Source organism: Aeromonas sp. FL131, assembly GCF_049860615.1.
Classification (GTDB): domain Bacteria; phylum Pseudomonadota; class Gammaproteobacteria; order Enterobacterales; family Aeromonadaceae; genus Aeromonas; species Aeromonas hydrophila.
In genome coordinates this window covers 2,019,200-2,076,870 of the sequence record NZ_CP187595.1, presented here as the reverse complement: position 1 = coordinate 2,076,870, position 57,671 = coordinate 2,019,200, and the positions used below count along the sequence as shown (strand labels likewise).

The following is a 57,671-nucleotide window of genomic DNA, read 5'->3' as shown; positions in this document are numbered from 1 at the left end:
TTGATGGGAGGATCTGAATAAAAAGAGCCGGCAATAGCCGGCTCTTTTTCTATCTGGTGCTTGCTCGCAAGCGGATATGGAGGTGCTCATCTCACGCCAAGGCTTTGGCCAGCAGGTGGATGGGGTGTTCACAAGGGAAGGGCGTGCTCATCTCGATCTGCCATTTGCAGGTTTCGCAGTCGGTGATGACCAGATCGGGCTTGAGCCGGTTTATCTGATCAAACAGCCCTTCGCCGATGGCCTGACTGGTCTGGTAGTTCTCCGACTTGAAGCCGTAGGTGCCGGCGATGCCGCAGCACTGGGAGTCCAGCACGGTCACCTTGACCCCGGGAATGGCGCGCAGCAGTTCGAGGGTGTAGATGACGCCCCCCATCTTCTCCATGTGGCAGGGGGTGTGGTAGGCGATGTGCAGATTGAGCGGCTTCATCGCCGGTTTGTTGCCCTTGTAGAACTCGTTCCACAGGAAGCGGGTCACCAGCGAGATGCGATCGCGCACCTTGTGGTTGTCCTGCTCCAGCAGGTGGGGATATTCGTCGCGCAGGGTGAAGCCGCAGGTGGAGGAGGTGGCCAGCAGCGGCATCTCGTTGCCAAGCAGGGTGTTCTCCAGCTGCTTGATGTTGAAGGCCGCCTGCTGCTTGGCCTTGTCCATGAAGCCGTTGGCAATCAGCGGCACGCCGCAGCACTTCTCCCGCTCCAGCAGCTGGACGCCGATGTTCATGGCGTTGAGTACCTGCACCAGCTCCTTGCCGAGCTGCGGGTGGTTGTAGTTGACGTAGCAGCCGTGGAAGTAGGCGATCTGGCGCTCGAAGCGGGCCTGACTCGCTTTCTGCTTCTTGTACCAGCCGCGGAAGGTGCCCTGGGAGTATTTGGGCAGGTCGCGGTGGGAGGAGACCCCCAGCGCCTTGTCCAGCACCAGCTTCATCGGCTTGAGGCCGGTGGTGAAGTTGACCACCGGGGCCATCAGGGTGGACATGCTGCCCATCAGATCGGTGTGGGAGAGCACGAACTCGCGGATCCCCGGCTTGAAGCCGCTGTACTGGTGCTTGGCCTTGGCGATGATGTCGCCGATGCGCACCCCGCTCGGGCAGGCCACTTCGCAGCGCTTGCAGTTGGTGCAGTACTTGAGGGCGCTGTCAAAGAGCTCCGGGCTCTTGATGCGCAGCCGCTCCCCATCCGGGCCTGCCTGCTTGGGGCCGGGGTAGGCCGGGTTGGCCTTGGCCACCGGGCAGTAGGCGGTACAGACGGTGCATTTGATGCACTGATCGAAAGTTTGGTTGGCATGATCCAGTAGCATGTCAGTTCTCCTCCCGTTGGGTGTGAAGGCACGGGATGTGGGACAAAATCATCATTGGGCTGAACTCAAAATGTGACCGGCAGCCTGCCAGCCGGTGGCAACTGCCACGCCGGAGCCGGAACCTTCTTTAATGGGGTCATAGTGCGCCAGCACGCTGCCGGCGCCGTAGAGGTTGGTGAGCGGCTTGCCGCCACGCAGCACTCTGAGCTTGTCATCGGTCTTGACCCCGAAGCCCATGAAGGGGTGGTGGTCGAACAGGCGGCGGCCGGCCCAGGCGTCCCGCTCGGGCAGGCTCAGCACATCGGCGTTGAAGATCGGCTCGCGAATGCCGCGCAGGCGGGACTCCAGCCCGCGGCTGAAGAAGCTGCCGGAGGCGAGCACGAAGTGGTCCGCCTCGAACAGCTGATCGTCGCCATTCTGGCTGTGCACGCCAATCACTCGGTCACCGTCATAGCGGGCGCCCAGCACCCGCTCGCTGGTGAGGAAAGTACCGCCAAGGGCCATGAAGCGGCGCTTGAGCGCCTCCTGCATCCGCATGCCGATCAGTGACGGCGGCATGGTGGCCACCTCCTTGATGATGCAGCCGGTACGCTGCTCCAGCTCCGCCAGGCGCGGGCCGACCAGCCCCAGCGACAAGCAGGCGGGCAGCACCAGGTGGTGGCAGCGCGGCTCACCGCTCTCCTGCACCAGGCGGCTGATCTCGCGGGCCAGATCCGTCAGCAGGTCACGCTGGCCATTGCCCTGCTTGTCGAACAGGCGGGCGATGTCGGCGGAGCGAAACTCGTGGGGATTGCGGCTGAACTCGGCCAGCTGGGGCAGGCGGAGCTCACCGGTCAGGATGCGGCAGTGGGCGAAGCGGGTGTGGGTCGCCAGGTTGGCGGCCGCGAGCTCGGGGTGAAAGTCGCGAAATCCCTCCAGAGTGGCCAGCAGGATGGCGTCGGGGGCTGGCGCATCGGTCACGCAGGCGCAGGTGTCGGGGGAGAGCCAGGTGGCTTTGAGGGTACCGATGGGGGTCAGCCGCTGGTGGTTGCGCTCCTGGCGAAACAGCGGCAATCCCTGCGCGGCGCAGTGGCGCTGCAGATCATCGAGGCTCGCCGCGATATGGGTCAGCCCCACCTTGTTGTAGGGATGCTCGGGGTTGGCGGCCATGAAGGCGGGCAGGGCGGCGCGGGGATCCCCTTCGCTCTCCAGCAGATCGACCGAGCCGGAGGAGAAGTGCAGGGCGCTCTGGCCGGAGGCCATCAGCAGGGTTTTCTGGCCGGCCTCGGCCAGGCGCAGGGCCGCCGAGAGGCCCGCCATGCCGCCGCCGATAACGATGCTGTCAAATTTCATGGCTGCGCTCCTTGGTGGGATTTGCGGTGCTGGCATCGAGCGGGAAGGGCGGCTCGGCCACCAGGTGGGGGGCCGTCCACTCGCCAAGGCCGAACAGCCCCTCGTAGATCCAGTAGGTAAATTCGGCTTCGCGCAGGGCATCGCCCCACAGCACTGGCCGGGTGCCCTTGTAGCGTTCTTCCAGGAACTGGCGCAGCATGACGCAGGCCTGACGGCCGTCGGCCTTGCCGTACTCCTGCATCAGACCGGCGGCGCGATAGGCGCACAGCTCCCCCTGACAGGGGCCCATGCCCAGACGGGTGCGGCGGCGCAGATCCACCAGGTTGTCCACATCCAGCTCGCGCAGGGCGTATTCAATCTCGCCGGCGGTGACCATCTCGCACTCGCAGATGAGGGCGTTGGCCTTGGGATTGTCGCGGAAAAAGGCGATGACCCGCTCGCCGTGGCGGTACTGGGCCGAGCCTTCGGCTGGCACCGAGAGGCCGGGGGCGGAGACCTTCTCCGGATCCCGTGAGCCGGGCAGGCTCAGTTCAGCGGTGCGGCAGGGCTTGCTGTTGCCCAGCTTCTTGGCCAGCAGATCGGTGGCCCATTCGGCCATCAGCCGGTAGGTCATCAGTTTGCCGCCGGTGATGGTGTTGAATCCCTTGAGGCCGTCACGTTCGGCGTGATCCAGCAGCACTATGCCACGGCTGATGTTGCGGCCGGACTCGTCACCATCCACCGCCACCAGCGGGCGCACGCCAGCGTAGGCGCGCAGCAAACGGGTGCGGGCCATGATGGGGGCGAGCTTGATCCCCTCGCGCAGCAGCACCTCCACCTCTTCAGGCTCGACGGTGAGCTGGTCAATCTTGTGGTAATCGATGCGGCTCGAGGTGGTGCCGATGAGGGAGATGGTATCGCCCGGCACCAGGATGTCCGCGTCCGCCGGTTTGCGGGCGCGGTTGAGCACCAGCTGGTTGATGCGGTAATCCATGATGAGCAGGGAGCCCTTGGCCGGGAACATGCGGATGCCGAGATCGGCGTACTCGCAGATCTGCTGGCCCCAGATGCCGGCGGCGTTGATCACCTCCTGGCACTCCACCTCGAACGCTTCACCGGTGCGGGTGTTGATCGCCTTGACCCCGAGCACCCGATCCTGGGTGCGCAAAAGCCCCAGCACCTTGCTGTGGGTGAAGATGCGGGCGCCGTGCTCCTTGGCATCCAGCACGTTGGAGGCGGCCAGGCGGAACGGATCGACCGTGCCGTCCGGCACCTGGATGGCGCCGATCAGCGCCGGGTTGACGTTGGGTTCGAGGCGCAGCGCATCGGCGGGATCCAGCTGGCGGGCGTCGATGCCCGCCAGGGCACAGGCGTCCATGAAGGTATTTTGAAAATTGATGTCATCTTCCGGCAGGGTAATGAAGAGGCCGCCGGTGTCCTCGACGCAGTGGCTGGCGATCCGCTTGAGGATGCGGTTCTCCTGAATGCACTCGCGGGCGGACTCCTGATCCGTCACCGCATAGCGGGCGCCGGAGTGGAGCAGGCCGTGGTTGCGGCCCGTGGTGCCAGCGGCGATATCGTCCCGCTCAAGCAGGATGCAGTCGATGCCGCGCAGTGCGCAATCGCGCATGATGCCGGCTCCGGTGGCGCCACCCCCTATGATGACGACTTGTGTGGTTATTCTTTTCATTCTTGCCCGTCTCATCTCTTCCAGATGGTGCCAGTGTGGCCTGTCTCTGGGCGAAAATGTTTGATATGGGCCAAGTTAATGTTCGCAAACGCTCAAGATAAGGGGTGTTAATGAGCAAATCGTGATTGTTGTCACACTCCAGCAACAGTAGAGGGGGCGCTGGGCCCCCTCTGTCGACACGAGTCACTGCGCTCAGCCGCAGCACTTCTTGAACTTCTTGCCGCTGCCGCAGGGGCAGGGGTCGTTGCGACCCACCCGCAGCGGCGCCGGATCCTGCTCGCCATCGGTGTAGACCCAGCGCCCCTGATGGCGCACGAAGCGGGAGCGCTCATGCAGGCAGTGGCGCTCCTCACCTTCCATGAACCAGGCCTTGAACTCCACCATACCGAGGGTGTCAGCGGGGCCGCCCTGGCTGGCGATGATCTCGAGCCCATCCCATTGGGTGTCGGTCTGGGCGAGCTGCTCCGCAGTCAGATCCCCTAGATAGTCGGGGTGCCAGCTGTGCACCAGGTACTCCCCCAATCCCAGCACGAAGGCGCTGTAGCGTGAGCGCATCAGCTGCTCCGGGGTCTGGGCGGTAGCGCCCCGATGCAGTGATCCACAGCACAATTCGAGAGAAAGAGTTGAACCGCAAGGACATTTTTTCATGTGTCTGGCCATCAGAGTCGATAGATATATAGAGGGCGGGGATTGTAGCGAAAGCGGGTCCCCGTCGACCAGCATCCTATACTGGTCTGGTAGGAACGGAACGCCCATAAAAATAGCTGCAAGGATGTGAAAGATGACGCTAAAGCAGAAAATTCTGTTGTTGGGAGCCGTCCCCGTGCTCCTGATGGCCCTGGTGGTCAACCTCAGCAACTACATGATTTCAAAGAGTGACCTGGAAGCCGATCTGGTGGTGGCGCGAGAAAATGCCATCAAGGAGCGCAAGGCGTTGCTCAGCAGCTACCTGATGCTGGCCAAGACCGCCATCGATGCCGTCTACAACCAGCCAGACAGCCCGGCGGTGCGCAAGCAGGTGACCGAGCTGCTGCGGCCGCTGCGCTACAGCAGTGACGGCTACTTCTTTGTCTACGACTTTCAGGGCAATACCATACTGCTGCCCACCCGCCCCGAGATGGAAGGCAAGAACCGCTGGCAGGACAAGGATGCCAAGGGCAAGCTGCTGATCCAGGAGATCGTCAAGGCGGCGCGCCAGGGGGATGGCTTCTCCGAGTACTGGACCGCCAAGCCCTCCATCGGCCGGGATGCGCCCAAACTCTCCTTCAACCTGGTGCTCGACAAGTACCAGTGGGTCATCGGCACCGGCTTTTACATCGACGACATCGACAACGAGCTGGCGGTGCTGCGCACCGAGCGCGAGAGCAACATGCGCGACTCGCTGCAGAGCAGCGTGCTGCTGATCCTGGTGATCCTGGGGGTGACCCTGGCCGCCACCGTGGTGATAGGCAACCGGGTCACCCGGCCGCTGGCGGACGCGGTCTCGGCTCTCAACGACATCGCCGACGGGGAGGGGGATCTGACCCAGCGCCTCAAGGTGCAGAGCCATGACGAGATTGGTCAGCTGGCCACCGCCTTCAACCGCTTCGTGACGCGGATCCAGTCGGTGGTGAGCCAGGTGGGGGAGACCAGCAATCATCTGTTCAGCGCGGTGGAGAAGCTGCACCACCTGAGCGAGCACTATGACCATCAGATGCATGGCCACAGCCGGGAGACCGATCAGGTGGTCACCGCGGTGACCGAGATGAGCTCCACCGCCCAGGAAGTGGCGGCCAGCGCCTCCAACGCGGCCACCGCCACCAGCGACGCGGCGCGCGAATCCGATGCCGCTCGCGGCGTGGTGGGCACCGCCATCAACAGCATCAACCGGCTGGTGGGCGAGGTGCACACCGCCTCCGGGGTCATCGAGCAGCTGGCGCAGGAGACCGCCAAGATAGGATCCGTGGTGGAGGTCATTCGCGGCATTGCCGAGCAGACCAACCTGCTGGCGCTCAACGCCGCCATCGAAGCGGCCCGGGCCGGCGAGCAGGGGCGCGGCTTTGCGGTGGTGGCGGACGAAGTCCGATCGCTCGCCGGTCGCACCCAGCAGAGCACCAAGGAGATCAACGAGATGCTGCAGCGCCTGCAGGGCGGGGTGAAGCAGGCGGTGGACGTGATGCAGGCAAGCGAAGAGCGCAGCCAGGAGACGGTGCAGGAGGCGAGCCACATCGCCACCTCCCTCGACAGCATGGTGATGGCGGTCAGCACCATCAACGACATGAACATCCAGATAGCCACCGCCGCCGAGGAGCAGCACGCGGTCTCCGAGGAGATCAACAAGAACCTGGTGGCCATTCAGCAGATCGTCAGCGAGCTGACCGATGCGGCGGTCGAGTCCAACAGCACCACCCGCGATCTCGCCAGCACCGGCGACAAACTGCGCAAGCTGGTCTCCCAGTTCCGCTACTGATGGGGTGACAAGAGGGGGATGTCCCTCACAAGATGCGGCCTGAACCCCGGTTCAGGCCGCACTTTATTTGGGGATTGACCAATAATATGTGAAAATTGGCCCCCTCTGTGTCAGCCCTTGCCCCGTACCCTATGAATGAGATCGTGAAAGGCAGTATCGATTTGATCCGTCAGCTCAACTATGGCCTGGTCTACGCCAGCCTGGAGGAGCACAAGGAGCTGTCCCGTACCGATCTCTCCCGCTTGACCGGCCTCTCGCCTGCCAGCATCACCAAGATCACCCGCGAACTGCTCGACGGCGGCCTGGTGGTCACCTGTGGCGAGAGCTCGGTGGGGCGCGGTCGCCGCCAGACCCTGCTGCGCATCAACGAGCGCCGCTTCCAGTTTCTCTCCATGCGCCTTGGCCGCGGCTATGTGGACATGGCGCTGTTCGATCTGGCCGGTCGCTCGCTCGCCCGCCATCGCCATGTTTTCAGCGAAGGGGAGCGCGCCGACCTGCTGGCCAGTCTGGTGCGGGCCATCGAGGGCTTCTTGCCCAAGAAGGCGCTGCGCCTCGCCTGCATCGCCCTCTGCTTGCCGGGGCAGGTGGAGCGCCACTCCGGCATGGTCAAACACTTCCCCTTCTACGATCTGCGCAACTGGCCGCTCGGTCCCACCCTGCAGGAGGCCTTCGCGGTGCCCGTGCTGGTGAGTGGCGACGTGCGCACCTGGATCCAGGCAGAGCGCGAGTGGGGGGCCGCCAAGAATTGCGCCGATGCGGTGCTGGTGTTCGTGCACAACGACATCGGGGTCGGCATGGTGGTCAATGGCCAGCTTATCGAGAGCGAAAATGCGCTGCTTGGCGATCTCAGCCATTTGCAGCTCGAACCCTATGGCCAGCGCTGCTACTGCGGCGGCTTTGGCTGCGCCTGCACGCTAGTGACCAATCAGGCGCTGGAGGCGCAATACCGGGATCTGCGCGAGCGGATGCAGGAGTACGATCTGCCCGAGAGTGTCACCATTCGCGAGCTGTGCGAGCTGGCGCTGGCGGGCAACAGCCTTTGTCAGGACATCCTCCATCAGGCGGCGGGGCGCCTGTCGCGGGTGCTCTCCAACCTCATCTGCCTGCTCAATCCGGGCAAGCTGCTGCTTGGGGGTGAAATCACCCGTGCCGATCGGCTGCTCTTCCCCATGTTGCATCAGTCGCTGGCGAGCCAGTTGCCGGCCGAATACCTGGTGCGGCTGCAGATAGAATCCACCCACTTTTACGAAGATCCCACCAAGCCCACCTCGGTGCAGGTGCACAAGGCCCTGCGCGACGGCAGCCTGCTGCTCGACTTGTTGCGAGGCGACAAGGAGGCATGAAGCTGGGGTTGCAAGGACGCATCCTCCTCATGCTCTGTCTGGTCAGTCTGCTGCAGCTGGTGCTGCTGAGCGGGGCCAGTTACTACTATGTGTCCGAGCAGCGCTACCGCGAGGTGGGGGATCAAGCCCTCGACGTGGCACGGCTGGTGGCCCGCGAGCCTGGCGTGCTGGCCGGGGTGAAGCGGGCCGACACCGCCCGCCTCAATGTGCTGGTGGAGCGGATCCGTGCCGAGGTCGGCGCCAGCTACATCGTCATCGGCGATAAAGATGCGCGCCGGCTGGTGCACCCCAATGCGGATCGCATCGGCCAGCCCATGATGGGGGATGATCCGAAGCGGGCGCTGCAGGGGGAGGCCTATATCTCCCGCGCGCAAGGGTCCCTCGGGGTCTCGGTGCGCGGCAAGAGCCCCATCCGCGATGAGCTCGGCCAGATCATCGGGGTGGTCTCGGTCGGTTATCTGGTGCGGGATATCGAGGCGGACCTGCAGGGTTTTCTGCGCTTTGGCCTCGCCATGACCCTGCTCATCGTGCTGCTCAACAGCCTGGCCGCCGCCTGGCTGGCCCGCCGTTACAAACGCGCCATCCTTGGCTTCGAGCCCGAGCAGATCGGCCGCCTCTATGCCGAACTCGACTGCACCCTGCGCACCGTGCGCGAGGGGATCCTCACCATCGACGAGCAGGGCCGGCTCACCTCCCTCAATCCCAATGGCATCCGCCTGCTGCGCCTCGACGAACAGACGGCCCGGGCCGCCATCGGCCAGCCCGTCACCCGGCTGCTGCCGGAGAGTCGCATGCTCTCCCTCATTCAGGATCCGCGCCCGCAGTTTGACGAGGAGATAGTGCTCAACGGCCAGTCCCTCATCGTCAACCGGCTGCCGCTGGTGCGCGATGGCAAGCTGATCGGTGCAGTGTCGAGCTTTCGGCGCAAGGACGAGCTGGCCGAACTGAGTGCCCAGCTCTCCCAGGTGCAGGCCTACAGCGATCTGTTGCGGGTGCAGACCCACGAACACCACAACCAGCTCGGCACCATCGCCGGGCTCATCGAGCTCGGGGCCACCCGCGAGGCGCTTGCCTTCATCGGGCGGGAGGCGGCCACCGAGCAGAGCCTGCTCAGCTTCCTGCTGAGTGCCATCGCCAAGCCCAAGGTGGCCGGCCTGCTGCTCGGCAAATACCACAGGGCGCACGAGCTGGGGCTGGTGCTGGAGGTGGACCCGGATTCCCGCCTGCACGACATTCCCCTTCGCGTCAGCGGCTCCCAGTTGGTGACGGTACTGGGGAATCTCATCGACAATGCCTTCGAGGCGACCCGTCGCCACGGTGCCCCCTACCAGCCGGTGCGGGTGGCGTTGAGCGATCTTGGCCAGGATCTGATCCTGGAGGTGGAAGACGGGGCGGGGGGGATCGATCCCGCGCTGGCGGATCGCCTGTTCGAGCGGGGCGTCAGCAGCAAGGTGGAGCCGGATCACGGCATCGGCCTCGCGCTGGTGCGCAAGACCCTGGATGCCCTGCAGGGGCAGATCACCATCGAAGCCACGGCGCAGGGGAGTTGCGTCGTCTGTTACATTCCCAAGGAGGTGTGAGTGATCAAGATCCTGATCGTCGAGGATGACCCGGCCATTGCCGAGATCCACCGCCGCTTCGTGCAGCGGCTGGCGGGATTCGAGGTGCTGGGGGTGGCGCTCACCCTGTTCGATGCCAGAGAGCAGATAGAGATCCTCAAGCCCGATCTGGTGCTGCTGGACGTCTGGTTGCCCGATGGCGAGGGCTTTGCCCTGTTGCGGGAGCTACGCCAGGCGGGGGCTTCCCTCGACGTGATACTGCTCACCGCGGCGCGGGAGGCCGGCGCCCTGCAGGAGGCGATGCGGCTCGGGGTGGTGGATTTCATCCTCAAGCCCGTGGTGTTCGAGCGGCTGCGAGACACCCTCGACAAATATTGCCAGAACCGCGCCGCCCTGGCGGCGCTGGCCGATATCGATCAGCAGGCGGTGGACGCCCTGCTGGGGACGCCGTTGCAGCAGGTGGCGGCGGGCGGCCTGCCCAAGGGGATCGACGGGCTCACCCTGCAGCGGGTGCTGGCGGCGCTGGGATCGCAGGGAGCCAGCGCCGAGGAGATTGGCGGCCGGGTCGGGGTGAGCCGCACCACGGCGCGCCGCTATCTGGAGTTTCTGGTGGGCCAGCAGCTGGCGAGCCCGGAGCTGGAGTACGGCACCGTGGGCCGGCCGGAGCGGCGTTATCGCCAGCCCTGAATGGAATAATCTCCATCTCGTCTTGCCAATAAAAAGAGCGCCTGTCGGCGCTCTTTTGCTGTGTGGGATCCGCCAACTCAGCTCGGCTCGGATTGCAGTGTGGCGGCCGGTGCGCGGCGCGCCTGCCACCACTGCCACACCGGCAACAGCAGCATCACCAGGGTGATCAGGGTAAAGGTGAGGGTGATGGGGCGCTCCCACAGGAAGCTCAGGGAGCCGTCGTTGATCACCAGCGCCCGGCGCAGGTTGTCCTCCAGCATGCCCCCCAGAATGAAGCCGAGCAGCATGGGCGCCATGGGGAAGTCCAGCAGACGCAGGCCGATGGCGATCAGCGCCACCAGCGCCATCACATAGATGTCCATGGTGTTGAAGGAGACCAGATAGACCCCGATCAGCGAAAACAGCAGCACCATGGGGATGAGCACGGGGCGCGGCACCTGCAGGATCTTGGCCAGATAGGGGATGAGCGGCAGGTTGAGGATCAAGAGCACCACGTTGCCCAGATACATGGAGATGATCACCGACCAGAACACGTCCGGATGCTCCATGAACAGGCGCGGGCCCGGCTGGATGCCGTAGGCGATGAGGGCCCCCAGCATCAGTGCCGTGGTGCCCGAGCCCGGGATCCCCAGGGTCAGCAGCGGCACGAAGGCCCCGCTGGAGGCGGCGTTGTTGGCCGCCTCCGGCGCGGCGATGCCGGTCAGGCTGCCCTTGCCGAACTCCTCCTGCCTGCGCTTGCTGGCGAAGTTGCGCTCGGCACCATAGGCCATGAAGGAGGCGATGGTGGCACCGGCCCCCGGCAGCACGCCGATGAGGAAACCCATCACCGAGGAGCGGGCGATGGGGGGCGCTATCTCTTTGACCTCGTCCCTGCTCAGCTTGAGGGAGCCGAGCTGCTGGATCTTGCGCGCCTCCTCCTTGCTGGTGTCCTTGCCCGGGCGCAGCACCGTCATCAGGATCTCCGCCAGGGCGAAGGTGGCCATGGCCAGCAGCAGGAAGGAGAAGCCGTCGCGCAAGTCCGGCAGGCCGAAGGTGAACCTGTCCACCCCGACGCTGCGGTCGATGCCGACGGTGGAGAGCATGATGCCGAACAGCGCCATGATCAGCGCCTTGAGCACCTGCCCCTTGCCGGCAAAGGCCGCCACCGCCGAGAGCCCCAGCACCATCAAGGCGAAGTAGTCCGCCGACTGGAACGAGAGGGAGACCTTGGCCAGCAGCGGCGCTGCCACCATCAGGAAGATGGCCGACAGGGTGCCGCCGGTGAAGGAGGCGTAGGCGGCGATGGCCAGCGCCTTGCCCGCCTGCCCCTTGCAGGCCAGCGGATAGCCGTCGATGGCGGTGATCATGCTGGCGGAGCAGCCCGGGGTGTTGATCAGGATGGAGGAGGTGGAGCCGCCGAACATGGAGCCGTAATAGACCCCGGCCATCAAAATGATGCCGGAGGCGGGATCCAGCCCGTAGGTGATGGGGATCATCAGGGCGATGGCGGTGACGGGCCCGAGGCCCGGCAGCATGCCGATGAAGGTGCCGACGAAACAGCCGACGATCACCATGAAGATGTTGATGGGCATCATGGCGGTGCCCAGTCCTTGCAAAATGCCGTCTAACATGGGTTCTCCTTATCCCAGCAACTGGGTGAACAGCCGGCCCGGCTCGAGGTAGACGTTGAGCCCCTTGGTGAGCAGGGCCCAGAAGATGAGGGTGAACGGCAGGCTCACCTTGCAGGCGAAGGCGAGGCTCTGCCCGCCCATCAGCCGGATCCCGCCGATGAGAAACAGGGAGGTGGCGACCAGAAAGCCGAGCCAGCCAAGGGCCAGGCCGTAGGCCAGCATCAGCAGCAGCAGGGCAAACACCAGCCGCCAGTTGCCGGTTTCGCGCTGCAGTCGCTCGCCGCCCGGAAAGCAGATCAGCAGCAGGGAGAGCAGGGCGCCGGCACCGGCCAGGGCATAGGGCAGGGTGCTGGCGGTGAAGGGTTCATATTCGTCCCCGGGGTAGCCGGGGATCTGGGTGGCGTGATAGCCGTAGGCGAGGGAGAGCAGCAAAAACAGCAGCCCCCCGAGTCGCTCCTTGGTCAGGTGCATGGGATGACTCCGATGGGCGGGCCAGGCCCGCCGACAGTGGGATTACTTGATGAAGCCGAGTTCGCGCATCAGGCCGCCGATCTGCTGCTCCTGCTGGATCAGAAAGGCGGTGAACTCGGGGCCGGCCTGATAGAGGTTGGTCCAGTTGTTGCGGGCACGGACCGTTTCCCACTCCGGTTTGTCATACATCTGCTTGAGCAGGGCGGCGAATTCGGCCGACTTGTCGGCGCTGACGGCGGGGGAGGCGAAATAGCCGCGCCAGTTGGCAAAGACAGTGGGGTTGCCCTGCTCGCTGAAGGTGGGCACCTCGCTCGCATCCGGCATCCGCGTCGGGGCCGTCATGCCGAGGATCCGCATCTGGCCCGACTTGACCGCCTCCATTGCCTCGCCAAAGCCGGTGGAGAGCACCTGGGTTTCTCCTGCCAGCACCGCCGCCATGGCGCTGCCGCCGGCGTCATAGGCCACGTAGCGCAGCTTGCCGGCATCGGCCCCGGCATTCTTGAAGGTCATGGCCGCCACCAGATGATCCAGGCTGCCACGGGCGGAGCCGCCGGCAATCTTCACCTTGGCGGGGTTCTCCTGATAGGCGGCCAGCAGCTGGGGCCAGCTCTGATAAGGGGAGTCCAGCGGCACGGCCAGCGCCTGGTAGTCGGCGATGATGGCGGCCACCGGGGTGAGATCCCGGAACGATTGCGGCAACTCCTTGGAGAGGGATTTGACGATGATGGGGGTGGAGTTGACCATCAGGGTCTTGTCGGACTGGGCCGAGGTTTCGATCAGGTGAGCGATGGCCTTGGCGCCGCCACCGGCCGAGATGTTCTGGTAGGAGGCGGTGGTGATGAGGCCGGATTTGGTCAGCGCCTCGCCGGTGCCACGGGCGGTGTTGTCCCAGCCACCGCCGGCGCCGCCCGGAATGAGGAAGTGGATTTCGTCGATCTTGGCCTGGGCGCCGAGGCTGGTGCCCAGCAGGCAGCAGAGCAACGTGTGTTTGAGGGTTCCTTGCAACATGGTGTACTCCTTGTGATTGTTGCGGGAAGGTTAATTAATCGTGTTTGGTCGGCAAACAATCTGGCCGTAATGGCTATTAAGGCTGTTGTGGTCATTGTGTTCATTCTGGTCACGACGGGGTGAGGCAGGGTCATGACGGGGCTGAAGGTCGTCAGAATGGTACTGCGGTGACGGCTGAAAAGGCGCGCGGCTCCCCATCTGACGGGAGCCTCGCGGATGAAGGGCTGGCTTATCCCTGTGATGCGGGGGCGGCGGAGACCTGGTCGCCGCCGGTGCCCTGCTGCTTGATGGCCTCGGTCGCCTGCTGCCTGCGCTGCAACTGCTCCATCACCAGCTTGTAGGCGATGTAGTACTTGTAGATGTTGCCGACGTAGGTGACGGTTTCGGGCCCAATCTTCTCCGCCGCCACGTACTCGACGTTGTGAAACCAGACGTTGGGATCCAGCCCCCGCTTCTTGGCCTCGGTGCGCAGCCGTGCCACCCGGGCGGGGCCGGCGTTGTAGGAGGCGAACGAGAAGAGTGCCTTGTCGAGGGCTGTCATGGGCTCGTCTGAATAGTAGTGGTCGATCATCCAGCGCATGTATTTGACGCCGCCGTGGATGTTGGGCTCGAGCTGGCGGATGTCGCCCACTTTGAGCCCCTTGCCGGTGGCGGGCATGATCTGCATGATGCCGATGGCGCCGACGTGGCTGCGCGCCTTGTGATTGAGGGCCGACTCCTGATAGCCCTGGGCCGCCATCAGCAGCCAGTCCACCTCGTATTTCTCGCCATATTCGCGAAACAGATCCACCACCTGCAGAAACTTCTGGCGCTCGGCATCGGCGGCGGCGCTCTTGACGAACTTGTTCTGCTTGAGATAGCGGGCCAGGATGGCGTCGCTGCTGTGTTTGCCGCGCAGGGCGGCTATCTGTTCATTGAGCATGGCCAGCAGCTGTGGGCTCTCCTTGCGCACCGCCCAGGCGATGACCCCCCCTTGCCGGAACACTGGCTGCTCATGGATGCGGATGGCGGGGAAGATCTTCTGCCAGAACCGGGCCTTGTGTTCGTCCATGACGATGAAGGGCAGCAGGCCGGCATTGACCATCTCCACCAGATCTTCATCCTCCAGCGCCTCCGGGGCCGGCTGGATGTCGACAAGCGGCTCTCCCGCCGCCTTGCGGGCCTGGTTGTAGGCCGTGAGGCTCTCGAAGTAGCTGGAGGAGGGGCGCACATAGACCCGTTGGCCGGCCAGATCGGTGGCGCTCTCCACCTTGGGGGAGGCCGGCCCCGAGATGAGCAGCTCCCGCACGTTCTGCAGCAGAGGGTCGGTAAAGAGCACCCCCTGCAGTTTGCGCCGCTCGGTGATGGTGAGGTTGGCGGCGGCGATGTCGCCCTTGCCCGCGATGAGGGCTTCCAGCAGGGCCTCGCGCGCTACCGGGATGAAGACCAGGTGCAGCTTGAGATGGCGCTTGAGGCTCTTTTGCTTGCGCAGCTGCTCGTTGAGCCGCTTCTCCACCTCGATGAAGGCGTCGTAGGTGACGCCCCGCTGCACCCCCTTGTAGATGAAATAGCCAGTCTTGTTGTAGGTGGTGAGCACCCGGATGGTGCGCCGTGCCAGCATGGCATCGAGATCGCCAAGCAGGGGCTGGGCCAGCTGGTCGCTGCTGAAGGCCAGGGCGGCCGGCTCGGAGTCGGCCGCCTCTGCGGGGGAGGTTTGCACTGCGGTGGCGGCCTGCAGTGGGCCGCACAGCAGCCAGCCAAGAAGGATCCATAACCGTATCATGACGATGCCCTCGTGTGTTTCATTGAGTGTAAGCGGCATGGGGCGGGCGCTTTAGCTCATTGGGTTTGGTCGGTGAGGGGCACATAGCACGATAGGCCCTATCCGGCGGGGGCGAACGAATGGGTGTTTGGGAGCCATAAACGAAAAGGGGAGCCATAGCGGCTCCCCTTGAGTTGGTGTACTTGGTGCTAGACCGTCGGCGCTAGAACCAGAAGCCGATGATGAAGGATCCCGCCAGGGTCAGCATGACGTTGGCCACCGCATAGGTGCCGGCATAGCCGAGCGCCGGGATGGAGCTGTTGGCCGCTTCGTTCACCACGTCCATGGCCGGGGCGCAGGTGCGGGCCCCCGTGATGGCGCCGAGCAGCAGGGCCGGGTTCATCTTCAGCACCCAGACTCCGAACAGGTAGCCCACCAGCACCGGCAGGGTGGTCACCAGCATGCCGGAGAAGAGCACCACGGCACCGACCTGGCTCAGGTGATCCAGAATACCGCCGCCGGCTTTGAGGCCGGTGCTCACCATGAATACCGCCAGACCGAGATCCTTGGCCAGACGCAGGGCGCCCGGCGGCACGTAACCGACCGTGGGGTGGTTGGCGCGCAGGTAGCCCATCAGGATCCCCGCCAGCAGCAGGCCGACGGCGTTGCCCAGCCCAAATTCGAGCTGGCCAAATACCAGGGAGACGGAGCCTATCAGCAGCCCCAGCACGAAGAAGGTGGTGAAGGCCACCAGATCCGTGGTCTGGCTGTGGATGCTTATGAAGCCAATTTTGTTGGCCAGCAGCTTGACCCGCTGCTTCTCGCCGCTGATCTGCAGTACGTCGCCCTTTTGCAGCATGATGTTGCGATCGAACGGCATCTCGATCTGGGAGCGCACCACCCGGTTGAGGAAGCAGCCCTTCTCGGTGAGGTTGAGTTCCACCAGATGGCGACCCACAACTGCATCGTTTTTCACCACTATCTCTTCGGTGACGATCTGCAGGTCAAGCAGGTTGCGGTCGAACACCTCCTTGCCGTTGCGGTAGTTGACGTCGAGCTTCTCGTGGCTCTCGGGGTAACCCACCAGGGCGATCTCGTCCCCCTCCTGAATGACGGCATCGCCATCCGGGCTCGCCAGAATGCCGTTGCGGCGGATCCGCTCCACGTAGCAGCCGGTGTGGGGGTAGATGCCGGTCTCGCGCAGGGTGCGGCCACCGATCCAGGCCGCCAGCTCCGGGCCGACCCGGTAGGCGCGGATGATGGGCAGGTAGGTCTTGCGGCTCTCGTTGTCGGAGAGGCCGCGCTCGCGGGCGATCTTCTGCGCCTCGGTGTTGAGGTCGAGCCGTGCCAGCGAAGGCAGGTAACGCACCACCAGCATCAGGCCGACCAGGCCCACCAGATAGGTCAGTGCATAGCCGATGCCCATGTTGTCGAGCACCGACTGCATATCGGTCTGATGGGGCAGGTTGAGCAGGCCGCTGCGCAGGGCATCCTGCGCGCCCACCAGCGCCGGGGTCGAGGTAAGCGAGCCGGCCAATATGCCGGCCGCCATGCCCGGCCCCAGGTTGAAGAACTTGGCCAGCCCCACGGTGAGGAAGAGGGCGGTCAGCAGGATCACCAGGGTGAGGGTGATGTAGTGGATGCCGTCACGCAGGAAGACGCTGAAGAAGTGCGGCCCCGCCTCTATCCCCACGCAGAAGATGAACAGCATGAAGCCGACGTTCTCCGTGGTGGCGGTGAATTCGAAGCCCATCTGGCCGAACAGCAGGGCGGTAAAGAGCACGCCGATGGTGTTGCCGATCTGGAAGTTGCCGAACCTGACTTTACCGAGCAGCAGGCCGAAGGCCAGTACCACGAACAGCAGCAGGGAGTCGCTTTGATGTAGCAGTGTCACAAAATCTATGGTCATGCCCGGAAAAACCGAGGAAAAAAGTGGGGCCGATATTGTGCCGGATCCCTCACCAATAAAGAAGCGTCAAAGGAGGATTAATCGGCACTAACCCGCCACGCGACCCGCCTGTGTGAGGGAAACTGCGGGGCGGGTCTGGTGATGACCTCTATTTCCCTCTGCCAGCCCCGCTGTCAATTAGTGATTCCTGCTATCTGTGATCCTCGTCTTTTCGCTCTGCTTGAAAATTTATTCTCTGCTGTTTGGCTGGGCGGTTTTCTGGTTTTTCAGCACATCTGACTGAAGGGGATGGCATGAGTCCGGGAGCCGATCGGTGGGGGTCGAGAGGGAGTGACCCACGTTGTGCGGGATGGCGAAAAGATATCTGCAAAAGGCATCTGTCGGCGGCGATGGCAACCCATTCAGGGGGGTGACCAAAAACAGCAGAAAATCAGGTCGGCAGGGAAAAACATCGCCCGTTGCTGGCAATGGCCTGCCAGCCTAGGCCGTCATTGGCTTTGCTCTACTTACCCACAGAATCTGTGGATAACCCTGTTCATGAAACTTGGTGATCAGGCTGTATCCCGCGCCAATACTGGGCTGCAAGGACTGTTCAAAAAATACCTGAGATAAATTGTTTCTATAAAAATCAAATAGTTAGACGCAGCAGAACAAAACGCTGCCGGGGCGGATGCGGAATCAAAAGGGAGGCGTCACCGCGGGATGCGGCTTGTGCATTAAAATTGGCAGAGGAAAGCACTAAAGTGGATAACTTGCACCGAGATGGTGAGGAGATTGGCTCCCCCGACTGGACTTGAACCAGTGACATACGGATTAACAGTCCGCCGTTCTACCGACTGAACTACGGGGGAACATCAGGCAAGGAGGAGCATCATACAGAGGTCGTATTTCGAGGTCAATAGCCGCTTCTTCCGGCAGAGTGGATACCCAGTCCACCCCATCTCGGAGTACACTTCTGCTCTTGCGTTTTTTTGCCGGGAGTCGTCATGAGCAAGTTATTCCAGCTGGCCAGCCAGTTTCAACCCGCCGGGGATCAGCCAAGGGCCATTGCCCAGCTGCTCGATGGCATCGAATCCGGCCTTGCCCATCAGACCCTGCTCGGGGTAACCGGCTCGGGCAAGACCTTCACCATGGCCAACGTCATCGCCACCCTCAATCGCCCCACCATGATCCTGGCTCCCAACAAGACCCTGGCGGCCCAGCTCTATGGCGAGATGAAGGAGTTCTTCCCCGACAACTCGGTGGAGTATTTCGTCTCCTACTACGACTACTACCAGCCGGAAGCCTATGTGCCGACCACCGACACCTTCATCGAGAAGGATGCCTCCATCAACGATCACATCGAGCAGATGCGGCTATCGGCCACCAAGGCACTGCTGGAGCGCCGCGACGTGGTGATCGTCGCCTCGGTGTCGGCCATCTACGGTCTGGGAGACCCGCAAGCCTACCTCAGCATGATGCTGCACCTGAAAGTGGGGGACCTGATCAATCAGCGGGATATCCTGCGCCGTCTCGCCGAGCTGCAGTACACCCGCAACGACATGGCCTTCCAGCGCGGCACCTTCCGGGTGCGGGGAGAGGTGATCGACATCTACCCCGCCGAATCGGACAAGCTGGCCCTGCGGGTGGAGCTGTTTGATGAGGAGGTGGAGCGCCTCTCTCTGTTCGATCCGCTGACCGGCGCCATCGAACAGACGGTGGTGCGCTACACCATCTATCCCAAGACTCACTACGCTACCCCGCGCGAGACCATCCTGGGGGCCATCGAGCACATCAAGGAGGAGCTCAAGAGCCGCCGTGAACAGCTGTTGTCGCTGGGCAAGCTGGTGGAGGAGCAGCGCATCAGCCAGCGTACCCAGTTCGACATCGAGATGATGCAGGAGCTCGGCTACTGCTCCGGCATCGAAAACTACAGCCGTTACCTCTCCGGTCGCGCGCCCGGCGAGCCGCCGCCCACCCTGTTTGACTATCTGCCGGGGGATGGCCTGCTCATCATCGACGAATCCCACGTCACGGTGCCGCAGATCGGCGCCATGTTCAAAGGGGACAGATCCCGCAAGGAGACCCTGGTGGAGTACGGCTTCCGGCTCCCCTCGGCGCTCGACAACCGGCCGCTCAAGTTCGACGAGTTTGAAGCGCTGATGCCGCAGACGGTGTTTGTTTCGGCCACCCCTGGCCCCTACGAGCTGGAGAAGTCGGGCGGCGATGTGGTGCAGCAGGTGGTACGCCCCACCGGCCTGCTCGACCCCGAGATCGAGGTGCGTCCGGTCACCACCCAGGTGGACGACCTGCTCTCCGAGATCCGCAAACGGGTGGCGGTGGAGGAGCGGGTGCTGGTCACCACCCTCACCAAGCGGATGGCAGAGGATCTGACCGAATACCTGGCGGATCACGAGGTGCGGGTGCGTTATCTGCACTCCGACATCGACACCGTCGAGCGGGTGGAGATCATTCGCGATCTGCGCCTCGGCAAGTTCGACGTGCTGGTGGGGATCAACCTGCTGCGGGAGGGGCTCGATATGCCGGAGGTCTCGCTGGTGGCCATCCTGGATGCAGATAAAGAGGGTTTCCTGCGCTCCACCCGCTCCCTCATCCAGACCATCGGCCGGGCGGCGCGCAACCTCAACGGCAAGGTCATTCTCTACGGGGATACCATCACCAACTCCATGCAGGTGGCGATCGAAGAGACCGAGCGGCGCCGTGCCCTGCAGCATGCCCATAACCTCGAACATGGCATCACCCCGACGGGGCTCAACAAGTCGGTGGGCGATGTGATGGACATGGGAGGCAGTCGTAGTGCAGGCAAGAGCGGGCGGGGCAGCCGCAAGGCCGCCGAGCCGCAAGGGGAGTACCATGCCCGTTCCGCCAGCGAGATCAGCAAGGAGATCAAGCGGATGGAAGAGCAGATGTTCCAGCATGCACGGGATCTGGAGTTCGAGCAGGCGGCAGCGCTGCGGGACCAGATCCAGCGGCTGCGCAACGAGTTGATCGAGAGTTGAGTGCCTTGCCGGGTGCCCGACGCTGGCTGATCTGGCGGCGTTTGCGCCGCCTCTATCGGGGTTTTCGTCACCCCGATACCCCCTGGTGGGCCAGGGGGCTGGTGATCCTGGTCCTGCTCTACGGCATCAGCCCGCTGGATCTCATCCCCGATGTGGTGCCGTTCGTTGGCTGGCTCGACGATGCGACCCTGTTGCTGCTCTTGTTGTGGGGTTGGGAGTTATGCCTGCCCGGTACCGTGAGGGCGGCGCTCGCCGAGCGGGAGTAGGCCGCCTTGGCCGTGCCCGCTGCATCGCCATCGATTTGACGAAAAGTGTCATGCCGGTTGTGTTTGGGCGTGATAAGAAAGAGCATGGTGGGGGAGATTGTGGCGCTCAATGCATTGGCGTAGACTCCACGCCGTTCACTTTATGGGTATGAGAAAATGGATCTGATCCTGTTTGCGATTGATTTTATCCTGCACGTCGACGTGCACTTGAAAGAGCTGTTTGAAAACTATGGGATCTGGGTTTACGCCATCCTGTTTCTGATCATCTTCTGCGAGACCGGACTGGTGGTAACCCCCTTCCTGCCGGGTGACTCCCTGCTGTTTGCCGCCGGTGCGCTCACCGTGGGCAGCGTGCTGGATGTGCATACCCTGGCCGCCGTGCTGATCATCGCCGCGGTACTCGGCAACGTGGTGAACTACACCATAGGTCACTTCTTCGGCGAGCAGCTGTTCCGCAATCCTGACTCCAAGATCTTCCGGCGGGATTACCTGGACAAGACTCATGCCTTCTACGCCAAGCATGGCGGCAAGACCATCATCATCACCCGCTTCCTGCCCATCGTGCGTACCTTTGCGCCCTTCGTGGCGGGCATGGGTGCCATGACCTATCCGCGCTTCCTGGCGTTCAATCTGGTGGGCGGTCTGTTGTGGGTCCTTTCATTCGTCTATGCCGGCCACTTCTTCGGCAATCTGCCGGTGGTGCGTCAGAACTTTACCCTGCTCATCTTCGGCATCATCGGCATTTCGCTGCTGCCCATGGTGATCGGCATGGTGAAGGCCAGAATGAACGCCAGCAAGGCGGCTTCCTGAGCACCCTGCTGCCTGGCTGATGAAGCCGAATGACATAATAAAGAAGGGAGCCACTGGCTCCCTTCTTTATTTGTACTGCTATCGGGCTTAGCTGCAGCAGCGACCCTTGACCAGATTGCCGATGGCCACCACAACGAACACCAGCAGGTAGGCGGCGAAGATGGCCACCAGCCACTGAGGCATGGAGAAGCTCAGGAACTGCCAGGTGACCTCGCTGCAATCGCCATCCGGGTAGAACATCCAGGGGATCCACTGATCCAGCGGCGCCCAGCTCGGGAAGTCGACAAAGCCTTCGCAGACGTTGAAGGGGGAGGGATTGACCTGATAATCCACATGCTTGAGCGCCAGTTTCAGGCCCCAGAAGGCACTGGATCCCCACAGCAGCAGAGCGCTCCAGCGCACGTACCATTTCTGCGGTGCCACCATGCCGAGCAGCCCTGCGGTGAGGACTCCCAGCGTGGCGATCCGCTCATAGACGCACATGACGCAGGGATGCAGGCCCAGCACATGCTGGAAGAAGAGGGCGCTCAACTCGAGGAACAGGGCAGAGGCTGCAAGCAGACTCCAGGCCAGGCGATGGGCGGCAATACGGCGCAGAAACTCTATCATCTGGTTGATCTCACAGAAAAAACAGTGGCTGAATTAGAGCAGAGCAGGGGCCAAAAGGAAAGGGCCCGCATGGGCCCTTATGGTATCAATGCAGGGCGGGCAGCGCCGCCGGCGTGACGTTGTCGAGCACCAGCCAGCCAGCCTGATAGAACCAGTCGGTGAGCGGCCCGAGCAGCATCTCCACCGAGAAGAAACCCACCAGTCCCAGCACCAGGGTATAGGGCAGCGCCATCCACACCATGCGCCCGTAGGAGAGGCGCAGCAGCGGTGCCAGCGCCGAGGTCAACATGAACAGGAAGGCGGCCTGGCCGTTGGGAGTAGCCACCGACGGCAGGTTGGTCCCGGTGTTGATGGCCACGGCCAGCAGCTCAAACTGTTCGCGGCTGATGGCGTTGTTGAGCAGCGCCGTCTTCACCTCGTTGATGTAGACGGTACCGACGAAGACGTTGTCACTGACCATGGAGAGCACGCCGTTGGCCAGATAGAAGAGTGCGAGCTGGGCGTCCGGCTCGGCGGCCAGCACCCACTGGATCACCGGCTTGAACAGCTGTTGGTCGATGATGACGGCGACCACGCTGAAGAAGACGGCCAGCAGGGCGGTAAAGGGCAGCGCCTCCTGGAATGCCTTGCCGAGGGAGTGCTCCTCGGTGATGCCGGTGAGCGAGGTAGCCAGCACGATGACCGACAGCCCGATGAGGCCCACTGCCGCCAGGTGCATGGCCAGCCCCAGGATCAGCCAGAGGGCGATCGCTGCTTGCACGATGAGCTTGGCCTTGTCCTGGGCGGTACGTCCGGCCTCTTCATAGCGGTTGTAATCCTCCATGATGCGGCGTACTGCGTCCGGCAGTTTTGCGCCGTAGCCGAACCAGCGGCACTTTTCGACCAGAACACAGGTGAGCAGGCCGCAGATGAACACCGGCACCGTTACCGGAGACATGCGAATGGCAAACTCGCCGAAGTTCCAGCCCGCCTGTTCACCGATGATCAGGTTCTGCGGTTCTCCTACCAGGGTGCAGACACCGCCGAGGGCGGTACCGATGGCGGCATGCATCATCAGGCTGCGCAGGAAGGCGCGAAAGTCGTCCAGATGTTGGCGATTGAGTTCGTTGACGGCGTCATCATCGGTGTGATCGTGTGGGTTGCCGAACTCCTTGCCGGAGGAGACCTTGTGATAGATGGCGTAGAAACCGGTGGCGACGCTGATCACCACGGCGATCACGGTGAGGGCATCGAGGAAGGCTGACAAGAAGGCGGAGACCAGACAAAATGCCAAAGAAAGCAGGGTCTTGGAGTGGATCCGGATCAGCAGCTTGGTAAACACATAGAGCAGCAGCTGCTTCATGAAATAGATGCCGGCCACCATGAAGACTAGCAGCAGCAGTACCTCGATATTGGCCACCAGCTCATGTTTGACCTGCTCGGCCGAGGTCATGCCGATCAGCACCGCCTCGATGGCCAGCAGACCGCCGGGTTGCAGCGGATAGCACTTGAGCGCCATGGCCAGAGTGAAGATGAACTCGACGACCAGCAGCCAGCCGGCGATGAAGGGATCGAGGTAAAAGGCGATCGGGTTGATCAGCAGGAATAGAAGAATAGCGGCCTTGTACCACTGGGGCGCATTGCCCAGAAAGTTCCTGGCAAAGGCTTGCCCTAAGCTGATTGGCATAATAGTGGGTCTCTGTGTTGTGGTTGGTATCTGCGTCTATGCAGTCAAGACAGGCTCGACCAGAACATCCGGATGTTGTCCCTTATCAGATTGATTCCTCATGATTTTAATCAAAAAGAGCATTAACTATAAATAACATAGTCGGCCTTGCCCACGAGATTGGCCGTTTTATCGCCAATCGATGGGGTTGGCTGACACCCATCGCAGCAATCAATACATATTTTTAACAAAATAGCCTGCTTATGTGAGCAGAGGACCGACCTTCTGCTTGCCAGCCCTCCCTGCTTTGCTATTATTCGTGAGCCTTTTTACGTACTACAACAGAGTCACTACATGGTCATAAAAGCGCAGAGCCCTGCAGGGTTTGCCGAGGAATATATCATCGAGTCCATCTGGAACAATCGCTTTCCTCCAGGATCCATCTTGCCGGCCGAGCGTGAGCTGTCCGAGCTGATTGGTGTGACTCGAACCACCTTGCGTGAAGTGCTGCAGCGTCTGGCCCGTGATGGCTGGCTCACCATTCAGCATGGCAAACCGACCAAGGTGAACAACTTCTGGGAAACCTCTGGACTCAACATTCTGGAGACCCTGGCCAGGCTGGATCAGGACAAGGTGCCGGATCTGGTGGCCCAGCTGCTGTCGGCGCGCACCAACATCTGCACCATCTTCATTCGTGGCGCGATCCGCAACAATCCGGAGCAAGCCGCCGAGATCCTGCGCGGTGCCGATGCGGTAGAAAATTCCCCGGAAGCCTATGCCGAGTTTGATTATCGCCTGCATCACCAGCTCTCCTTTGCCTCTGGCAATCCGATTTATGCCCTGATCCTCAACGGCTTCAAGGGGTTGTATAGCCGGGTTGGTCGTTACTACTTCTCCGACAAACAGGCCCGTGAAGCAGCCGATGCCTACTACAAGACCTTGCTGAATCTGGCCGAGACCAAGAATCACGAGGCCGTGTTCATGACGGTACGTCAGTACGGCATCGAGTCAGGCAAGTTGTGGACCCGTCTGCGTCAGGACATGCCGAGCAATCTGTGCGACAACTGATGGTATTCTGATGCAAGAAAAACGCGCCGAATGGCGCGTTTTTTTATGGTGGATGAGCTGCTTGCTCAAGTCGGTTTTTTCTCCGGGCAACGCCCGATGATATCGGCTGGCAGTTCACCATTGTCCTGCTCCAGCACCACATCGAACCCCCACAACTGATGCAGATGCTTGAGCACCTCTTGACGGGAGTCACCCAGCGGGATCCGGTTGTGCGGCACGTAGCGCAGCGTCAGCGAGCGATCGCCCTTCACTGCCACATTGAACACCTGGATGTTGGGCTCCAGGTTGCTCAGGTTGTATTGAGCTGACAAGGTATTACGCACCTGGCGGTAGCCCTCGTCATTGTGGATGGCGGAGACCTTGAGGTAGTTCTTCAGATCGTCGTCATCGATGGCAAACAGCTTCATGTCGCGCATCACCTTGGGGCTGAGGAACTGGCTGATGAAGCTCTCATCCTTGAAGTTCTGCATGGCGAAATGCAGGGTATCGACCCAGTTGCTGCCGGCATAATCGGGGAACCAGTATCTGTCCTCCTCGGTCGGGTTCTCGCAGATACGGCGCAGGTCGGTAAACATGGCAAAGCCGAGGGCGTAGGGGTTGATCCCCGAGTAGTAGCGACTGTTGTAGGGGGGCTGGTAGACCACGTTGGTGTGGCTGTGCAGCACCTCAATCATGAAGCGATCGCTGATCTTGCCCTCGTCATACAGGTGGTTGAGGATGGTGTAGTGCCAGAAGGTGGCCCACCCTTCGTTCATCACCTGGGTCTGCTTTTGCGGATAGAAGTACTGGCTGATCTTGCGCACGATGCGCACTATCTCGCGCTGCCAGGGTTCCAGTAGAGGGGCATTCTTCTCGATGAAATAGAGAATATTCTCCTGTGGTTCAGCCGGGTAGCGTCTGTCTTCCACCCCGGAGGCCTTGTGCTGCTTGGGCAGGGTGCGCCACAGCTCGTTGACCTGGGTTTGCAGATAGTCTTCCCGTGCCTTCTGGCGTCGCTTCTCTTCGGCCAGCGAGATCTTCTGGGGCCGTTTGTAGCGATCCACCCCAAAGTTCATCAAGGCATGGCAGGAGTCGAGCAGCTTTTCCACCGCATCGATGCCGTGTTTCTCTTCACACTCGGTGATGTAATTCTTGGCGAACAGCAGATAGTCGATGATGGAGGAGGCATCGGTCCAGGTCTTGAACAGGTAGTTGTTCTTGAAGAAGGAGTTGTGGCCGTAGCAGGCGTGGGCCATCACCAGTGCCTGCATAGGCATGGTGTTCTCCTCCATCAGATAGGCGATGCAGGGATCCGAGTTGATGACGATCTCGTAGGCCAGTCCCATCTGGCCACGTTTGTAGTTGCGCTCGGTGTGAATGAAGCGCTTGCCGAATGACCAGTGCTGATAACCGATGGGCATGCCGACGCTGGAGTAGGCATCCATCATCTGCTCTGCCGTGATCACCTCGATCTGGTTGGGGTAGGTATCCAGTCGATAGAACTTGGCGACCCGGGCTATCTCCTGATGGTAAATGTCCAGCAGATCGAAGTTCCAGTCAGGGCCATCGTCCAGCGGTGCGACTTTTCTTGCGGTTTCTACCATATGACCTCCCTCACGCCGCTTGCTTCTTGAACAGCTCCCGGAATACCGGATAGATATCCTCTACCTTGCGAATGTGTTCCATCGCGAAGTGGGGGAACTCGCTGGCGACCGATTCATATTCGTGCCACAGCGTCTGATGGGCACGGGTGGTGATCTCGATATAGGAGTAGTACCGCACTCGCGGCATGATGTCCCGCGCCAGGATCTCCCGGCACTGTGGCGAGTCGTCGGCCCAGTTGTCGCCATCCGAGGCTTGCGCCGCATAGATGTTCCACTGATGGGCAGGATAACGTTCGTTGATGATGTCGTTCATCATCTTGAGGGCGCTGGAGACGATGGTGCCGCCGGTTTCCTGGGAGTAGAAGAACTCATGCTCGTCCACCTCCTTGGCCTGGGTATGGTGGCGAATATAGACCACTTCGACGTTTTTGTAGGTCCGGCTCAGGAACAGATAGAGCAGGATGTAGAAGCGCTTGGCCATCTCCTTGGTGGCCTGATCCATGGAGCCTGACACGTCCATCAGGCAGAACATCACCGCCTGGCTGGAGGGGACGGGCCGCTTGACGAAGTTGTTGAATTTGAGATCGAAGGTGTCGATGAAAGGGACCGCGTCGATCCGTTTTTTCAGCTCCCTGATCTCCTTCTCGAGCTGGGCTATTTCGGCAAAATGTTCGTTGGGATCTGCTGCCAGCAGGGCCAGCCTATCTTCCAGCTCATGCAGCTGGCGTTTCTTGCCGGCCTGCAGCGCCATCCGACGGGCCAGCGAATTTTGCAGCGAACGCACAACGTTGATGTTGGCGGGCACCCCGTTGGAGGTGTAGCCCGCCCGGTAGGTTTTGACCTCCATCAGCTGGTTGAGCTGGGTTTTCTGCAGCCGCGGCAGCTCAAGATCTTCAAACAGCAGGTCGAGATACTCATCCTTGGAGATCTGGAAGACGAAGTCGTCCGCTCCTTCTCCCTGGTTGGAAGCCTGCCCTTCGCCAGAGCCTTGACCGCCACCTCCTCCCTTGGGGCGGTCAATCTTGTCGCCGGAGACGAACTGGTCATTGCCGGGATGCACCATCTCCCGTTTACCGCCTTGCCCCTGATGGAAATGGGGCTCGCCGATATCCTTGGTCGGGATGCTGATGCTCTCGCCGGTGTCTACGTCCTGAATGCTGCGCTTGGAGACAGCATCAGAGACCGCTTGTTTGATCTGCTTCTTGTAGCGGCGGATGAAGCGCTGCCGATTGACAGCGCTTTTGTTTTTGCCGTTGAGCCTGCGGTCGATAAAATGCGCCATAACTCCCCCTTGAACAGTCAGGGTCAGGATGACTTGCGTACCCTGAGATACCATTCGGAGAGCAGTCGCACCTGTTTGCGGGTGTAGCCTTTCTCCATCATCCGTTCGACAAAGTTATCGTGCTTCTTCTGCTCCTCGGCTGAGGTTTTGCTGTTGAAGGAGATAACTGGCAGCAGCTCTTCCGTGTTGGAGAACATCTTCTTCTCGATCACGGTGCGCAGCTTCTCGTAACTGGTCCAGTTGGGGTTACGGCCTGCATTGTTGGCCCGGGCACGCAGCACGAAGTTGACGATTTCGTTGCGGAAATCTTTCGGGTTGCTGATCCCGGCGGGTTTCTCAATCTTCTCCAGCTCGCTGTTGAGCGATGCGCGGTCAAACAGCTGGCCGGTCTCGGGGTCACGGTACTCCTGATCCTGGATCCAGAAATCAGCGTAAGTGACGTAGCGGTCGAAGATGTTCTGACCGTACTCGGAGTAGGACTCGAGGTAGGCGGTCTGGATCTCTTTGCCGATGAACTCAACATAACGTGGAGTCAGATAGCCCTTGATGAACTCAAGGTAGCGATCATGCAGCTCTTGCGGGAACTGCTCGCGCTCGATCTGTTGCTCCAGCACATAGAAGAGGTGCACCGGGTTGGCTGCCACTTCCGCGTGGTCGAAGTTGAAGACGCGGGAGAGGATCTTGAACGCGAAGCGGGTCGACAGGCCATTCATCCCTTCATCAACGCCGGCGTAGTCGCGATACTCCTGATAGCTCTTCGCCTTGGGATCCGTGTCTTTGAGGCTCTCGCCATCATAAACCCGCATCTTGGAGTAGAGGCTGGAGTTTTCCGGCTCCTTGAGGCGTGACAGCACGGAGAACTGGCCCAGCAGTTCAAGAGTACCTGGGGCGCACTTGGCATCGGTCAGCTCGCTGTTGACCAGCAGCTTCTCGTAGATCTTCACCTCTTCGGAGACGCGCAGGCAGTAAGGCACCTTGACGATGTAGACCCGGTCGAGGAAAGCCTCGTTGTTCTTGTTGTTGCGGAACTGCTGCCACTCGGATTCGTTGGAGTGGGCCAGCAGGATGCCGTCGAAGGGCAGGGCGGAGAGCCCCTCGGTCCCGTTGTAGTTGCCCTCCTGGGTGGCAGTCAGCAGCGGGTGCAGCACTTTGATGGGCGCCTTGAACATCTCGACGAACTCCATGATCCCCTGGTTGGCCTTGCACAGCGCGCCCGAGTAGGAGTAAGCGTCGGCATCATCCTGGGCAAAGTGTTCCAGCATGCGGATATCCACCTTGCCGACCAGCGAGGAGATGTCCTGGTTGTTGTCATCGCCCGGTTCGGTCTTTGCGATGGCGATCTGGTCGAGGATGGAGGGATTGACCTTCTCCACCTTGAATTTGGTGATGTCGCCACCAAACTCGTGCAGTCGTTTGGCAACCCAGGGGGACATGATGGGGCGCAGATAACGGCGCGGGATGCCGTACTCCTTCTCCAGAATTTCGCCATCTTCTTCGATGTCGAACAGGCAGAAGGGGTGGTCGTTGACCGGTGAACCCTTGATGCGATAGACAGGCACTTTTTGCATCAGGGATTTGAGCTTCTCTGCCAGCGAGGATTTACCACCGCCAACCGGCCCCAGCAGATAGAGGATCTGCTTCTTCTCTTCCAGGCCCTGAGCCGAGTGCTTGAGATAGGAGACAATCTGTTCGATGGCCTCTTCCATGCCGTAGAAATCTTTGAAGGCGGGATAGCGTGCCACGACGCGGTTGGAGAAAAGGCGACTGAGTCTGGGGTTGACCGAGGTGTCGATCATTTCCGGTTCGCCGATGGCGACCAGCAAACGCTCGGCGGCGGAGGCGTAGCAGGATTTGTCCTGCTTACACATATCCAGAAATTCCTGGATGGTGTATTCCTCTTCCCTGGCTTTCTCATATCGCTGTTGATAATGCTCGAAGATGCCCATAACTTTGCCCTCGTTATAGTCGCTTACCCTGAAAAGAGTGGATCACTACTTTTGTTCTGTTTACCTCATTAAGCCTAGTCAACAGCCCCCAGTAATCCATCACCAACTATTGGTTTAAATTTGCAAGGGTACTTCCCGACCCAATGCGGGAAGGCGCAATCAGTGACACACCTATGTTACTGACTGTTAAATTATTTTTGCCACGATAGTGAGGTAAATGTCAAAGACATAAAAAATAAATGTTTGTCGGAAAATGGAAATGACATCGCGTTTATTTGGGAGACTGGCTGCAGCACAGACGGGGCAAGGGGCAGGGCGTAGATAAGATGAATTGGTATTACGTTTACGTGCACGGAAAGTGTTTTGTTTGGTGTTTTAGCTCTAATTTTTACATTGACGCTACATTGCGACTGCTCTAGATTGGCCCTGTGTCAGGCAGTCAGCGCTTTAGCAAGAGAGTGGCTGGTTGCTGATACAAAGCTCTGTTTAAGCACGTTTCCGTTGGCTTGACCCTCGCAGATGCGAGGGTCTTATTTTTTTGGGCTCCAACCGATGTTTAGGCCGCTTATTCCTGTTGGCGAGCGGCATAAATGTTGGATACGGCCGTCTGCACATCGGCAAAGGGGTGGGACGCCAGTTGGCCGAATCCAGCCAGGCTTCTGGCCTTGAGCCGGGTGGTGAGCGGGGTGGTGATGCCGCACAGGAAACGCGTCAGGATGCGGGGATCCCGACTGTGACACAGGGCTACCAGCGGATCGCACCAGGCTCTGAGCCCCTGTTCATTGGGGAGTGTCCGGCTGGGTAAGGAGGGAAGTTGTGCCACCTCTCCCCGACAGACCGAGCAGTGCCCGCAATGGGTGGGCGCGGCCTGATCGGCAAAGTAGCGGGCCAGCTCATGGCTCAGGCAACTGCTGGAGGTAAAGAAACCCAGCAATGCCTGCAGACGCGCCAGCTCGCTATGTTCTTTCTTTTCAAACAGTCCGTGCAGCTGAGCGGCCAGCGGTGCTATGTCCAGATCTTGTTGCAGCACCCGATAAACCTCGGTCATCTGCTTGCTCTCCAGCTCGATCCAGCCTTGCTGCTGCAGGTAATCCAGCGCGGCAGCGGCCCGCGACCGCTCCCCCTGATAACCCTGCCAGAGCGCCTCGAAGTCCATGGTGCACCAGCTGCGCGCTTGCGGGGCACTGGCGAACACTTGCTCCAGAAACTGGCGTCGCGCCGGATTGAAACGGGCCAGGATGTCGGCCTTGTCCAGCACGAACTTGAAGCGGTACTCGGCAAAATAGCTGTAGGCCGGCGCTATGATGCCCGCCATCTCCAGGTAGACCAACAGGGTCTTGAGCGGCAGTTGGCGGATATTGGTGTCGTTGGAGAGGCGCAGCAAGCCAAATTCCCACTCACTGCCGCTTTGCTGCAGGATCTCGAGCAAGGTGACGATGGCCGCTCTGTCCGGGGTGTCGCCATAGACGAAGTTTTCCAGCACCGGCAACTGGCTGCGATTGGCCAGTACCATGCAGCGGGAAGGCAGACCATCCCGGCCGGCGCGGCCTATCTCCTGACTGTAGTTTTCGATGGATTTGGGCAGATCGTAATGGATCACCCGGCGAATATCGGCCTTGTCGATCCCCATGCCGAAGGCGATGGTCGCCACGATGCAGTCCAGCTTGCCGGTCATGAAGTCGTGCTGGATCTGGCTGCGCAGGGTGGCATCGAGCCCGGCGTGATAGGCGCGCGATCTGATCCCGGCTTGTTGCAAGCGGGCGGCGCACTGCTCTGCGGTGTGCTGCAGGGTGACATAGATGATGGTCGGCGCGGCGGGGTCACGAACCAGCTCGGCATGCAGCCAGCCATCGCGAGCCTCGTCAGGCAGCGGTATCACGGCCAAGTCCAGGTTGGCGCGATAAAAGCCGGTGACGATGAGCCCCTCATCCTCGATCGCGAATTTGGCCTGCATGTCGGCCATGACCGCCGGGGTGGCGGTGGCCGTCAGCAGCAACACCTGCGGGATCTGCAATTCACGGCGGTAATCCGGCAGCTTGAGATAGTCGGGGCGAAAGTTGTGGCCCCACTCCGAAATGCAGTGGGCCTCATCCACCACCAACATCGACAGCGGTACCTGCTGGATGAAACGGCGAAAGCGTTCGTTCTTGAGCCGCTCCACCGAGATCATCAGGATCTTGAGCTGGCCATCGCTGGCCTGCTGCATAACCCGGCGGCTCTCCTCCGGGGTCAGGCTCGAGTCGAGGGTGGCGGCGGCGATCCCCTTGCTGCGAAGGAAGGCGAGCTGATCATGCATCAGCGCGATCAGCGGCGAGATCACCAGGGTCAGATGGGGCAGGGCAAGCGCCGGCAACTGATAACAGAGGGACTTGCCGGAGCCGGTGGGGAAGATGGCTGCGGCACTCTGGCCGGCCAGTAGTCGGCCGATCACCGCCTCCTGTCCCGGTCTTAACCGATCGAAGCCGAAGTGACGGGTCAACAGGGATGAGATCATGGCAGGGCTCCAGCGCAAAAATCGTCATGATACCACCGCCGGGGAGTGTCCGGATGGCCACGCGAGGGAAAACGGCATCCATTTGAATGCTGTTGATATTGTGTTATCGCATTGTTGTGGTTTTTTTGTGAGGTAAACCGGATATTTTTCAGTGATTATATGGAAAAAAGCAGTTGCAGATGGGATATTCCTTGTCCGCAATCCCGTGTGTTACCGGACAGGCTCAACAGAAGGCTTGCCGGGACAGATGACGCCAGCCGTGACATGGGTGTCGCCTGGCGTAGCGGTTGCCAACAGGACTAATGATTCACGCACTTCGGTGCTCAGGGACTATTTGATGACACAACAACACCCCCTTGTAAGACTGGTCAACAGTACCAGCCTGGTTAGCCAGATCCTGGTCGGTCTGGTCTTCGGTATCCTCCTTGCCATGTTCATGCCGGAATGGGCCAAAACGGCGGGTCTGCTCGGCAGCCTGTTCGTCGGCGCCCTGAAGGCGGTCGCCCCGCTGCTGGTCTTTGTACTGGTCATGGCGGCGATCATCGGCCACAAGCAGGGCCAGAAGACCAACATGAAACCGATCCTGCTGCTCTATCTGCTGGGCACCTTCCTGGCTGCTGCGGTCGCCGTCGTGGCCAGCTTCCTGTTCCCCTCCAACCTGCATCTGGTGGCCAACAGTGCCGAGATCACCCCGCCGGGCGGCATCACCGAGGTGCTGCAGACCCTGCTGTTCAACGTGGTGACCAACCCGGTCAAGGCGCTGCTGGATGCCAACTACATCGGCATTCTGGCCTGGGCCATCGGCCTTGGCATCGCCATGCGCCACGCCAGCGAGGGGACCAAGGCGGTGATCACCGACCTGTCCCACGGCGTCTCCACCATCGTGAAAGCGGTGATCCGCTGCGCGCCGCTGGGTATTCTGGGCCTGGTTGCCTCCACCCTGGCGGAAACCGGTTTTGACGCCCTGTTCGGTTATGCCCAACTGCTGGTGGTGCTGATCGGCTGCATGCTGTTCATCGCCTTCGTGGTCAACCCGCTGATCGTGTTCTGGAAGATCAAGCGCAATCCCTATCCGCTGGTGCTGACCTGCCTGAAAGAGAGCGGCGTGACCGCCTTCTTTACTCGCAGCTCCGCCGCCAACATCCCGGTCAACATGGCGCTGGCCGAGAAGCTGCGCCTGCCGGAAGACACCTATGCGGTCTCCATCCCGCTGGGTGCCACCATCAACATGGCCGGTGCCGCCATCACCATCACCGTGCTCTCCATGGCGGCGGTACACACCCTGGGGATGGAAGTGGATCTGGCCACCGCCATTCTGCTCTCCGTGGTCGCTACCATTAGTGCCTGCGGCGCGTCCGGCGTGGCCGGCGGCTCCCTGCTGCTGATCCCGCTGGCGTGCAGCCTGTTTGGCATCAGCAACGACATCGCCATGCAGGTGGTAGCCGTGGGCTTCATCATCGGGGTCCTGCAAGACTCCGCAGAGACGGCTCTCAACAGCTCCACCGACGTGCTGTTCACCGCCGCGGCCTGCATGGCCGAAGATGAAACCCTGCTGGATGCCTCGCCGGTGCCCAACAGCGAAGCCTGATAGTACAGCCTTCACCGCACTGAAAACGCCCTCATTCGAGGGCGTTTTTTATTGTCTGGTGGTCTGGTGGTCTGGTGGTCTGGCGGTCTGGCGGTCTGGGGGCTGGTCCGGTCCGCATCTGCAGGAAATGAGGGGGCCGGATGAAGTTGATGCAGTGGGCGTATCAAGAGCCCGGAGGAACGCCTTGCCAGGCAGGCTGTGTGGCACCGGCTTGTATAAGGCTGCATGGGCCATGGGTCAGCCATTGTCGGTTGCCGTTGAAGGGAGGATGACGAGAGAAGACGGGGGAATCGTCGGGATGGGGAGCTTGGACGATGTTATGCGAGTGGCGCATCGGCCAACATGCCTGTGCATGCTCGCCTGCCGGAGAGCCATCATCGGCTGCTGTTGGCACCATAAAAAAATGCCAGCCGGTTACCCGGCTGGCATTGTTGCTGGTATGGCCGAGTGTCAGCCGAGCAGTTGGTAGAGGATGGCGGAGATGGCCGTCATCCCCATCACAGCCACGAAGACGTTGCTGATATGGCCCTGATACTTCGCCATGGCCGGCACGCGCTTGATGGCGTACATCGGCATGATGAACAGGATGGTGGCGATGATGGGGCCGCCCATCGACTCGATCATGCCGAGGATGGAGGGGTTGATCACCGCGGTGCCCCACAGGGTCAGGATGAAGAAGGCGATGATGAATATCTCGACCTTCTTGTGGTTCGGCTCCTTGCCGGACTTGCGCAGGTTCTGGACGATCATCCCCTTCAGGCCTTCGCGGGCACCCAGGTAGTGGCCGAAGAAGGAGGAGACGATGGCCACGAACGCCACCAACGGGCCGAAGTAGGAGATGATGGGGCTGGCGTGCTGGTTGGCCAGGTAGGAGAGCACGGCGATGTTCTGGGACTTGGCTTCTGCCAGCTGCGCCGGGGTCAGGCTCATCACGCAGGAGAAGACGAAGAACATCACGAAACCGAGCAGGATGGTGGCGGTACGCTTGAGGATGGCGTCAGATTTCTCGACCGCGTGTTCGCCGTGATCGCGACGCTGGGCCAGCGAGAAGCTGGAGATGGCCGGGCTGTGGTTGAAAGAGAACACCAGCACCGGAATGGTCAGCCACAGGGTGATGGCAAAGTCCTTGCCGGACGGCATCTGGGAGAGGGCCGCGCCGGTCCAGTCCGGGATGAGATAGAAGGAGATCCCCACCAGGATGGCGATGAGCGGGTAGACCAGGAACTCGGTCACCTTCAGCATCAGTTTTTCACCGGCCAGCATCACCGACATCATGCCCATGATCAGCACGATGGAGAGGATCCAGCGCGGGGGCGCCGTCATCTGCAACTGGTTGACCATGAAGCTCTCAACCGTGTTGGTGATGCCCACCCCGTAGATCAGCACGATGGGGTAGATGGCGAAGAAGTAGAGCAGGGTTATCAATTTGCCGGCACCCACGCCGAAGTGCTCTTCCACCACTTCCGTGATGTCGGCATCGGGTCTGCTGGAGGAGAGTACGAAGCGGGCGAGGCCGCGGTGGGCCAGGTAGGTCATGGGGCCGACCAGCAGCGCCATCACCACCAGTGGCCAGAAGCCACCCATGCCGGCGTTGATGGGCAAAAACAGAATGCCGGCGCCGACGGCGGTGCCGAACAGGCTGATCACCCAGCTGGTGTCTTGTTTGGTCCAACCACGCGATTGGATGGAGCGGGTTCCTTGCTCCTGTGAGGTCGCAACGTCCTGTGCGCCGGTGACAGTATTAGACATGTGTCTCACCCCGAATTGTGGTTTTTATTGAATCGGCGCAAGGATACGGTTTTTTTAATCAAAAATGTTGATCAAATTCACCTTTATGGGGCTCAAACCCGCATTCTTTTGTGGAAATGTGATCGAAAGAAGAATTAATCAATTATTTTTTATAAAAACCTACGTTAGTTTAATGTTAATGCGCGAATGTTGCACAATCTTTTGTAGGCAAAATGTTATATGGCGAGTTGCCGGGAGAGTTGGCGGATCATGCTGGCGGTGGCACCCCAGATGAAGTGGTGCTGCCAGGGGATCCAGTAGATGGTGTGCAGGTGATCGGCTCTGGGAATGGTGAGCGCGATGTGGTGGCGTGGATCCAGCAGGTGGTTGAGCGGCACCTCAAAAGCCTGGTCGACCTCGTCCCGGCTCAAGGTGAGCTGATAGTCGGCCGTGACCAGCCCCAGCACCGGCAGCACGTCGTATTGGGAGACGGTGTTGAGGGGCGTGAGGGTACCCAGCACCTTTATTTGGGCAGGGACTATGCCGAGCTCTTCCTGGGTTTCCCGCAGCGCCGTGTGGATCAAGTCCCGGTCGTCCGGATCCTGCCTGCCGCCGGGGAAGCTTATCTGCCCTGCGTGGTGGCGCAGGTGCGGGCTGCGTCGGGTCAGCAGCAGTTGCAGGCCGTCGGCCCGCTCGACCAGCGGCAGCAGCACGGCGGCGGGCTTGAGCCCGGCCACCGTCAGCCGGTGGGCGGGGGCGGGGCGTTGCAATAAAAAGCGGGTCAGCAGTTCGGCACGTTCCATCTCGATTCTTCTTCGCTCCAGTTGCTGTGATCCATTTTGTCAGGTTTTCAACGCAGGGTGTCCAGCAGCGGCAGAATGCGGGCCACCTTGTCATAGGTTTCCTGATATTCGTCGTCCACGTCGGAGTCGGCAATGACGCCGCCACCGGCCCAGCAGTGGAGTTGGCCCTGTGCGGCGATCAGGGTGCGGATGCAGATGCTGGTATCCATCCGGCCATGCTGGCTCAGATAGCCGATGCTGCCGCAGTAGGCGTTGCGCCGCTGGGGCTCCAGCTCTTCGATGATCTCCATGGCCCGGATCTTGGGGGCGCCGGTGATGGAGCCGCCGGGGAAACAGGCGCGCAGCAGGTCCACCGCTTGCCACTGCGCATCCAGCTCGCCGTGGATGGTAGACACCAGGTGATGCACCGCCGGAAAAGACTCTACCGCAAACAGGCTGGGCACGTTGACCGAGCCGGGTCGGCTCACCCGGCCGATGTCGTTGCGCAGCAGATCCACGATCATCAGATTTTCCGATCTGTCCTTGTCGGCGCCAGCGAGTTCCAGGGCGCTGGCCTGATCCAGTGCAGGGTCGGCCAGCCGCGGGCGGGTGCCCTTGATGGGCTTGGTCTCGATATGGCGCTGGTCGAGCAACAGGAAACGCTCGGGGGAGAGGCTCAAAATGGCGCCCTGCGGCAAGCGCAGGAAGGCCGAGAAGGGGGCACGGTTGGCCTGTGACAGAGTCTGATAGGCCTGCCACTCGTCGCCCCGATAGGGCGCGCTGAAGCGCTGGGTCAGGTTGATCTGATAGCAGTCCCCGGCGGCCAGATAGGCCTGGACCTTGGCAAACTTGTCACCGTATTGCGCGCGGCTCATGTTGCTCTGCCATTTTCCCTGCAGGGCAAAGGGCTCAGTGGTGGTTGCCTGCTGCGCCTCAAGCCACTGCAGGCGGCGGGCAAGGCCGGCCTCATCGCCCCAGTGCACCAGCTGCCACTGGCCCGTTGCCACGTCCCGCAGCAGGGCCCAGTCATAGATGCCGACTGCCATGTCCGGGATGGTCACGTCACGGGCGGCCATGCTCGGCAGACGCTCGAAACGGCGGCCCAGATCATAGCCAAACAGGCCGAGAGCACCGCCGATGAAGGGCAGGGGGGTCGCTTGACTGATGACCTCTCCCAGCAGGGCGTGTTGGCGTTGGGCCAGCAGCGTCAACGGATCATCTTCACGGGATTCGTGCTGATCACCCTGCGCGATGCGGGTCAGCGTTCCCTCGGTCTGCAAAGTGGCCAGCGGATCGGCGGTGATGATGTCAAAGTGGTTGTCTGCTCCCAGCGGGCCGGCGGATTCCAGCAACATGGCCCAGGGCAGATGATGAATGCGTGCGAACAGGGCATGGAGCGCCGTCTGGTGATCAAAATGGTGGATATGCAGCGTTGGTTTCATTTTTTGTTACACAGGCAACAGTTTACAGCCTGCTCCCTAGCCGGTACGGGGGTGGCAAGCGTATCATAGCCGCCGGAATTTTTAGAAAAAACACGCCGTTGTCTTATCGGGCCGACAGGCAAGCCGCCTGGCACCACCCCACCGAAGCACGGCTCATATGGAAGCCCTTGCTCTGCATCGAGCCGGAGACAAGGACCAGTGAGGATGATATGAGCATCATTAAAAAACAGGATTTTATCGATTCCATCGCCGACGCCCTGCAGTACATCTCCTACTACCACCCCCTCGATTTCGTGCAGGCCGCCAAGGCTGCCTATGACCGCGAGATCAACCCGGCCGCCAAGGACGCCCTGGCCCAGATCCTGATCAACTCCCGCATGTCCGCCGAAGGACATCGCCCCCTGTGTCAGGATACCGGCATCGTCACCTGCTTCGTCAAGATCGGCATGCAGGTGCAGTGGGACAGCGACATGACGGTGCAGGAGATGGTGGACGAGGGCACCCGCCGTGCCTACACCAATCCGGACAACCCGCTGCGCGCCTCCGTGCTGGCCGACCCCGCCGGCAGTCGCAAGAACACCAAGGACAACGCCCCGGCCGTGGTGCACATCGACATGATCCCGGGTGACAAGGTGGAAGTGAGCATTGCGGCCAAGGGCGGCGGCTCCGAGAACAAGTCCAAGATGGTGATGCTCAACCCCTCCGACGACGTGGTGGAGTGGGTGCTCAAAACCGTGCCGACCATGGGGGCCGGCTGGTGTCCACCCGGCATGCTGGGGATTGGCATCGGCGGTACTGCCGAGAAGGCGGCCGTACTGGCCAAAGAAGCCCTGATGGAGCACATCGACATCCAGGAGCTGATCGCCCGTGGTCCGGAGACCACCGAAGAGAAGCTGCGGGTCGAGCTCTATGACAAGGTCAACAAGCTGGGGATCGGTGCCCAGGGGCTCGGCGGTCTCACTACCGTGCTGGATGTGAAGGTGAAATCTGCGCCGACCCACGCTGCTTCCAAGCCGGTGGTGATGATCCCCAACTGCGCGGCGACCCGTCACGTGCACTTCGAACTGGATGGCTCCGGCCCGGCCGAGCTGACCCCGCCGAAGCTGGAAGATTGGCCGGAGATCACCCGCTCGGCTGGCGGCAACGTGCGCCGTGTCAATGTCGACGGCATCACCAAGGCAGAGCTTGCCAGCTGGAAGAGCGGAGATACCGTGCTGCTCTCCGGCAAGATCCTGACCGGTCGCGATGCCGCTCACAAACGCATTGCCGACATGCTGAAAAAAGGCGAGGGGCTGCCGGAAGGGGTCGACTTCACCAACCGTTTCATCTATTACGTCGGCCCGGTCGATGCCGTGCGTGACGAAGTGGTCGGCCCGGCCGGCCCGACCACCTCCACCCGGATGGACAAGTTCACCGACATGATGCTGGGAGAAACCGGCCTCATCGGCATGATCGGCAAATCCGAGCGAGGCCCCAAGACGGTCGAGAGCATCAAGCAGCACCAGGCTGTCTATCTGATGGCCGTCGGCGGCGCCGCCTATCTGGTGGCCAAGGCCATCAAGAAGGCGCGGGTAGTGGCCTTTGCCGACCTGGGTATGGAAGCCATCTATGAGTTTGAGGTGGAAGACATGCCGGTGACCGTGGCAGTCGACTCTCAGGGCAACAATATCCATGAGACAGGCCCGGCTTACTGGTCTGCCAAGATTGCCGAGCTCGACGGCAAACTGGCGTGAGCGAAAGCTGTTTGATCGCTGTTCACTCACGGTCTTGAGACTTGTCTCGAGGCTCAACGTGAATTGACGCGGCGCATGACTGTTATCGATACCACCGTTATACCGCTGCAGCCATAGCAGACAGAACGAAGGCGACCCCAGGGTCGCCTTCTCTTTTGGCCTGCGTGCAGTCGCATGAGTCAACTGCCACCGGCTAACTGCCAATTATATTCACTGTGAGGAGCTCTGCGCCTCGCTTTCATGCCGGCTTCCACTTCCCTCTGTCGGCAGGCACTTACCGCTGTTGCCTGATGCTTGTAGGGCTCTTGTCACTGAGTGATTGCTGGGCTGTTCAGCGCCAACGAAAAGCCCGTTCATCTCACCATCCAATCCTGCAAGGCGTCTCCTAGCACTCTTGGCACCTGTCAGTGGTTGAGATAGACATCCTGCCCGCCATAGACCAGTGAACCACTGTGGGCAGGGGAGGATGCGGCCGGCTCGAAGAAACGGGTCAGAACCCCGCAGCGTTGTCCCAACTTGCTCAACTTGGCGCGATCCAGCATGACCTGCTCCGGCAGCCAGGTCAGCACGGCGGCGCAGCGGCCGTTGCCCAGACTCTGTTCCAGCGTACGTTGCCAGTTTTTGATCTTGGGGCTATGCACCACCAATACTCTGGCGGGATTGATCCCCTGTGCCTGCAGCTGCTTGGCTACCGGCAGACCGGGTGGTGCAATCAACAGGATCCAGCCGGTATCGCCATGGCTCAGTTTCACCAGCTCATCAAGCAGCGGGGCTTCATGGGCAATCGTTGTGCGATAACGCTCATCGTCCATGTTGCCTTGATGCCGGGTGGGCCAGGGATTGCTCATACCGGCTGAGGTGGTGATCGGGTGCTGACTCATGGGCTGGCTCATATGTTGTCCTGTATGAATAACCATGCTGTATGCGTATACAGTAGTTGCTGTTGGTGCCAGTGACAAGCCATTTGTGCTCTAAAATGTGATCGAATTGGCAGTGATTTGATCTATGGTATTGATTGTAAAGATTATTTATTTAATGTTGGTGGTGAGTGTTTTTTAGCCTATGGACAAAGCAGGAGGGGACGCCCATGGTTATACAGTATGTCTTGCACAGAGGAGAGATGAGATGGACGTCAGCACCTTGCAACGACTGGATGCCAATATCCTGCTCGGGATCATCAATGAAAAACTGCGGCTGGAGTGTGACGGGCTGGAAGAGTTGTTGGCCTACTACGACATGACGGAAGATCAGCTGGCTACCCGCTTATTGCAGATAGGCTATCACTATGACCCCATGAGCAACCAGTTCAAAGCCCATGGTTGACCCGCAGAAATCAACCGAACAGCCTTGGTCTTTGCTTTTCATGAACGGCGCACATTGAAATCGTTTTCAATGTGCGCTGAATTTTCAGTTATTTTCAAGAGTTTTCAGCACTTGGCAATCATTGAAAACCTATTCACGTATTTATATTTTCATGAAGAGATTAACTGTATGATTTTTAATGAAATTAAAGATTCATAATGACAGCTTTCAGGAAAGGGTTTTCAAGCTTGAACTGTCATTTTTATGCGTTAAAGTGTGACTTGCGTTAACTTTTAAACCAGCGGCTTTAGCTAGTATGCCCACGCCGGAACATATTCTGAGATAACAACAGCGCCGGTCCCTGATGGGATAACAATTTATTATTCTGTAACGAAGGAAATGGTTTATGGCTACCAAGAAGAAGACAGACCAGGATCTCCAACTGGATAAAGATCAGCTCAAGGCGAGTATCGTGCGTCACCTGCGTTCTACCTTGGGTACAAGCGAACAGAAAGCCTCGCCAGAAGCGTGGTGGAAAGCGACCGCAGCCGCCGTCAACGAACAGGTGTACGAGCGCCTGACCCGTACTCAGCAGACTCACTTCAAGAAAGATACTCGTGCGATTCACTATCTCTCTGCTGAATTCCTGATGGGGCGTTTGACCTCCAACAACCTGCACAACCTCTCCCTGTACAAAGTTTGCGAAGAGGCGCTAGGTGAACTCGGTCTGGAACTGACCGATCTGTGTGAACAAGAGCCCGACATGGCGCTCGGCAACGGCGGTCTGGGCCGTCTGGCCGCCTGCTTCATCGATTCCCTGGCGACCCTGAACTACCCGGCGGTCGGTTATGGTATCCACTACGAACACGGCTTGTTCCGCCAGGAAATTCAGGATGGCCGCCAGATTGAGCGCCCCGACTCCTGGCGTGAATATGGCAACCCCTGGGAGATCTGCCGCCCGGAATCCGTGCAGGAGATCCCGCTCTATGGCTATGTCGAGACCGTGTTTGGCGACAACGGTGGCCTCAAGAAGGTGTGGCACGCCGGCCGCAAGATCAAAGGGGTGCCTTGGGATATCCCGGTGGTCGGCTTTGGCGGTCATACCGTCAACATCCTGCGCCTGTGGGAATCCCGCGCTTCCGAGTTCTTTGACTGGGACGTGTTCAATGCCGGTGGCTATATCGATTCCCAGGCGGAGAAAGCCCAGGCCGAGACCATCTCCAAGGTGCTCTATCCGAACGATGAGACCGATGCGGGCAAAGAGCTGCGCCTGATCCAGCAGTACTTCTTCTGTGCCTGCTCCATCAAGGACATCATGCGTCGCTACAAGCGGGTGCATGGCGCCGACTTCAGCAACTTTGCCGCCCAGATTGCCATCCAGCTCAACGATACCCACCCCACCGTGGCCATCCCGGAACTGATGCGGGTGCTGGTGGACGAAGAGGGGCTGACCTGGGACGCGGCCTGGGCCATCAGCTATCAGGTCTTCTCCTACACCAACCACACCCTGCTGCCGGAAGCGCTGGAGAAGTGGTCGGTCAGCCTGTTCGAGAAGGTACTGCCCCGTCATCTTGAGGTGATTTACGAGATCAACGCCCGCTTCCTGAGCGAGCTGGTCGAACCCAAGTGGCCGGGTAACGATGCCATCAAGGCCAAGCTCTCCATCATCGAAGAGGGTGATGTGCGCAAGGTGCGCATGGGCAACCTGTGCGTCATCGGTTCCTCCAAGGTCAACGGCGTGGCCGAGATCCACTCCAAACTGGTGAAGGAAGACTTGTTCCCCGAGTATGCCGAGCTGTGGCCCCAGAAGATGTGCAACGTCACCAACGGGGTGACCCCGCGTCGCTGGCTGCTGGCTTGCAACCCGGAACTGGCCGAGCTTTACAACGAGGTGGTGGGCAAAGAGTGGCCGCTGCAGCTCGACAAGCTGCGCAGCGTGGTCAAATTTGCCGACGACAAGGCATTCCAGCAGCAGTTCATGACCATCAAGCGCCACAACAAGGAGAAGCTGGTCAAGGTGATCAAGGCCGAAACCGGCATCGAGGTGAGCTCGGAGGCGATCTTTGACGTCCAGATCAAGCGTCTGCACGAGTACAAGCGTCAACAGCTGAACCTCATCCATATCATGGCGCTCTACCGTCGCCTGCTGGCCAACCCCGACTATGACATGCACCCGCGGGTGTTCATCTTCGGCTCCAAGGCGGCGCCCGGTTACAAGCTGGCCAAAGACATCATCTACGCCATCAACAAGCTGGCGGAGCGGGTCAACAACGATGCGCGCATCCAGGGCAAGCTGAAAGTGGTGTTCATGCCGAACTACCGCGTGAGCCTGGCCGAGAAGCTGATCCCGGCGGCTGATGTCTCCGAGCAGATCTCCACCGCCGGCTATGAAGCCTCCGGTACCGGCAATATGAAGATGGCGCTCAACGGTGCCATCACCATCGGTACGCTGGACGGCGCCAACATCGAGATCGCCGAAGAGGCGGGAGCCGAGAACTGCGCCATCTTCGGTCTGAACGTGGACGAGGTGAAGGCATTGAAGGGGCGCGGCTACAACCCGTACGACTTCTACTATGCCAACTCCGAGCTCAAGGCCGTGCTGGACTGGTTTGATACTGACTATTTCACGCCGGGTCGTCCGGGCGAGCTCTCCTCCATCAAGCGCTCCTTGCTGGAAGGGGGGGATCCCTACCTGACCCTGGCCGATTTCGCCTCCTACTCGGAAGCCCACAAGCTGATCGATACCTGGTATCGGGATCCGGCCCTGTGGGCGAAGAAGGCCATCATCAACTCGGCTACCATGGGCAAGTTCAACTCCGATCGCTCCATCCAGGACTATGTGGATCGCATCTGGCAATTGAAACCCTGCAGCATCGGCTGATGAGACGGTAAACCTGCAACCCCCCGCTATGCGGGGGGTTTTTATTTTGCGTGGGCATGTTGGCGATGGGGGATTGCGGAAAAGAGAGCACAAGCGAAAACGTCAAACACCCACCTTCACCATACGGCTCTTTTGGCTGAGAACAGTGGCTGTTCACAGGTGGTGAACGGGTGAGAAGGGGGGCTGTTTGGCCGAGACTGCATGCAGAAGAGGCAATAAAAAGGCCCCGTCAGGGGCCTTGGTACTCGGCATATCAGTGCAGTATGTCACCCATGAAGTAGGCGAGCAGGGTCAGAATGACGGTGAAGACCAGGTTCAGCACCAGGCCGGCCCGCATCATCTCACGCTGCTTGATATGACCGCTGGCGAACACGATGGCGTTGGGCGGGGTGGCCACCGGCAGCATAAAGGCGCAAGAGGCGCCGACGGCGATCAGCACGGAGACGACGATGGGCGATACGCCCAGCGCCTGGGCAACCCCGGCAAACAGCGGCACCAGCAGGGCGGCGGTGGCGGTGTTGGAGACCAGCTCGGTCAGGAACACCACGAACGCGGCCAGACAGAGCAGGATGATGAAGATCGGCATGGTGGCCAGACCGTTGGAGAGGTGCTCCGCCAGGAAGGCGTTGGCCCCGGTCTGCTTCAGGATGGCGCTTAAGGTGAGGCCGCCACCAAACAGCATCAACACGCCCCAGTCGGTGTTCTGGTTGATGTCATCCCAGCTGGCCACCCGGCTGATGGCAATGGCCACGATGGCGCCCATGGCGATCAGGGTATCGAACTGGGGAATGCCTCCCAGTGCCTTGGCAATGGGCTGGGAGCCGATCCACAGCAGTACTGTGGTCAGGAAGATGAGCAGGGTGATCTTGCGTTGACCGGTCCACTGGATGGTGACCTTCTCGGTGCTGACCTGATGGGAGAGGTTGGGACGGGTCACCATATAAAGCAGGCCGATGCCCACTGGCATGAAGATGAGTACCACCGGGATGCCGAACTTCATCCAGTCGGTGAAACCCAGCCCCATCTGGGCGGCGGCGATGGCGTTGGGCGGGCTGCCGACCAGGGTGCCGATGCCGCCGATGCTGGCGCTGTAGGCGACCCCAAGCAGGACGAAGACCAGGGTACGGCGCTCCTTGTGGGCATCGAGACCTTTCAGCATGCCGAGGGCCAGCGGCATCATCATGGCGGCAGTGGCGGTGTTGCTGATCCACATGGAGAGGGCGGCCGTGATGGTGAAGAGCACGATGGCGGCCCAGCCGAGGTGGCCTCTGGCAAGCTGCATCACCTTGGCGGCGATCTGGGTATCCAGCCCCTGTTTGGAGAGGGCTGCGGCCAGTGCAAAGCCGCCGAAGAACAGAAACAGCACCGGGTTGGCAAAGTCAGTCAGCGACTTGCTCATGTCAAAGACCCCGAGCAGGGTGGCAAGTACCGGGATGGAGAGGGCCGTGATGGTGATGTTGACGGCTTCAGTCAGCCAGAGGATGGCGATGAAGACCAGGATCCCCAGCCCCTTGTTGACGTTGGGATCAAAGGGGAGCCAGGCCAGCATGGCACAGAGCAGCAACACATCCAGGATGACGATCCCGGATTTGATGTCCAGCCAGCGTGATGGGGTAGTGGAGGGTACTGCAGATGTGTGCATATTGTTCTCTCGGTTAATTTATGGTTGTTGTTGTGTTGCCGAGATTACATTCATCCCCCCGTTTGAAACAGGGGGAACTGGTCAAAGCATGCCGGGACTCACAGAGTCAAGGCAAATTAAAACATTAAATAAACACAAATTAAACATATTGGTATCATTTGTGGCCTAGATGAAGCTGTGCAACCACTCCTTGAACAGACTGGGAGGAAGGGAGCCACTGCGCTGTGCCACCATCTTGCCCTGCTTGAAGACCATCAGGGTGGGAATGCTGCGAATGGCGTAACGGGCTGCAATGGCGGCTTGTTGTTCGGTATCGACCTTGACGAAGCGGAGTCTTGGCTCAAGTTCACTGGCAACTTGTTGAAAAACAGGTGAAAATTGAAGGCATGGTCCGCACCAGCTGGCCCAGAAGTCGACCACGACCGGGATGTCAGACTGGATCAGGGTATCGAACTGCTGCTCCAGGCCGTTGACCGGGCTGGCGGCGAACAGCCCGCTCTTGCAGCGGCCGCATTTCGCATTTGAATCCATTTTTTCTTCAGGCAGGCGGTTCCTGGTGAAGCAATGGCTACAATAGGTAGTGATAAATGACATAATTGATTCCTGTATGCATAAGCCCTGCAACATCTTATTGCACTGACAGGGCAGAGTAACGGTAACATAGTAGTCAGTTATCTTTCACAGCCAGTTATCCTGTGTCGACATGATGTCGGTGGATGCGTGGCCATGACATGAGAATCGAGACGGGATGAATAATGTGACACGGGTCAATCGTGTTGTGCTTAGCCTGATCATCGTATCGCTGCTGGCGTTTTCCGGCTATTGCTGGCAGCTGCTCAGCCAGCAGCAGAAGGCCTCCGAGCTCAGCGTTGCCGCAGAGTTGATCCTCAACCGGGTCAATACCGACACCGTCTATCTGCTTGGCCGCGAGAAGGCCAACGACGGCAACGTACAGCAACGTCTCAACCAGTTGTCGAGCAACCTCGACAGCTTCGTGCGCCAGGTGCGCAACGATCCCGACTCTGCCGACAATCCTCACTCCCAATCCCTGTTGCACGACATCGACAGCTATTTGCTCGACTTGGCCAAGCTTTATTCCATGGAGATGGCGATAGAGTACATAGAGCAGCCTTTTCAAAAGCAGCTCAACGGCCTGCTGGCCACCTTGCCGGCAGACTCTCAACTGGCCATCGATCTGACCGAGCTGGCCCAGCTCAGTCACTACCTCAAGCGCAGCTGGGACAAGGGCGAGCAGCTGCGGTTGCAGGCCCTGCAGCGCCGCCTCAAGACGGCCTATCCTTCCAATCCCGAAGTGGCAGGGCTGGCCCAGCTGAGCGAGGATGTCAGCCATCAGGTGGTGGAGTACCATGTGCTGCGCAACCAGGTGATCGACATGCACGAGCTGGAGGGGCTGTCACTCTGGAAGCAGAGCAAGATGGAGCAGGCCTCCTCCCTCAAGAGCCGCTTCTATCTGATGGTATTGGGGGGGGCCATGCTCTGTTTCGGGCTGGTGGCGGTGACCCTGTGGCGGCGCAACCAGAAGCTGAGCGAGCTGTCGCGCCAGACCGGCTTGCTGGCCCAGGCCAAGAGCGATTTTCTGGCCAACATGAGCCACGAGATCCGCACCCCCATGAACGCCATCATTGGGTTCAGCTCACTGGCACTGCAGACCGAGCTGGATCAGCAGCAGCGGGATTACCTCAGCAAGATCAAATCCTCCTCGGATACCCTGCTGCTGCTCATCAACGACATTCTGGATCTGACCAAGGTGGAGTCCGGCAAGCTGACCCTGGAGGAGATCGACTTCGATCTGAGCGAGCAGATCGACTCGCTGGCTGGCATGTTTGCCGACCTGGCCGAGCGCAAGCAGGTCGAAGTCATCATCAACAAGTCGCCGGCCGTGCCGGATTTTCTGCGCGGCGATCCGCTGCGCCTCGGCCAGGTGCTGGTCAATCTGGTCAACAACGCCATCAAGTTTACCGAGCGGGGCGAGGTGGAAGTAGCCATCACCCTGGTCAACCAGCACCCCATGCAGGTGCGTTTCAGCGTGCGTGACACCGGTATCGGCATCGCCGAGGAGAAACAGGCCCAGCTGTTCCAGCCCTTCACCCAGCTGGAGGCCGGTAATACTCGCAAATACGGCGGCTCCGGACTGGGGCTGAACATCTCCCAGCGTCTGGTCGAACTGATGGGGGGCCGGATCACGGTACAGAGCAAGCCGGGGACGGGCTCTGTCTTCCAGTTCGAGATCCCCATGACCAAGGCGGTTTACGGCGTCTCCGGGCGGCGGGTCTTCTTCGAGCATCAGCCGCTGGTGCTGGTGATGGATGACAACGAGCTGGTGCTGGACCTGGCCAAGGATATCCTGGGTCGGGCCGGTGCCAGGGTGATGGCGGTCAACAGCCTCTCCCGGGCCCGCCAGGTGCTGCGGGAAGAGGGACAGAATATCCGGCTGGCCATTCTGGACTGGCGCATGGGGCAGGAAGACGGGCTGGATCTGGCGCTCGAGATGTATCAGCACAGTCAGTGGCGTCGTCTGCCGATCCTGATGACCAGTGCCTGGGCCAAGGAGGGGCTGCATGGGCGAATGGAGAGCATGGGATTGACCCACTTCCTGCCCAAGCCGATGACCGAAAATGCCCTGCTGGCCAAGGTGGACGAGCTGCTCAACGGCAGCTCCCACGATCAGCAGTTCCGCCAGGCCGAGGCGCAGGGGGATCAGCAGCATTTTCGTGAGCTGCTGCAAGGCATCCGGGTATTGCTGGCCGAGGACAACCGGGTCAACCAGCAGCTCATCATCGAATACCTGCGCCGGGTCGATGCCCTGGTGACCGTGGTGGGCAACGGTCGGGAGGCGGTCGAGCGGGTGGCCGAGCAGCCCTTCGACGTGATCCTGATGGACTTGCAGATGCCGGTGCTGGACGGGCTGGATGCCACTCGCCAGATCCGCAAGATGGTCGACAAGCACGATGTTCCGATCATCGCCTTGACCGCCAGCGCCATGCCGGGGGACAGGGAGCGTTGCCTCGGGGTTGGCATGAACGGCTATGTTACCAAGCCGGTCAGCAAGCTCGATCTCTACAACAACCTGCTGCAGTGGGTGAAGAGCGCCAGCGGCGAGCGGCGGGTGCCGCTCGAGGTGAAACCGCCTGATCTGATGGGGGTGCTGGATCTGGAGGATGCCCTCAGGCGCTTGGAGCAGGACAAGGAGGCGCTGCAGATCCTGTTCAAGCTGTTCATGTCGGAGCACAAGGACGACCTGTGGGAGATCCGCTCCGCCCTGCGTCGTCAGCAGCCCGATATCGCCTGCCGGTTGCTGCATACTCTCAAGGGGGTTTCCGCCAATATTTCCGCCTCCCGTCTGCAGATCATGGCCGGTGAGCTGGAGTGGCGGTTGCGCCAGCAGGAGGAGCTGACCGAGCAGGATCTGGAGCAGTTGCAACAGGTGTTCAGTCTGACCCGGGAGGAGGTGTCCCACTTCCTGCTCACCGGAGAGCAGCATGAAACACCGTACGCCGGCTTCGGACAGCGTGATGATCGCTTGTTGTAACAGGTGAAATAGCAATAATTCTCAAGCCGTTTGCTTCAGGCTATCATGACCCCTTCGTATCGCCCCCAGCCGGGGGCGATTGCATTGAGTTTCCCTGTGATGGGCGCCGGCCCTGGGCCGGTCGCGACAAAGGATATCTACGTGAGCGTATTTGCAAGGCTGGGCTGGTTCTTCAAGGAGCAGTGGCGGCGTTACCTGATCGCCATCTCCCTGTTGATGATGGTGGCCCTGTTGACCGTGATCCCGCCCAAGGTGGTGGGCTGGGTGGTGGATGGCATCGCCAAAGGATCCCTTGATAGTGCAACTCTGACGGGCTATCTGGCCGGGCTGTTGGGTCTTGGCCTGCTCATCTATCTGCTGCGCTACGTGTGGCGAGTCATGCTGTTTGGCGCCTCCTATCGGCTCGCCTATGTGCTGCGCAACCGGTTGTTCAGCCACTTCACCCGCATGAGCCCGGATTTTTATCAGCGCCACCGAACCGGCGATCTGATGGCCCACGCCACCAATGACATCCAGGCGGTGGAGATGACCGCCGGGGAAGGGGTGCTGACCCTGGTGGATTCCATCATCGTCGGGGTGCTGGTGCTCTCCATCATGTGCAGCCAGTACTCCTGGCAACTGACCCTGCTCTCCCTGTTGCCGTTGCCGGTGATGGCGTTCTTCATGAACCGCTTCGGCACCCAGATCTACAAGGAGTTCAAGGCAGCGCAGGGAGCCTTCTCCCGGCTCAACAACAAGACCCAGGAAGCCCTCTCCGGCGTGCGGGTGCTCAAGTCCTATGCGGTGGAATCGCTTGAAGATCGCGGCTTTGCCGAGCTGACCCGAGAGGCGGGCGCCTGCAACATGGCGGTGGCCCGCATCGATGCCAAGTTCGATCCCGTCATCTACCTCTGCATCGGCTGCTCCTACTTTCTGGCGGTGGCCGGCGGCAGCGCCCTGGTGCTGCGTGACGAGTTGACCCTGGGGGAGCTCACCAGCTTCACCATGTACCTCGGCCAGCTGATCTGGCCCATGTTCGCCATCGCCTGGTTGTTCAATATCATCGAGCGCGGCAGCGCCGCCTATTCACGGATCGAAAGTCTGCTGGCCGAGCGCAGCGACATCGAAGAGCCGGCCCATCCGGTGGCGCTGGTCTCGGCTTTTCCGCTGCGCGCCGTGGCGCTCAGCTACCAGCTCGAGCAGCGCACCCTGCTGCGCAATGTGGATTTCACCCTGCAAGCCGGCGGCATGCTGGGGATCGTCGGGCGCACCGGCGCGGGCAAGAGTTCCCTGCTCAAGCTGTTGATGCGACTGGCCAACCCTACAGTGGGGGAGATCCGCATGGGGAAGGTGCCCATCTCGCAACTGGCGCTGGGTGAGCTGCGTGGTCAGTTTGCCTATGTGCCGCAGGAGCCGTTTCTCTTCTCCACCACCATTGCCGCCAACATCGCCCTCGGCCGCCCCGATGCCAGCCGGGAGGAGATTGAGCGGGTGGCGCGCATCGCCTGCGTGCACGACGACATCAGCCGTTTCCCCAAAGGCTATGAGACCGAAGTGGGGGAGAAGGGGGTGACCCTCTCTGGTGGCCAGAAACAGCGGCTTGCCATCGCCCGAGCCCTGTTGCTGGAGGCGCCCATCCTGGTGCTCGACGATGCCCTCTCGGCGGTGGATGCCCACACCGAGCAGCAGATCCTGCACGCCCTCAAGGCCCACAAGCGTACCCTGATCCTGGTCAGCCACCGGATGACGGCGGTGGAGCAGGCCGACGAGATCCTGGTGCTGGAAGAGGGCCATGTCAGTGAGCGGGGTCGCCACGGTGCCCTGATGGCCCACAACGGCTGGTACGCGGATATGGTGCGTTACCAGCGTCTCGAGCAAGACGTGGAGGAGAGCCTGTGAGTCCACTCATCAAGAGCACCTTCACTCTGTGTGGCGCTGAGCCTGAGTACTGGTATGTTGGCCTGGGGCCTCATCATCAGCGGCTGAAACAAGACGTGGAGGAGCATCTGTGAACCCGACCATCAAACGACTGCTCGGGTACTGCGCCCGTTATCCACGCTGGCTCATTCAGGCGGGGATCTGCCTGCTGCTGGCCACCGGCGCCGAAGTGGCCGGTCCCTTGCTCATCAAGCTGTTCATCGACGACTATCTGGCGCCGCGCCAGCTGGTGTGGCCGGCCATCGCGGCCATCGCCGCCGGCTATCTCGGCCTGCAGGTCTTGTCTGCGGCCGGTTTCTACCTGCAATCCCTGCGCTTCAACCGCATCGCCCAGGCGGTGGTGCAGCGGCTGCGCGAGCAGGTGTTCGCCACCGCCATCCGGTTGCCGGCCCGCTACTTTGACCAGCATCGCTCCGGCTCGCTCATCTCGCGCATCACCAACGATACCGAGGCGATCATGAACCTCTATGTGCAGGTGATCGGGCTGCTGGTGCAGAAGGTGGTGCTCTTGTGCGGCATCCTCATCTCCATGGCGCTGCTGGATCTGCGGCTGATGCTGGTGTGTGCCTGTCTGTTGCCGGCGGTGGGCGGCGTGATGTGGCTTTATCAGAAACTGAGCGTGCCCGTGGTGCGAGCGACCCGCAGCCTGCTCTCCAACATTAACAGCCGTCTCAACGAGTCGTTGCAGGGGATGCCGGTCATTCAGGCCATGGTGCAGGAGCGCCATTTTGCCAACGCCTTTGCCGAGGTGAATCAGCAGCACTGGGCGGCGCGCCTCAAGAGCCTCAAGATCAATGGCATCCTGCTGCGCCCGCTCATCGATCTCTTCTACATGATGGTGCTGATCGGCCTGCTGGCGCTGTTTGCCCGCGAGGGGCTGAGTGCGGAGGGTGCCATCCAGGTGGGGGTGCTCTACGCCTTCATCAGCTATCTGGGGCGGATGATTGAGCCGCTCATCGAGATGACCAACCAGCTCAACCAGTTGCAGCAAGCCATGGTAGCCGGGGAGCGGGTCTTTGCCTTGCTCGATGAAACCCGCGAGAGCACCGACGGCGAGCTGCGCCCGCTCCAGGGGCAGGTGAGCTTCGAGCGGGTGAGTTTCTCCTACGATGGCGAGCAACAGGTGCTGCGGGACGTGAGCTTTACCGCCAAACCGGGCCAGATGCTGGCGCTGGTGGGTCACACTGGCAGCGGCAAGTCCACCATCATCAGCCTGCTGATGGGCTTCTACCCGCTGGATCAGGGCCTCATCCGCTTCGATGATCACCCGATGGCGAGCCTGTCGCTCTCGGCGGTGCGCCGCAGCATCGGGCTGGTCCAGCAGGATCCCTTTATCTTCGTTGGGACGTTGGCGGAAAACCTGCGCCTTGGCCGCGACGGCATCGACGAGGCGCGCCTGTGGCAGGCGCTGACCGAGGTGCAGCTGGCTGAGTTCGTGCTGAGCCTGCCGGAGGGTTTGAACACCCTGATGGAGGAGGGGGGCAAGAACCTCTCCGCCGGCCAGCGTCAACTGCTCTCCTTTGCCCGCGCCCTGGTGGGCGATCCGCGCATCCTCATTCTGGACGAAGCGACCGCCAGCGTGGACTCCCAGACCGAGCTGGCCCTCTCTTCGGCGCTGGCGGCGGCACGGCGCGGCCGTACCACCATCGCCATCGCCCACCGCCTCTCGACCATCGTCGACGCGGACGAGATCCTGCTGCTCTCTCGCGGTCAGGTGAACGAGCGGGGTACCCATGGCGAGCTGATGGCGCTGGGTGGCCATTATGCCCAGCTGTTCGAGATGCAGAGCCAGGGAGCCTGGCTGGAAGAGAAGCGGGCCTGATCGACCGCCACAGGAATGAGCAGAGGGAACCCGTGCGGTTCCCTCTTTTTTGGGTGGTGAAATGGTGGCAAGCGTGATCCGCGTCCTTGTCGAACGCCAGCCATGCTGGCAACATGCTGTTTACATCAACTCATCGGATCAGTTCGCATATGGATTTGCAACGTTTGAAGGCCAACCTGGCACTGCGGCTCTTTGCCTGGCGCTACATCCCCGTCATCGGTTTTTGTGCCCCTGTCATCGAAGAGATGAGCGCCAAGGCGCTGCGCATTCGCATCCCGCTCGGCTGGCGCACCCGCAACCATCTGGGCAGCATGTACTTCGGCGCGCTGGCGACCGGCGCCGATCTGGTGGGCGGTCTGCTGGTGATGGAGAAGGGGCGGCAGCGGCGCAAAAAGGTGCACTTCGCCTTCAAGGATGTGCAGGGGGAGTTTCTGAAACGGCCCGAGGGGGATGTGCAGTTTGACTGCGCAGCCGGGGAGGAGATCGACGCCATGATCGACGAGTCGCTGGCCAGCGGTCAGCGCATCAACCGCCCCATCCAAGTGGTGGCCACCTGTCCGTCGCTGAACGGGGATGAGGCGATGGCGCGCTTCGTGCTGACCCTGTCGATCAAGGCCAGCTGAATACCAAAGGGCGCGTCGGCGCCCTTATTCAAGCGAGATCAGAGGACCTCTGGGCTGACGCCTTCTTTCACCACCACCTTCATGCCGTTGAAGTTGGCCATCAGCTTGGCCACTATGCTGGGTAGCGCTTGCGTGGCAGAGCGTCGGGATCAGAGGATCTCGGGGCTGACGCCTTCTTTCACGACCACTTTCATGCCGTTGAAGTTGACTACTTGCTCGGCCACGATCTTGCAGCGTTTGCGGGTCTCGACCTGACCGTCCACCTCTACCAGCCCTTCGGCGACCAGCGCCTTGGCCGCACCGCCACAATCGGCCCAACCCTGATGTTTGATAAGGTCGCACAAGGCAACGAAGGGGTGGCCTTCGAGCAGAAACGTCTCCATGGGAAATCCTCTAGTGGATAAATGGCTGAAACAGCAGGGCGGTTATTCTAGGCAGTTCGGGCCGTCAAAGAAAGGGCAAGGGCACCTCTATGCAGGCAATTGTGGCTTGCAAGACCATTTTGGGGGCGCACACCATAGCAGTCAGCCCGGCAGTGGCCGGGCTGACTGAGATCATGGGGCAAACCCTTCTCAGCCGAACTTCACCACGGCTTCACCGCTGACGGCGATGGCGCCGGTTGCCGTCAGGATGCGGGTGGCCAGGGTGATGATGGGCTTGTCGCTGCGCAGGGCGATGATCTCCACCTCTGCCGTCACCTCATCCCCCACAAACACCGGCTGCTTGAAGGCGAGGCTCTGACCGAGGTAAACGGTGCCCTTGCCCGGCAGTTGCTGACCCAGCAGCCCCGAAAAGAGGCTGGCCAGCAGCATGCCGTGCACGATGGGGCGCTCGAACGGCGTGGTGGCGGCGAAGGCGGGATCCAGGTGCAGCGGATTGAAATCCTCCGACAGTCCGGCAAACGCCTCGACCTCTGCCGCCCCGAACCGCTTGATCAGGCTGGCCTGCTGGCCCACTTCGAAGGGAAGCGTGCTCATGCGGGCACCTCCTCGGGGGTCTGGGCAAAGACCGGGTTGAGCCGGACCTTGACGTAGCTGCCGGGGGCCGCTTCCAGCCCTTCGCTCGGGATGCGGGCGGGGAGAGGGGCGGGATCCTCTTCCCGGCTCTGGATAAAGGTCGCCATCTGCGGCCACCAGGAGCCTGGGGTGTGGCTTGCGCCGGCGAGCCACGCCTCGGGGCTGGCGGCCTCGGCGTCGTTCTGCCAGAAGCCGTACTTGTTGGCGTCCGGCGGATTGACGATACCGGCGATGTGGCCAGATTCAGCCAGGATGAAGCGCTGCTCGCCACCGAACAACTTCATGCCCTGCCAGGTCCCTTGCCAGAGGGCGATGTGATCGTCCATGGCAGAGACCAGCAGCACCGGTGTCTTCACCTTGCCGAGATCGATGCGGGTGTGGCGGATCTTGAGCTCCCCCTTCACCAGCTGGTTCTCCAGATAGAGCCGGCGCAGCAGGCTGCTGTGGGTCTTGCCCGCCACGTTGGTGCTGTCGCTGTTCCAGTGCAGCAGATCGAACGCCACCGGGCTCTGTCCCTTGAGGTAGCTGTCGATGTAGTAATTCCAGTAGAGGCTGTTCTCCCGCAGCAGGCTGAAGGAGACCGCCAGCTGGCGCCCGTCCATGATGCCCTTGGCCTCGTTCTGGGCTTCCAGCGCCGCAATGATGGGCTCGTGGATGAAGATGCCAAGCTCTCCCGGTTGGGAGAAGTCGAGCAGGGTGGTGAACAGGGTGGCGGAGCGAACCCGCTGCTTCTGGCGTCTGGCGGCCAGCCAGCCCATGGCCAGGGAGAGGGCGGTACCGCCGATGCAGTAGCCGATGCCGTGCACTTCCCGCTCGCCAGTGGCCGCCTCCACGCCATCCAGCGCGGCGATGACCCCGTCCACCACGTAGTCGTCGAGATCGATGTCGGCCTGGGCCGGACCCGGGTTGCGCCAGGAGATCATGAACACCGTCTGACCCTGGGCGACCAGCCAGGCCACCAGAGAGTTCTGGGGCCGCATGTCCAGGATGTAGTACTTGTTGATGAAGGGCGGCACGATCAACACCGGCGTCCTGGCCACCGTTTCCGTGGTCGGGCTGTACTGAATGAGCTCATACAGCTCGGTGCGCTGCACCACCCGGCCTGGCGTCATCGCCAGATCCCGGCCGAGCTCAAAGGCGGACTCGTCGGTCAGCCGGATGTTGAGCTGATCGGCGCTGCGCTCGAGATCTTCGGCCAGCAGCGCCAGCCCGCGCACCAGATTCTGACCGTCAGACTCCAGGGTCAGCTTGAGCAGCTCCGGGTTGGTGGCCAGAAAGTTGCTGGGGGCCATGGCGTTGATGTACTGGCGGGTAAAGAAACGCAGCCGCTCCCGGCTCTTCTGGGGCCCCCCCTCGAGGGCATCCACCGAAGCCAGCAGGTGCTTGGCGGTCAGCAGATAGGATTGTTTGAGGTAGTCATAGATGGGCTGCTCGCTCCAGGCCTCGGCCTTGAAGCGGCGATCGCTGCGCTCCGGGGCGATGAGCGGTTCGCTCTGCTGGCCTGCGCTTTTGAGCAGGGTGTGCTGCATCAGCTTGAGCTGATCCTGCCACCAGTTCATCTGGGCATTGATCAGTTGCCAGGGCTGCTGGCTACCCTGTTCCAGCACCTGGCCGAGATCGTCGAGATTGGTCTGCAGCAGGGCTTGGGCCGTACGCTCGGTCTGCGCCTTGGCCATGTCCAGCAGCTTGTCGTTGTAGTGGGCCAGGGCCTCGAACAGCGGGCCGTAAGATGATTGGCTCATGTTCTCTCCTTCACCCATCCCCGGCGCAGGGCGAGCCTGTCGTGACGGAGCATGGGGAGATGTGGCTGCCCGCAGCGGGCAGCCAGGGGGATATCAGGCCTTGCCCGTGCTCTTTTTGATGCCGTCGGCAGCCAGGGCGTCGAGGTCATCCTTGAACTGCTGGCCGAGGGTGTTGAGCTTCTGGATGTCGTCCAGCATCTGGCGGGAGAGCTGGCTGGCGGTCTCCAGCTGGACGGTGCCGAGGGCCGCCAGGCTCTGGGCATCCTGCACCTTGCCGGCGGCCTGCAGCTGGTTCAGCCCCAGCTCGGCATAGGCGTTGGCGGACGCCAGTTGCAGCCGGGTCAGCTGCTCGATGTTGCTGGCCAGCAACTGGTTGTAACGGGTGAGGGGGGCGGCAAAGCCTTGCATCTGCTCGGTAAAGGTCTTGATTACGTCCATATTCATCGCGCGTCTCCGTGGTTGGCAGAAGGTATTGCAAAAGGGCCGATGGCCCGGGTTGGGTTTACAACTGTGCGACTACATCCTTAAGTCGTTACGTATCATTTGCTCTGTTCAAACGTACGTTTAAGCATTGTGTTATCAAATGAGGCTTGATGTAAATAATATAAATGTTAATTTTGGGCTAAACATTGATTCTGGTCTGTCCAGTTTGATTGGCCCGACTCAGACGAGGGGTGACGCAGCCACGTCCGTTTGGTCTCGTTCCCAGGCCGCGGGGCTGGTAGGCTGACGCCACTGCCTGAGTCTTGAGGAATGCATCGATGAAACCTGCTCGCCTGCTGCTTGCCCTGGGGGCTGCGACCTTTGGTGGCGGCGTTGCCCACGCCAGTACCCCTGTTCAGCTCTCCTTGCCCGGCGTCAATCTGCCCGCGTCCCATCAGGTCGAGGGGGCCAGAGCCTCTGTGCTCTATGGTCGCACCGGTCAGGTGAAGGGGATCGATCTGCCGGTCTTCGCCCTCTCCGACGTGGATCAATTCACCGGTCTGCAGCTTGGCATCTTCCTCGGTGCCGGCCGAGTACGCCACCAGTTTGGCGGGGTGGCGATCAACGCCGTCAACTGGCACGAGGGTCAGGACAAGGGCGTCAACCTTGGCTTCGTCAACCTGACCAACAATGTGCAGGGCCTCAACTGGGGGGCCGTCAACATCGCCAAGGGCAATGCCCTGGCCAACGTCGGCTTCGTCAACTATGCCGAGCGCACCACCTTCCAGCTGGGCTTCATCAACGCCACCAAACACCTGGACGGTCTGCAGATTGGCCTCGCCAACTACGCCGAGAACGGGGTTTTCCCCATCTTGCCGCTGATCAATTTCAAGAAATCCTTCTAAGCCGCGCCGCCAACCTTGCTTTAGGGGCGCCAGCCATTACCCTGTGCAGCATTGATAGCGTGCAGAGGTGACACTGGCATGACAATGGAACACATGGATGCCATCGGCATCGGCTGGGACGTAAGAGGCTGGCAGGGCAGTGCCCAGGCGGTGGCCGTGGTGGGGTGGCAGGCGCGTGAACAGCGGCTGCACTGGTTTGGGGTATCGCCTCTGTTTCGACTGAGCTCACGGGTTGCGCCGGATCTGGATGCCTTGCTGCGCCCGGCATTGCACGACGAGATCCACCTGCTGCAGGTGCTGGCCTGCCCGCAGTTGGCGCTGGGGATCGACGCGCCGCTGGCGTTTCCTCGCACCTTGGGCGAGCTGCTGGCGGGGAGGGCGACCGAGTGCGCCGTGCCCCAGCGCGAGATAGACAACCCTTATGCCTATCGGGACTGCGAGCGCTGGCTGCACCGGCAATATGGCAAGAAGCCGCTCTCGGCCACCTTCGACAGACTCGGCAACAACGCGACCCTGGCGCTCGCCATGCTGCCCCGACTGGCCGACTTGCAGCTGGTGCCCAAGCAGCAACCGCAGGCCGACCGCGCCGTGCTGGAGGTCTATCCCGCTCTCGCCAAGGTGGGTGGCAAGGCATCGGCGGTGCGCGCCGAGCTGCTGGCGCATCTGCCGGCCGATGTGACGGCGGGGACCGATCGCTACGATGCTGCCATCTGCGCCCTGATGGCGCTGCAATACGCCGCCAAGGGGAGCGTTTCCCTGTTGCCGGCACTGGTGGCGCCACCTGCCGAGATGGCTTTGGAC

44 protein-coding genes and 1 tRNA gene (2 of these 45 running past the window's edge) are annotated in these 57,671 nt (G+C 61.0%); 19 read left to right on the top strand and 26 right to left on the bottom strand.

Annotated features, from left to right (window positions below; genetic code table 11):
• Positions 1–4: the 3' portion of a retention module-containing protein gene (locus ACPW75_RS09695; RefSeq protein ID WP_252410689.1), read on the top strand. Its footprint begins 10,691 nt before the window's first position; the window shows 4 of its 10,695 coding nt (coding positions 10,692–10,695); its start codon lies beyond the left edge, outside the window; the stop codon is at positions 2–4.
• Between the two features lie 87 nt (positions 5–91).
• Here ACPW75_RS09695 and glpC read toward each other — a convergent pair whose 3' ends face one another.
• From glpC to ACPW75_RS09675, 4 genes are all read right to left on the bottom strand, one after another.
• Complete coding sequence (glpC, locus tag ACPW75_RS09690) at positions 92–1,294, bottom strand: anaerobic glycerol-3-phosphate dehydrogenase subunit GlpC (RefSeq protein ID WP_016350549.1); 1,203 nt, start codon at positions 1,292–1,294, stop codon at positions 92–94.
• Between the two features lie 51 nt (positions 1,295–1,345).
• Positions 1,346–2,626, bottom strand: coding sequence for a glycerol-3-phosphate dehydrogenase subunit GlpB (gene glpB / locus ACPW75_RS09685; RefSeq protein WP_016350550.1), 1,281 nt, complete (start codon positions 2,624–2,626; stop codon positions 1,346–1,348).
• On the bottom strand, positions 2,616–4,295 hold the full coding sequence (gene glpA, locus ACPW75_RS09680) for an anaerobic glycerol-3-phosphate dehydrogenase subunit A (RefSeq protein WP_077096606.1): 1,680 nt from the start codon (positions 4,293–4,295) through the stop codon (positions 2,616–2,618). Before glpA ends, glpB begins: the two co-directional genes overlap by 11 nt.
• A gap of 192 nt (positions 4,296–4,487) precedes the next feature.
• The gene (locus ACPW75_RS09675) at positions 4,488–4,943 is read right to left on the bottom strand and encodes a YchJ family protein (RefSeq protein ID WP_077096607.1); all 456 of its coding nucleotides are present in this window, start codon (positions 4,941–4,943) and stop codon (positions 4,488–4,490) included.
• Positions 4,944–5,076: 133 nt separating this feature from the next.
• Between ACPW75_RS09675 and ACPW75_RS09670 the strand changes: the two genes are divergently transcribed.
• From ACPW75_RS09670 to ACPW75_RS09655, 4 genes are all read left to right on the top strand, one after another.
• The gene (locus ACPW75_RS09670; RefSeq protein WP_045525109.1) at positions 5,077–6,744 is read left to right on the top strand and encodes a methyl-accepting chemotaxis protein; all 1,668 of its coding nucleotides are present in this window, start codon (positions 5,077–5,079) and stop codon (positions 6,742–6,744) included.
• A gap of 131 nt (positions 6,745–6,875) precedes the next feature.
• Positions 6,876–8,087 carry an ROK family transcriptional regulator gene (locus tag ACPW75_RS09665; protein WP_179101444.1) on the top strand — a complete coding sequence of 404 codons (1,212 nt, stop codon included), beginning with the start codon at positions 6,876–6,878 and terminating at the stop codon, positions 8,085–8,087.
• The gene (locus ACPW75_RS09660; protein ID WP_077096609.1) at positions 8,084–9,667 is read left to right on the top strand and encodes an ATP-binding protein; all 1,584 of its coding nucleotides are present in this window, start codon (positions 8,084–8,086) and stop codon (positions 9,665–9,667) included. Before ACPW75_RS09665 ends, ACPW75_RS09660 begins: the two co-directional genes overlap by 4 nt.
• A complete protein-coding gene (locus ACPW75_RS09655; protein WP_011706286.1) occupies positions 9,668–10,333 on the top strand; it encodes a response regulator in 666 nt (221 codons plus the stop codon). It begins immediately after the preceding gene.
• Positions 10,334–10,410: 77 nt separating this feature from the next.
• Here the strand turns inward: ACPW75_RS09655 and ACPW75_RS09650 are convergent, their stop codons facing one another.
• From ACPW75_RS09650 to ACPW75_RS09625, 6 genes are all read right to left on the bottom strand, one after another.
• Positions 10,411–11,943 (bottom strand): tripartite tricarboxylate transporter permease, encoded by a 1,533-nt coding sequence (locus ACPW75_RS09650; protein WP_016350557.1) that lies wholly within the window; start codon positions 11,941–11,943, stop codon positions 10,411–10,413.
• Between the two features lie 9 nt (positions 11,944–11,952).
• Positions 11,953–12,414 (bottom strand): tripartite tricarboxylate transporter TctB family protein, encoded by a 462-nt coding sequence (locus ACPW75_RS09645; RefSeq protein ID WP_077096610.1) that lies wholly within the window; start codon positions 12,412–12,414, stop codon positions 11,953–11,955.
• A 42-nt stretch (positions 12,415–12,456) separates the two neighbouring features.
• Positions 12,457–13,422 carry a tripartite tricarboxylate transporter substrate binding protein gene (locus tag ACPW75_RS09640; protein ID WP_077096611.1) on the bottom strand — a complete coding sequence of 322 codons (966 nt, stop codon included), beginning with the start codon at positions 13,420–13,422 and terminating at the stop codon, positions 12,457–12,459.
• Between the two features lie 229 nt (positions 13,423–13,651).
• On the bottom strand, positions 13,652–15,184 hold the full coding sequence (locus ACPW75_RS09635; RefSeq protein ID WP_252410687.1) for a lytic transglycosylase F: 1,533 nt from the start codon (positions 15,182–15,184) through the stop codon (positions 13,652–13,654).
• A 202-nt stretch (positions 15,185–15,386) separates the two neighbouring features.
• Positions 15,387–17,072: an aspartate:alanine antiporter gene (locus tag ACPW75_RS09630; RefSeq protein ID WP_011706282.1), complete on the bottom strand. Its 1,686-nt coding sequence runs from the start codon at positions 17,070–17,072 to the stop codon at positions 15,387–15,389.
• A gap of 775 nt (positions 17,073–17,847) precedes the next feature.
• Positions 17,848–17,923: transfer RNA gene (locus ACPW75_RS09625), tRNA-Asn, on the bottom strand.
• A gap of 135 nt (positions 17,924–18,058) precedes the next feature.
• On the opposite strand from ACPW75_RS09625, the gene uvrB reads away from it, so the two are divergent.
• From uvrB to ACPW75_RS09610, 3 genes are all read left to right on the top strand, one after another.
• Complete coding sequence (uvrB, locus tag ACPW75_RS09620; RefSeq protein WP_011706281.1) at positions 18,059–20,071, top strand: excinuclease ABC subunit UvrB; 2,013 nt, start codon at positions 18,059–18,061, stop codon at positions 20,069–20,071.
• Positions 20,068–20,337 carry a YkvA family protein gene (locus tag ACPW75_RS09615; RefSeq protein ID WP_077096614.1) on the top strand — a complete coding sequence of 90 codons (270 nt, stop codon included), beginning with the start codon at positions 20,068–20,070 and terminating at the stop codon, positions 20,335–20,337. Before uvrB ends, ACPW75_RS09615 begins: the two co-directional genes overlap by 4 nt.
• 156 nt (positions 20,338–20,493) lie before the next feature.
• Entirely contained in the window at positions 20,494–21,147 is a 654-nt protein-coding gene (locus ACPW75_RS09610) for a DedA family protein (RefSeq protein WP_011706279.1), read from the top strand.
• An 87-nt stretch (positions 21,148–21,234) separates the two neighbouring features.
• On the opposite strand, the gene dsbB is transcribed toward ACPW75_RS09610, so the two are convergent.
• Positions 21,235–21,756, bottom strand: coding sequence for a disulfide bond formation protein DsbB (gene dsbB, locus ACPW75_RS09605; RefSeq protein WP_016350563.1), 522 nt, complete (start codon positions 21,754–21,756; stop codon positions 21,235–21,237).
• Between the two features lie 85 nt (positions 21,757–21,841).
• Positions 21,842–23,422, bottom strand: a complete 1,581-nt coding sequence (nhaB, locus tag ACPW75_RS09600; protein ID WP_077096615.1) for a sodium/proton antiporter NhaB — start codon at positions 23,420–23,422, stop codon at positions 21,842–21,844.
• A gap of 333 nt (positions 23,423–23,755) precedes the next feature.
• On the opposite strand from nhaB, the gene fadR reads away from it, so the two are divergent.
• Positions 23,756–24,469: a fatty acid metabolism transcriptional regulator FadR gene (fadR, locus tag ACPW75_RS09595; RefSeq protein WP_016350565.1), complete on the top strand. Its 714-nt coding sequence runs from the start codon at positions 23,756–23,758 to the stop codon at positions 24,467–24,469.
• Positions 24,470–24,534: 65 nt separating this feature from the next.
• On the opposite strand, the gene ACPW75_RS09590 is transcribed toward fadR, so the two are convergent.
• From ACPW75_RS09590 to ACPW75_RS09575, 4 genes are all read right to left on the bottom strand, one after another.
• A complete protein-coding gene (locus tag ACPW75_RS09590; protein ID WP_077096616.1) occupies positions 24,535–26,052 on the bottom strand; it encodes a SpoVR family protein in 1,518 nt (505 codons plus the stop codon).
• Positions 26,053–26,062: 10 nt separating this feature from the next.
• Positions 26,063–27,334, bottom strand: coding sequence for a YeaH/YhbH family protein (locus tag ACPW75_RS09585; RefSeq protein WP_043163825.1), 1,272 nt, complete (start codon positions 27,332–27,334; stop codon positions 26,063–26,065).
• Between the two features lie 23 nt (positions 27,335–27,357).
• Positions 27,358–29,280 carry a PrkA family serine protein kinase gene (locus ACPW75_RS09580; protein WP_011706273.1) on the bottom strand — a complete coding sequence of 641 codons (1,923 nt, stop codon included), beginning with the start codon at positions 29,278–29,280 and terminating at the stop codon, positions 27,358–27,360.
• Between the two features lie 565 nt (positions 29,281–29,845).
• Complete coding sequence (locus tag ACPW75_RS09575) at positions 29,846–31,774, bottom strand: RecQ family ATP-dependent DNA helicase (protein WP_077096617.1); 1,929 nt, start codon at positions 31,772–31,774, stop codon at positions 29,846–29,848.
• Between the two features lie 337 nt (positions 31,775–32,111).
• Here ACPW75_RS09575 and sstT point away from each other — a divergent pair, with 337 nt between their 5' ends.
• Positions 32,112–33,362 (top strand): serine/threonine transporter SstT, encoded by a 1,251-nt coding sequence (gene sstT / locus ACPW75_RS09570; protein WP_016350568.1) that lies wholly within the window; start codon positions 32,112–32,114, stop codon positions 33,360–33,362.
• A 450-nt stretch (positions 33,363–33,812) separates the two neighbouring features.
• Here sstT and ACPW75_RS09565 read toward each other — a convergent pair whose 3' ends face one another.
• From ACPW75_RS09565 to pabB, 3 genes are all read right to left on the bottom strand, one after another.
• A complete protein-coding gene (locus ACPW75_RS09565) occupies positions 33,813–35,111 on the bottom strand; it encodes a serine/threonine transporter (RefSeq protein WP_077096618.1) in 1,299 nt (432 codons plus the stop codon).
• A gap of 215 nt (positions 35,112–35,326) precedes the next feature.
• The gene (locus ACPW75_RS09560; protein WP_060389538.1) at positions 35,327–35,893 is read right to left on the bottom strand and encodes a CoA pyrophosphatase; all 567 of its coding nucleotides are present in this window, start codon (positions 35,891–35,893) and stop codon (positions 35,327–35,329) included.
• A 47-nt stretch (positions 35,894–35,940) separates the two neighbouring features.
• Complete coding sequence (pabB, locus tag ACPW75_RS09555) at positions 35,941–37,227, bottom strand: aminodeoxychorismate synthase component I (protein WP_256822048.1); 1,287 nt, start codon at positions 37,225–37,227, stop codon at positions 35,941–35,943.
• A 296-nt stretch (positions 37,228–37,523) separates the two neighbouring features.
• On the opposite strand from pabB, the gene ACPW75_RS09550 reads away from it, so the two are divergent.
• Positions 37,524–39,047 carry a fumarate hydratase gene (locus ACPW75_RS09550; RefSeq protein ID WP_024944465.1) on the top strand — a complete coding sequence of 508 codons (1,524 nt, stop codon included), beginning with the start codon at positions 37,524–37,526 and terminating at the stop codon, positions 39,045–39,047.
• A 404-nt stretch (positions 39,048–39,451) separates the two neighbouring features.
• Here ACPW75_RS09550 and ACPW75_RS09545 read toward each other — a convergent pair whose 3' ends face one another.
• A complete protein-coding gene (locus ACPW75_RS09545) occupies positions 39,452–39,940 on the bottom strand; it encodes a cell division inhibitor (RefSeq protein ID WP_179101445.1) in 489 nt (162 codons plus the stop codon).
• Between the two features lie 232 nt (positions 39,941–40,172).
• On the opposite strand from ACPW75_RS09545, the gene ACPW75_RS09540 reads away from it, so the two are divergent.
• Positions 40,173–40,370, top strand: a complete 198-nt coding sequence (locus ACPW75_RS09540) for a DUF4250 domain-containing protein (RefSeq protein ID WP_005300391.1) — start codon at positions 40,173–40,175, stop codon at positions 40,368–40,370.
• A 385-nt stretch (positions 40,371–40,755) separates the two neighbouring features.
• Complete coding sequence (locus ACPW75_RS09535) at positions 40,756–43,230, top strand: glycogen/starch/alpha-glucan phosphorylase (RefSeq protein ID WP_011706264.1); 2,475 nt, start codon at positions 40,756–40,758, stop codon at positions 43,228–43,230.
• A 253-nt stretch (positions 43,231–43,483) separates the two neighbouring features.
• On the opposite strand, the gene ACPW75_RS09530 is transcribed toward ACPW75_RS09535, so the two are convergent.
• Both ACPW75_RS09530 and trxC read right to left on the bottom strand, forming a co-directional pair.
• Positions 43,484–44,872, bottom strand: coding sequence for an SLC13 family permease (locus ACPW75_RS09530; protein WP_042067477.1), 1,389 nt, complete (start codon positions 44,870–44,872; stop codon positions 43,484–43,486).
• 165 nt (positions 44,873–45,037) lie between these two features.
• Positions 45,038–45,466, bottom strand: coding sequence for a thioredoxin TrxC (trxC, locus tag ACPW75_RS09525; RefSeq protein ID WP_077096621.1), 429 nt, complete (start codon positions 45,464–45,466; stop codon positions 45,038–45,040).
• 154 nt (positions 45,467–45,620) lie between these two features.
• Between trxC and ACPW75_RS09520 the strand changes: the two genes are divergently transcribed.
• The 4 genes from ACPW75_RS09520 to ACPW75_RS09505 all read left to right on the top strand — a co-directional run bounded on the left by ACPW75_RS09520 (position 45,621) and on the right by ACPW75_RS09505 (position 52,784).
• A complete protein-coding gene (locus ACPW75_RS09520) occupies positions 45,621–48,422 on the top strand; it encodes a hybrid sensor histidine kinase/response regulator (RefSeq protein ID WP_017409555.1) in 2,802 nt (933 codons plus the stop codon).
• Between the two features lie 141 nt (positions 48,423–48,563).
• Positions 48,564–50,300 (top strand): ABC transporter transmembrane domain-containing protein, encoded by a 1,737-nt coding sequence (locus ACPW75_RS09515; RefSeq protein WP_077097099.1) that lies wholly within the window; start codon positions 48,564–48,566, stop codon positions 50,298–50,300.
• A 109-nt stretch (positions 50,301–50,409) separates the two neighbouring features.
• A complete protein-coding gene (locus tag ACPW75_RS09510; RefSeq protein ID WP_077097095.1) occupies positions 50,410–52,161 on the top strand; it encodes an ABC transporter transmembrane domain-containing protein in 1,752 nt (583 codons plus the stop codon).
• 149 nt (positions 52,162–52,310) lie between these two features.
• Positions 52,311–52,784 carry a DUF4442 domain-containing protein gene (locus ACPW75_RS09505; RefSeq protein WP_005300417.1) on the top strand — a complete coding sequence of 158 codons (474 nt, stop codon included), beginning with the start codon at positions 52,311–52,313 and terminating at the stop codon, positions 52,782–52,784.
• A 149-nt stretch (positions 52,785–52,933) separates the two neighbouring features.
• On the opposite strand, the gene ybcJ is transcribed toward ACPW75_RS09505, so the two are convergent.
• From ybcJ to ACPW75_RS09485, 4 genes are all read right to left on the bottom strand, one after another.
• The gene (gene ybcJ / locus ACPW75_RS09500; protein ID WP_010674882.1) at positions 52,934–53,167 is read right to left on the bottom strand and encodes a ribosome-associated protein YbcJ; all 234 of its coding nucleotides are present in this window, start codon (positions 53,165–53,167) and stop codon (positions 52,934–52,936) included.
• Between the two features lie 189 nt (positions 53,168–53,356).
• Positions 53,357–53,761 (bottom strand): MaoC family dehydratase, encoded by a 405-nt coding sequence (locus ACPW75_RS09495; protein WP_017409550.1) that lies wholly within the window; start codon positions 53,759–53,761, stop codon positions 53,357–53,359.
• A complete protein-coding gene (locus ACPW75_RS09490) occupies positions 53,758–55,542 on the bottom strand; it encodes a class I poly(R)-hydroxyalkanoic acid synthase (protein ID WP_077097093.1) in 1,785 nt (594 codons plus the stop codon). Before ACPW75_RS09490 ends, ACPW75_RS09495 begins: the two co-directional genes overlap by 4 nt.
• Positions 55,543–55,635: 93 nt before the next feature.
• Positions 55,636–55,986: a phasin family protein gene (locus tag ACPW75_RS09485; protein WP_011706254.1), complete on the bottom strand. Its 351-nt coding sequence runs from the start codon at positions 55,984–55,986 to the stop codon at positions 55,636–55,638.
• Positions 55,987–56,303: 317 nt separating this feature from the next.
• Here ACPW75_RS09485 and ACPW75_RS09480 point away from each other — a divergent pair, with 317 nt between their 5' ends.
• Together ACPW75_RS09480 and ACPW75_RS09475 are read left to right on the top strand one after the other, a co-directional pair.
• Complete coding sequence (locus ACPW75_RS09480) at positions 56,304–56,870, top strand: VC2662 family protein (RefSeq protein WP_076360853.1); 567 nt, start codon at positions 56,304–56,306, stop codon at positions 56,868–56,870.
• A 78-nt stretch (positions 56,871–56,948) separates the two neighbouring features.
• A protein-coding gene (locus tag ACPW75_RS09475) for a DUF429 domain-containing protein (RefSeq protein ID WP_077097091.1) crosses the window boundary here: on the top strand, positions 56,949–57,671 show its 5' portion. Its footprint extends 33 nt past the window's final position; only the first 723 of its 756 coding nucleotides appear in the window; its start codon is at positions 56,949–56,951; its stop codon lies beyond the right edge, outside the window.

Coding starts and splice junctions, on each gene's coding strand:
- ACPW75_RS09580 (WP_011706273.1), bottom strand. CDS start 29,280: ATGGGCATCTTCGAGCATTATCAACAGCGATATGAGAAAGCCAGGGAA.
- ACPW75_RS09565 (WP_077096618.1), bottom strand. CDS start 35,111: ATGTCTAATACTGTCACCGGCGCACAGGACGTTGCGACCTCACAGGAG.
- ACPW75_RS09530 (WP_042067477.1), bottom strand. CDS start 44,872: ATGCACACATCTGCAGTACCCTCCACTACCCCATCACGCTGGCTGGAC.
- fadR (WP_016350565.1), top strand. CDS start 23,756: ATGGTCATAAAAGCGCAGAGCCCTGCAGGGTTTGCCGAGGAATATATC.
- ACPW75_RS09505 (WP_005300417.1), top strand. CDS start 52,311: ATGGATTTGCAACGTTTGAAGGCCAACCTGGCACTGCGGCTCTTTGCC.
- ACPW75_RS09520 (WP_017409555.1), top strand. CDS start 45,621: ATGAATAATGTGACACGGGTCAATCGTGTTGTGCTTAGCCTGATCATC.
- ACPW75_RS09670 (WP_045525109.1), top strand. CDS start 5,077: ATGACGCTAAAGCAGAAAATTCTGTTGTTGGGAGCCGTCCCCGTGCTC.
- ACPW75_RS09585 (WP_043163825.1), bottom strand. CDS start 27,334: ATGGCGCATTTTATCGACCGCAGGCTCAACGGCAAAAACAAAAGCGCT.
- pabB (WP_256822048.1), bottom strand. CDS start 37,227: ATGTTGCTGGAATCCGCCGGCCCGCTGGGAGCAGACAACCACTTTGAC.
- ACPW75_RS09665 (WP_179101444.1), top strand. CDS start 6,876: ATGAATGAGATCGTGAAAGGCAGTATCGATTTGATCCGTCAGCTCAAC.
- ACPW75_RS09590 (WP_077096616.1), bottom strand. CDS start 26,052: ATGGTAGAAACCGCAAGAAAAGTCGCACCGCTGGACGATGGCCCTGAC.
- glpA (WP_077096606.1), bottom strand. CDS start 4,295: ATGAAAAGAATAACCACACAAGTCGTCATCATAGGGGGTGGCGCCACC.
- ACPW75_RS09560 (WP_060389538.1), bottom strand. CDS start 35,893: ATGGAACGTGCCGAACTGCTGACCCGCTTTTTATTGCAACGCCCCGCC.
- ACPW75_RS09630 (WP_011706282.1), bottom strand. CDS start 17,072: ATGACCATAGATTTTGTGACACTGCTACATCAAAGCGACTCCCTGCTG.
- ACPW75_RS09660 (WP_077096609.1), top strand. CDS start 8,084: ATGAAGCTGGGGTTGCAAGGACGCATCCTCCTCATGCTCTGTCTGGTC.
- ACPW75_RS09550 (WP_024944465.1), top strand. CDS start 37,524: ATGAGCATCATTAAAAAACAGGATTTTATCGATTCCATCGCCGACGCC.
- ybcJ (WP_010674882.1), bottom strand. CDS start 53,167: ATGGAGACGTTTCTGCTCGAAGGCCACCCCTTCGTTGCCTTGTGCGAC.
- uvrB (WP_011706281.1), top strand. CDS start 18,059: ATGAGCAAGTTATTCCAGCTGGCCAGCCAGTTTCAACCCGCCGGGGAT.
- ACPW75_RS09540 (WP_005300391.1), top strand. CDS start 40,173: ATGGACGTCAGCACCTTGCAACGACTGGATGCCAATATCCTGCTCGGG.
- dsbB (WP_016350563.1), bottom strand. CDS start 21,756: ATGATAGAGTTTCTGCGCCGTATTGCCGCCCATCGCCTGGCCTGGAGT.
- sstT (WP_016350568.1), top strand. CDS start 32,112: ATGACACAACAACACCCCCTTGTAAGACTGGTCAACAGTACCAGCCTG.
- ACPW75_RS09635 (WP_252410687.1), bottom strand. CDS start 15,184: ATGATACGGTTATGGATCCTTCTTGGCTGGCTGCTGTGCGGCCCACTG.
- ACPW75_RS09480 (WP_076360853.1), top strand. CDS start 56,304: ATGAAACCTGCTCGCCTGCTGCTTGCCCTGGGGGCTGCGACCTTTGGT.
- ACPW75_RS09645 (WP_077096610.1), bottom strand. CDS start 12,414: ATGCACCTGACCAAGGAGCGACTCGGGGGGCTGCTGTTTTTGCTGCTC.
- ACPW75_RS09575 (WP_077096617.1), bottom strand. CDS start 31,774: ATGATCTCATCCCTGTTGACCCGTCACTTCGGCTTCGATCGGTTAAGA.
- ACPW75_RS09650 (WP_016350557.1), bottom strand. CDS start 11,943: ATGTTAGACGGCATTTTGCAAGGACTGGGCACCGCCATGATGCCCATC.
- glpC (WP_016350549.1), bottom strand. CDS start 1,294: ATGCTACTGGATCATGCCAACCAAACTTTCGATCAGTGCATCAAATGC.
- ACPW75_RS09610 (WP_011706279.1), top strand. CDS start 20,494: ATGGATCTGATCCTGTTTGCGATTGATTTTATCCTGCACGTCGACGTG.
- ACPW75_RS09640 (WP_077096611.1), bottom strand. CDS start 13,422: ATGTTGCAAGGAACCCTCAAACACACGTTGCTCTGCTGCCTGCTGGGC.
- ACPW75_RS09495 (WP_017409550.1), bottom strand. CDS start 53,761: ATGAGCACGCTTCCCTTCGAAGTGGGCCAGCAGGCCAGCCTGATCAAG.
- ACPW75_RS09490 (WP_077097093.1), bottom strand. CDS start 55,542: ATGAGCCAATCATCTTACGGCCCGCTGTTCGAGGCCCTGGCCCACTAC.
- ACPW75_RS09485 (WP_011706254.1), bottom strand. CDS start 55,986: ATGAATATGGACGTAATCAAGACCTTTACCGAGCAGATGCAAGGCTTT.
- nhaB (WP_077096615.1), bottom strand. CDS start 23,422: ATGCCAATCAGCTTAGGGCAAGCCTTTGCCAGGAACTTTCTGGGCAAT.
- ACPW75_RS09545 (WP_179101445.1), bottom strand. CDS start 39,940: ATGAGCCAGCCCATGAGTCAGCACCCGATCACCACCTCAGCCGGTATG.
- trxC (WP_077096621.1), bottom strand. CDS start 45,466: ATGTCATTTATCACTACCTATTGTAGCCATTGCTTCACCAGGAACCGC.
- glpB (WP_016350550.1), bottom strand. CDS start 2,626: ATGAAATTTGACAGCATCGTTATCGGCGGCGGCATGGCGGGCCTCTCG.
- ACPW75_RS09675 (WP_077096607.1), bottom strand. CDS start 4,943: ATGAAAAAATGTCCTTGCGGTTCAACTCTTTCTCTCGAATTGTGCTGT.
- ACPW75_RS09535 (WP_011706264.1), top strand. CDS start 40,756: ATGGCTACCAAGAAGAAGACAGACCAGGATCTCCAACTGGATAAAGAT.